The sequence below is a fragment of the Pseudidiomarina xizangensis genome (genome assembly GCF_052541995.1).
The window spans coordinates 115344-172272 of sequence record NZ_JBOBQA010000004.1; the positions used below are offsets into that span (position 1 = coordinate 115344).

The 56929-nt window shown below is 48.7% G+C and carries 59 protein-coding genes and 2 pseudogenes (2 of these 61 only partly in view); 43 read left to right on the forward strand and 18 right to left on the reverse strand.

The window, feature by feature from the left end; genetic code table 11:
* Positions 1 to 447, reverse strand: the 5' end (the start) of a protein-coding gene (gene dnaA / locus ACQ5ES_RS09960; RefSeq protein ID WP_445016396.1) for a chromosomal replication initiator protein DnaA. Its footprint begins 942 nt before the window's first position; the window shows 447 of its 1389 coding nt (coding positions 1-447); it begins with the start codon at positions 445 to 447; its stop codon lies off the left edge, out of view.
* Positions 448 to 756: 309 nt separating this feature from the next.
* Between dnaA and rpmH the strand changes: the two genes are divergently transcribed.
* From rpmH to ACQ5ES_RS10000, 8 genes and pseudogenes are all read left to right on the forward strand, one after another.
* Positions 757 to 891, forward strand: a complete 135-nt coding sequence (gene rpmH, locus ACQ5ES_RS09965; RefSeq protein ID WP_082863315.1) for a 50S ribosomal protein L34 — start codon at positions 757 to 759, stop codon at positions 889 to 891.
* A complete protein-coding gene (gene rnpA / locus ACQ5ES_RS09970; RefSeq protein ID WP_445016398.1) occupies positions 892 to 1287 on the forward strand; it encodes a ribonuclease P protein component in 396 nt (131 codons plus the stop codon).
* A complete protein-coding gene (gene yidD, locus ACQ5ES_RS09975) occupies positions 1218 to 1502 on the forward strand; it encodes a membrane protein insertion efficiency factor YidD (RefSeq protein WP_126763041.1) in 285 nt (94 codons plus the stop codon). The genes rnpA and yidD overlap by 70 nt, the downstream gene beginning before the upstream one ends.
* Positions 1499 to 3178 carry a membrane protein insertase YidC gene (gene yidC / locus ACQ5ES_RS09980; protein ID WP_445016400.1) on the forward strand — a complete coding sequence of 560 codons (1680 nt, stop codon included), beginning with the start codon at positions 1499 to 1501 and terminating at the stop codon, positions 3176 to 3178. Before yidD ends, yidC begins: the two co-directional genes overlap by 4 nt.
* Complete coding sequence (gene mnmE, locus ACQ5ES_RS09985; RefSeq protein WP_445016402.1) at positions 3175 to 4548, forward strand: tRNA uridine-5-carboxymethylaminomethyl(34) synthesis GTPase MnmE; 1374 nt, start codon at positions 3175 to 3177, stop codon at positions 4546 to 4548. The genes yidC and mnmE overlap by 4 nt, the downstream gene beginning before the upstream one ends.
* Positions 4549 to 5019: 471 nt before the next feature.
* On the forward strand, positions 5020 to 5271 hold the full coding sequence (locus ACQ5ES_RS09990; protein WP_445016404.1) for a hypothetical protein: 252 nt from the start codon (positions 5020 to 5022) through the stop codon (positions 5269 to 5271).
* A gap of 28 nt (positions 5272 to 5299) precedes the next feature.
* Positions 5300 to 5470, forward strand: a pseudogene (locus tag ACQ5ES_RS09995) (cation:dicarboxylate symporter family transporter); the annotation flags it as partial.
* Positions 5451 to 7166, forward strand: coding sequence for an FUSC family protein (locus tag ACQ5ES_RS10000; protein WP_445016406.1), 1716 nt, complete (start codon positions 5451 to 5453; stop codon positions 7164 to 7166). The pseudogene ACQ5ES_RS09995 and the gene ACQ5ES_RS10000, both read left to right, overlap by 20 nt.
* Before the next feature lie 51 nt (positions 7167 to 7217).
* On the opposite strand, the gene ACQ5ES_RS10005 is transcribed toward ACQ5ES_RS10000, so the two are convergent.
* From ACQ5ES_RS10005 to ACQ5ES_RS10030, 6 genes are all read right to left on the reverse strand, one after another.
* Positions 7218 to 7850, reverse strand: a complete 633-nt coding sequence (locus ACQ5ES_RS10005; RefSeq protein ID WP_445016408.1) for a YiaD family glycine zipper/OmpA-like lipoprotein — start codon at positions 7848 to 7850, stop codon at positions 7218 to 7220.
* Between the two features lie 101 nt (positions 7851 to 7951).
* Complete coding sequence (locus ACQ5ES_RS10010) at positions 7952 to 10045, reverse strand: hybrid sensor histidine kinase/response regulator (protein ID WP_445016410.1); 2094 nt, start codon at positions 10043 to 10045, stop codon at positions 7952 to 7954.
* A gap of 107 nt (positions 10046 to 10152) precedes the next feature.
* Positions 10153 to 11319, reverse strand: coding sequence for a PQQ-dependent sugar dehydrogenase (locus tag ACQ5ES_RS10015; protein WP_445016412.1), 1167 nt, complete (start codon positions 11317 to 11319; stop codon positions 10153 to 10155).
* Entirely contained in the window at positions 11316 to 11774 is a 459-nt protein-coding gene (locus ACQ5ES_RS10020; RefSeq protein ID WP_445016414.1) for a hypothetical protein, read from the reverse strand. Before ACQ5ES_RS10020 ends, ACQ5ES_RS10015 begins: the two co-directional genes overlap by 4 nt.
* 19 nt (positions 11775 to 11793) lie before the next feature.
* Positions 11794 to 12297, reverse strand: a complete 504-nt coding sequence (locus ACQ5ES_RS10025; protein WP_445016416.1) for a DUF6702 family protein — start codon at positions 12295 to 12297, stop codon at positions 11794 to 11796.
* Positions 12284 to 14740, reverse strand: a complete 2457-nt coding sequence (locus tag ACQ5ES_RS10030) for a M1 family metallopeptidase (RefSeq protein ID WP_445016418.1) — start codon at positions 14738 to 14740, stop codon at positions 12284 to 12286. The genes ACQ5ES_RS10025 and ACQ5ES_RS10030 overlap by 14 nt, the downstream gene beginning before the upstream one ends.
* Positions 14741 to 14882: 142 nt before the next feature.
* Here ACQ5ES_RS10030 and ACQ5ES_RS10035 point away from each other — a divergent pair, with 142 nt between their 5' ends.
* The 22 genes from ACQ5ES_RS10035 (at position 14883) to ACQ5ES_RS10140 (ending at position 33922) form a co-directional block, all read left to right on the forward strand.
* Complete coding sequence (locus ACQ5ES_RS10035; RefSeq protein ID WP_445016420.1) at positions 14883 to 16322, forward strand: GGDEF domain-containing protein; 1440 nt, start codon at positions 14883 to 14885, stop codon at positions 16320 to 16322.
* A 36-nt stretch (positions 16323 to 16358) separates the two neighbouring features.
* Complete coding sequence (locus ACQ5ES_RS10040; RefSeq protein ID WP_445016422.1) at positions 16359 to 16820, forward strand: flavodoxin domain-containing protein; 462 nt, start codon at positions 16359 to 16361, stop codon at positions 16818 to 16820.
* A gap of 343 nt (positions 16821 to 17163) precedes the next feature.
* On the forward strand, positions 17164 to 19065 hold the full coding sequence (gene mnmG / locus ACQ5ES_RS10045) for a tRNA uridine-5-carboxymethylaminomethyl(34) synthesis enzyme MnmG (protein WP_445016424.1): 1902 nt from the start codon (positions 17164 to 17166) through the stop codon (positions 19063 to 19065).
* A 5-nt stretch (positions 19066 to 19070) separates the two neighbouring features.
* Positions 19071 to 19691 (forward strand): 16S rRNA (guanine(527)-N(7))-methyltransferase RsmG, encoded by a 621-nt coding sequence (rsmG, locus tag ACQ5ES_RS10050; RefSeq protein ID WP_445016426.1) that lies wholly within the window; start codon positions 19071 to 19073, stop codon positions 19689 to 19691.
* A 6-nt stretch (positions 19692 to 19697) separates the two neighbouring features.
* A complete protein-coding gene (locus ACQ5ES_RS10055; RefSeq protein WP_445016428.1) occupies positions 19698 to 20495 on the forward strand; it encodes a ParA family protein in 798 nt (265 codons plus the stop codon).
* A 14-nt stretch (positions 20496 to 20509) separates the two neighbouring features.
* Positions 20510 to 21409 (forward strand): ParB/RepB/Spo0J family partition protein, encoded by a 900-nt coding sequence (locus ACQ5ES_RS10060; RefSeq protein ID WP_445016430.1) that lies wholly within the window; start codon positions 20510 to 20512, stop codon positions 21407 to 21409.
* Positions 21410 to 21494: 85 nt separating this feature from the next.
* Positions 21495 to 21881, forward strand: a complete 387-nt coding sequence (locus ACQ5ES_RS10065) for an ATP synthase subunit I (RefSeq protein ID WP_445016432.1) — start codon at positions 21495 to 21497, stop codon at positions 21879 to 21881.
* Positions 21882 to 21897: 16 nt separating this feature from the next.
* On the forward strand, positions 21898 to 22755 hold the full coding sequence (atpB, locus tag ACQ5ES_RS10070) for a F0F1 ATP synthase subunit A (protein WP_445016434.1): 858 nt from the start codon (positions 21898 to 21900) through the stop codon (positions 22753 to 22755).
* 59 nt (positions 22756 to 22814) lie between these two features.
* Entirely contained in the window at positions 22815 to 23048 is a 234-nt protein-coding gene (gene atpE, locus ACQ5ES_RS10075; protein ID WP_126762993.1) for a F0F1 ATP synthase subunit C, read from the forward strand.
* A gap of 48 nt (positions 23049 to 23096) precedes the next feature.
* Positions 23097 to 23567, forward strand: coding sequence for a F0F1 ATP synthase subunit B (gene atpF / locus ACQ5ES_RS10080; RefSeq protein WP_445016436.1), 471 nt, complete (start codon positions 23097 to 23099; stop codon positions 23565 to 23567).
* 18 nt (positions 23568 to 23585) lie between these two features.
* A complete protein-coding gene (atpH, locus tag ACQ5ES_RS10085) occupies positions 23586 to 24119 on the forward strand; it encodes a F0F1 ATP synthase subunit delta (protein WP_445016438.1) in 534 nt (177 codons plus the stop codon).
* Between the two features lie 14 nt (positions 24120 to 24133).
* Positions 24134 to 25675 carry a F0F1 ATP synthase subunit alpha gene (gene atpA, locus ACQ5ES_RS10090; protein WP_445016440.1) on the forward strand — a complete coding sequence of 514 codons (1542 nt, stop codon included), beginning with the start codon at positions 24134 to 24136 and terminating at the stop codon, positions 25673 to 25675.
* Between the two features lie 57 nt (positions 25676 to 25732).
* Complete coding sequence (gene atpG / locus ACQ5ES_RS10095) at positions 25733 to 26605, forward strand: F0F1 ATP synthase subunit gamma (RefSeq protein WP_445016442.1); 873 nt, start codon at positions 25733 to 25735, stop codon at positions 26603 to 26605.
* A gap of 39 nt (positions 26606 to 26644) precedes the next feature.
* A complete protein-coding gene (atpD, locus tag ACQ5ES_RS10100; RefSeq protein WP_445016444.1) occupies positions 26645 to 28030 on the forward strand; it encodes a F0F1 ATP synthase subunit beta in 1386 nt (461 codons plus the stop codon).
* 16 nt (positions 28031 to 28046) lie between these two features.
* Entirely contained in the window at positions 28047 to 28463 is a 417-nt protein-coding gene (locus tag ACQ5ES_RS10105; RefSeq protein WP_126762981.1) for a F0F1 ATP synthase subunit epsilon, read from the forward strand.
* 182 nt (positions 28464 to 28645) lie between these two features.
* Positions 28646 to 30010 carry a bifunctional UDP-N-acetylglucosamine diphosphorylase/glucosamine-1-phosphate N-acetyltransferase GlmU gene (glmU, locus tag ACQ5ES_RS10110; RefSeq protein ID WP_445016446.1) on the forward strand — a complete coding sequence of 455 codons (1365 nt, stop codon included), beginning with the start codon at positions 28646 to 28648 and terminating at the stop codon, positions 30008 to 30010.
* A 5-nt stretch (positions 30011 to 30015) separates the two neighbouring features.
* Complete coding sequence (gene glmS, locus ACQ5ES_RS10115) at positions 30016 to 31848, forward strand: glutamine--fructose-6-phosphate transaminase (isomerizing) (protein WP_445016448.1); 1833 nt, start codon at positions 30016 to 30018, stop codon at positions 31846 to 31848.
* 139 nt (positions 31849 to 31987) lie between these two features.
* Complete coding sequence (locus tag ACQ5ES_RS10120; RefSeq protein WP_445016450.1) at positions 31988 to 32188, forward strand: DUF2188 domain-containing protein; 201 nt, start codon at positions 31988 to 31990, stop codon at positions 32186 to 32188.
* Positions 32189 to 32337: 149 nt separating this feature from the next.
* The gene (locus tag ACQ5ES_RS10125; protein WP_445016452.1) at positions 32338 to 32703 is read left to right on the forward strand and encodes a cupin domain-containing protein; all 366 of its coding nucleotides are present in this window, start codon (positions 32338 to 32340) and stop codon (positions 32701 to 32703) included.
* 141 nt (positions 32704 to 32844) lie between these two features.
* Positions 32845 to 33228, forward strand: coding sequence for a DUF6632 domain-containing protein (locus tag ACQ5ES_RS10130; protein ID WP_445016454.1), 384 nt, complete (start codon positions 32845 to 32847; stop codon positions 33226 to 33228).
* A 136-nt stretch (positions 33229 to 33364) separates the two neighbouring features.
* On the forward strand, positions 33365 to 33610 hold the full coding sequence (locus tag ACQ5ES_RS10135) for a GlsB/YeaQ/YmgE family stress response membrane protein (protein ID WP_445016456.1): 246 nt from the start codon (positions 33365 to 33367) through the stop codon (positions 33608 to 33610).
* 60 nt (positions 33611 to 33670) lie between these two features.
* Positions 33671 to 33922, forward strand: a complete 252-nt coding sequence (locus ACQ5ES_RS10140) for a hypothetical protein (RefSeq protein WP_445016458.1) — start codon at positions 33671 to 33673, stop codon at positions 33920 to 33922.
* Positions 33923 to 33928: 6 nt separating this feature from the next.
* On the opposite strand, the gene ACQ5ES_RS10145 is transcribed toward ACQ5ES_RS10140, so the two are convergent.
* Positions 33929 to 34564 carry a cation efflux transmembrane domain-containing protein gene (locus tag ACQ5ES_RS10145; RefSeq protein ID WP_445016460.1) on the reverse strand — a complete coding sequence of 212 codons (636 nt, stop codon included), beginning with the start codon at positions 34562 to 34564 and terminating at the stop codon, positions 33929 to 33931.
* 39 nt (positions 34565 to 34603) lie between these two features.
* Positions 34604 to 35167, reverse strand: a complete 564-nt coding sequence (locus ACQ5ES_RS10150) for a uracil-DNA glycosylase family protein (RefSeq protein ID WP_445016462.1) — start codon at positions 35165 to 35167, stop codon at positions 34604 to 34606.
* On the opposite strand from ACQ5ES_RS10150, the pseudogene ACQ5ES_RS10155 reads away from it, so the two are divergent.
* Both ACQ5ES_RS10155 and ACQ5ES_RS10160 read left to right on the forward strand, forming a co-directional pair.
* Positions 35053 to 35322: pseudogene (locus ACQ5ES_RS10155) on the forward strand (IS30 family transposase); the annotation flags it as partial. The gene ACQ5ES_RS10150 and the pseudogene ACQ5ES_RS10155 overlap by 115 nt on opposite strands.
* Positions 35323 to 35389: 67 nt before the next feature.
* Positions 35390 to 36799 carry a GGDEF domain-containing protein gene (locus ACQ5ES_RS10160; RefSeq protein WP_445016464.1) on the forward strand — a complete coding sequence of 470 codons (1410 nt, stop codon included), beginning with the start codon at positions 35390 to 35392 and terminating at the stop codon, positions 36797 to 36799.
* Positions 36800 to 36851: 52 nt separating this feature from the next.
* On the opposite strand, the gene ACQ5ES_RS10165 is transcribed toward ACQ5ES_RS10160, so the two are convergent.
* Together ACQ5ES_RS10165 and ACQ5ES_RS10170 are read right to left on the reverse strand one after the other, a co-directional pair.
* A complete protein-coding gene (locus ACQ5ES_RS10165; protein WP_445016466.1) occupies positions 36852 to 38993 on the reverse strand; it encodes a dihydrolipoyl dehydrogenase family protein in 2142 nt (713 codons plus the stop codon).
* Between the two features lie 16 nt (positions 38994 to 39009).
* Complete coding sequence (locus ACQ5ES_RS10170) at positions 39010 to 41340, reverse strand: TonB-dependent receptor (protein ID WP_445016549.1); 2331 nt, start codon at positions 41338 to 41340, stop codon at positions 39010 to 39012.
* Positions 41341 to 41453: 113 nt separating this feature from the next.
* Here ACQ5ES_RS10170 and ACQ5ES_RS10175 point away from each other — a divergent pair, with 113 nt between their 5' ends.
* The 3 genes from ACQ5ES_RS10175 (at position 41454) to ACQ5ES_RS10185 (ending at position 43476) form a co-directional block, all read left to right on the forward strand.
* Positions 41454 to 42371 (forward strand): AraC family transcriptional regulator, encoded by a 918-nt coding sequence (locus tag ACQ5ES_RS10175; RefSeq protein WP_445016468.1) that lies wholly within the window; start codon positions 41454 to 41456, stop codon positions 42369 to 42371.
* 117 nt (positions 42372 to 42488) lie between these two features.
* Complete coding sequence (locus ACQ5ES_RS10180; protein ID WP_445016470.1) at positions 42489 to 43028, forward strand: carboxymuconolactone decarboxylase family protein; 540 nt, start codon at positions 42489 to 42491, stop codon at positions 43026 to 43028.
* Positions 43029 to 43035: 7 nt separating this feature from the next.
* Complete coding sequence (locus ACQ5ES_RS10185; RefSeq protein WP_445016472.1) at positions 43036 to 43476, forward strand: hypothetical protein; 441 nt, start codon at positions 43036 to 43038, stop codon at positions 43474 to 43476.
* On the opposite strand, the gene ACQ5ES_RS10190 is transcribed toward ACQ5ES_RS10185, so the two are convergent.
* From ACQ5ES_RS10190 to ACQ5ES_RS10200, 3 genes are all read right to left on the reverse strand, one after another.
* The gene (locus ACQ5ES_RS10190; RefSeq protein WP_445016474.1) at positions 43473 to 44210 is read right to left on the reverse strand and encodes an SAM-dependent methyltransferase; all 738 of its coding nucleotides are present in this window, start codon (positions 44208 to 44210) and stop codon (positions 43473 to 43475) included. The genes ACQ5ES_RS10185 and ACQ5ES_RS10190 overlap by 4 nt on opposite strands.
* Complete coding sequence (gene yghU, locus ACQ5ES_RS10195) at positions 44203 to 45054, reverse strand: glutathione-dependent disulfide-bond oxidoreductase (protein WP_445016476.1); 852 nt, start codon at positions 45052 to 45054, stop codon at positions 44203 to 44205. The genes ACQ5ES_RS10190 and yghU overlap by 8 nt, the downstream gene beginning before the upstream one ends.
* Positions 45055 to 45139: 85 nt before the next feature.
* Positions 45140 to 45589 carry a BON domain-containing protein gene (locus ACQ5ES_RS10200; protein WP_445016478.1) on the reverse strand — a complete coding sequence of 150 codons (450 nt, stop codon included), beginning with the start codon at positions 45587 to 45589 and terminating at the stop codon, positions 45140 to 45142.
* A gap of 149 nt (positions 45590 to 45738) precedes the next feature.
* Between ACQ5ES_RS10200 and ACQ5ES_RS10205 the strand changes: the two genes are divergently transcribed.
* Genes ACQ5ES_RS10205 through ACQ5ES_RS10220 form a run of 4 tightly spaced genes read left to right on the forward strand, consistent with a single transcriptional unit; the run spans position 45739 to position 48682 of the window.
* Positions 45739 to 46197 (forward strand): YccF domain-containing protein, encoded by a 459-nt coding sequence (locus tag ACQ5ES_RS10205; protein ID WP_445016480.1) that lies wholly within the window; start codon positions 45739 to 45741, stop codon positions 46195 to 46197.
* 37 nt (positions 46198 to 46234) lie between these two features.
* A complete protein-coding gene (locus tag ACQ5ES_RS10210) occupies positions 46235 to 47266 on the forward strand; it encodes a saccharopine dehydrogenase family protein (protein WP_445016482.1) in 1032 nt (343 codons plus the stop codon).
* Between the two features lie 9 nt (positions 47267 to 47275).
* Complete coding sequence (locus ACQ5ES_RS10215; RefSeq protein ID WP_445016484.1) at positions 47276 to 48202, forward strand: phospholipase A; 927 nt, start codon at positions 47276 to 47278, stop codon at positions 48200 to 48202.
* A 9-nt stretch (positions 48203 to 48211) separates the two neighbouring features.
* Positions 48212 to 48682, forward strand: a complete 471-nt coding sequence (locus ACQ5ES_RS10220) for a hotdog fold domain-containing protein (RefSeq protein ID WP_445016486.1) — start codon at positions 48212 to 48214, stop codon at positions 48680 to 48682.
* A gap of 20 nt (positions 48683 to 48702) precedes the next feature.
* Here ACQ5ES_RS10220 and ACQ5ES_RS10225 read toward each other — a convergent pair whose 3' ends face one another.
* Entirely contained in the window at positions 48703 to 49272 is a 570-nt protein-coding gene (locus ACQ5ES_RS10225) for a gamma-glutamylcyclotransferase (protein WP_445016488.1), read from the reverse strand.
* 31 nt (positions 49273 to 49303) lie between these two features.
* Between ACQ5ES_RS10225 and ACQ5ES_RS10230 the strand changes: the two genes are divergently transcribed.
* On the forward strand, positions 49304 to 49756 hold the full coding sequence (locus tag ACQ5ES_RS10230) for a methyltransferase family protein (RefSeq protein ID WP_445016490.1): 453 nt from the start codon (positions 49304 to 49306) through the stop codon (positions 49754 to 49756).
* A gap of 64 nt (positions 49757 to 49820) precedes the next feature.
* A complete protein-coding gene (locus ACQ5ES_RS10235) occupies positions 49821 to 52409 on the forward strand; it encodes an EAL domain-containing protein (protein WP_445016492.1) in 2589 nt (862 codons plus the stop codon).
* Between the two features lie 37 nt (positions 52410 to 52446).
* On the opposite strand, the gene ACQ5ES_RS10240 is transcribed toward ACQ5ES_RS10235, so the two are convergent.
* Together ACQ5ES_RS10240 and ACQ5ES_RS10245 are read right to left on the reverse strand one after the other, a co-directional pair.
* On the reverse strand, positions 52447 to 53958 hold the full coding sequence (locus ACQ5ES_RS10240) for a PH domain-containing protein (RefSeq protein WP_445016494.1): 1512 nt from the start codon (positions 53956 to 53958) through the stop codon (positions 52447 to 52449).
* Entirely contained in the window at positions 53951 to 54448 is a 498-nt protein-coding gene (locus ACQ5ES_RS10245) for a PH domain-containing protein (protein ID WP_445016496.1), read from the reverse strand. Before ACQ5ES_RS10245 ends, ACQ5ES_RS10240 begins: the two co-directional genes overlap by 8 nt.
* Before the next feature lie 80 nt (positions 54449 to 54528).
* Between ACQ5ES_RS10245 and ACQ5ES_RS10250 the strand changes: the two genes are divergently transcribed.
* The gene (locus ACQ5ES_RS10250) at positions 54529 to 55209 is read left to right on the forward strand and encodes a type 1 glutamine amidotransferase domain-containing protein (protein WP_445016498.1); all 681 of its coding nucleotides are present in this window, start codon (positions 54529 to 54531) and stop codon (positions 55207 to 55209) included.
* Positions 55210 to 55308: 99 nt separating this feature from the next.
* Here ACQ5ES_RS10250 and ACQ5ES_RS10255 read toward each other — a convergent pair whose 3' ends face one another.
* Complete coding sequence (locus ACQ5ES_RS10255; protein ID WP_445016500.1) at positions 55309 to 55695, reverse strand: DUF4168 domain-containing protein; 387 nt, start codon at positions 55693 to 55695, stop codon at positions 55309 to 55311.
* A gap of 184 nt (positions 55696 to 55879) precedes the next feature.
* On the opposite strand from ACQ5ES_RS10255, the gene ACQ5ES_RS10260 reads away from it, so the two are divergent.
* Positions 55880 to 56929, forward strand: the 5' portion of a protein-coding gene (locus ACQ5ES_RS10260; RefSeq protein WP_445016502.1) for a sensor histidine kinase. 270 nt of this gene lie beyond the right edge of the window; only the first 1050 of its 1320 coding nucleotides appear in the window; its start codon is at positions 55880 to 55882; the stop codon falls past the right edge of the window.

Below are 56929 nucleotides of genomic sequence, written 5' to 3' on the forward strand. Positions count from 1 at the left end.
TGCAGCAGCACGAGCTAATTGGTTCGACTTGCCCTCGACAAAGTTATCAAAGGTGTATTCTGGGTGAATGTTGCATTCAAACGCCGGTGCGGGGCCATCGTCATCCCAAGGATTCTGCCGCCGGGTTGGACGCTCCGCCGCTCGCCGGGGCTCGGCACGCTGGGTTGGGCGCGCATTATCTTTTGGCTTACCCTCGATACCGCCTACAGCAAAAGATACGCTTGGCATCTCGCTACCCTTTTCTTTCGCCGCTTCACCTAAGTAATCGTTAATCAGGTTCAAGTACTTGTCTTTCACCCAATCGACCACATACATATTCGGCGCGTACAACGTCAGCGTTTGATCCGCTTGATCAGCTTGAAGAGGACGAATCCACGTATTGAAATGTTGCGTCGACAGCTCGCTTTGTAGGCGTTCGGTACATTGATCCCACAGCGATTTATTCACACTCGACTCCCTGCATTTTTTATAGCAACGACGATCCTCGCTGATGCCCACTCTTACACCACTTTGTCACCAAAGACGCGAAAATCGACCGTGAAATATTGTATAATTAGAATCCTTCGATTGTACTGAAGTCGCTCTAGAATCGCTAGCCTGAAAGGTAAATAATGCGACCAACAGCATGACGGTTATCCACAATAAGAATCATTCTTTTTCTCAGTTTGTGGATAGCTTTTAACGTTGACTTTGATCCTTTTTCTCGTTAGAATTCGCGCTCTAAATTTTTGGTCACTCGATTACGGAAGTAACGTCATGAAAAGAACATTTCAACCAAGCGTATTAAAGCGCAAACGTAGTCACGGTTTCCGTGCTCGTATGGCAACTAAAAACGGCCGCCAGGTTCTGGCTCGTCGTCGTGCCAAGGGCCGCAAAGTCCTGTCTGCGTAATTGAAGCAGTATTCCTATGGCCGGGAGTTACGTCTGTTAACTCCCGCTCAATTTCAGCAAGTCTTTAATGCCCCCCCGGTGAAGGCCGTTACGGCTGAGCTCACCATGCTCGCAACACCCAATCAGCTTGATCATCCACGCATAGGCGTCACTATTTCGAAAAAACGTGCGAAACGCGCTGTTGATCGAAATCGAATAAAACGCAAGATTCGCGAGAATTTTAGGCTAAAACAGCATAAAATACCGGCATTCGACATTATCGTCATAGCGAAAAGCGGTATCGTCGATCTTGAAACTGATGCTTTGCAACAACGGCTCGATTATTTATGGCGAACATTAAGCAAGCGGTGCGTGCAATACCTATCGGCTGCATCCGACTCTACCAGTGGTTCATAAGCCCACTCATCGGTCCGCGCTGTAGGTTCCAACCTACTTGCTCGCAATACGCCATCGAAGCGATACAAAAGCATGGTATGATGCGGGGCTTCTGGCTTGCCAGTAAACGCATTAGTAAATGTCATCCCGGTCATCCGGGCGGCTTCGACCCGGTGCCAGACGCAAAAGCATCGGAATTAACGAACGAAAGTACAAAAGAGACGAAGGACTTATGAATTCGCCACGTTCCATATTGTTTATTGCTTTTTTGGTAGTGAGCTTTTTTCTCTATCAGAACTGGCTCGTTGATACAGCGCCAGGGACCCAGAAAGCAGCGCAGGCACCAACACCAACCACGCAGACTTCGAGCGACAGCGGTGTTCCCGCTGCCAACCCGGAATTGCGTGCCGACGGCAGTGTGCCAGCTACGGCGGCACCCGGCGAGACACCGAGCCCAGCTATGGCAGCTCAAGGTGCCCGCGTCAGCGTCACAACAGACGTTTTGGACGTTAAAATTGCGCTTCGCGGCGGTGATGTCGTCAATGCCCAATTACGAGAATTTGCTCGCACCCAAGATTCTGAAGCCCGTTTCGAGCTTCTCCATTCCGATCCTACTCAGCTTTATATCGCGCAATCAGGTTTAGTAGGCAGAAATGGCACTGATTCAGCCGCAGGTCGTCCGGTGTTCTACGTGGAACGTGACAGTTACACCATGTCTGGCGACTCCCTACGCGTACCTTTGACCTATACCCTGGATGACGGTTCGAAAATCACTAAAACCTTTGTCTTCACCAAAGGTTCGTACGCAATTGATGTTCTTTACACCATCGAGAACGCCGGCAGCCAACATAAAGAAGTTCAATTTTACGCGCAGCTAAAACAGCTCATTACTGACGCTGGCGGTAGCATGATGATGCCTACCTATAAGGGTGGCGCTTACTCATGGGATGAAGACCGTTACGAGAAATACTCGTTCGACGATATGCGCGACAAACCCTTGAGCATTGCCACTGAAGACGGTTGGGTTGGCATGTTAGAGCACTATTTTGTTAGTGCCTGGATTCCACGCAGCGAAGGCACAAAACAACTTTCTTCAAGTGTGTTGAGCGGCAATCAAGCACTGATGCGGGTGATTTATCCGACCGCCACCATCGCTCCTAATAGCCAAGCTGAAATTCGTGCGACTCTGTTTGTCGGCCCGAAAGACCAGGATGCCATGGCTGCCGTTGCCGAGAACCTCGACCTGACCGTTGATTATGGTTTCTTGTGGTGGCTGGCACAGCCGATCTTTAAGTTATTGCAATTCTTACAAAGCTTCCTGATTAACTGGGGCTTATCGATCATTGCCGTTACCGTAATCATTAAAGCACTGCTCTACCCGCTCACCAAAGCACAATATGTGTCGATGGCAAAAATGCGGATGATCCAGCCGAAAATGAAAGCGTTGCGTGAGCGTCATGGCGATGACCGTCAGAAAATGTCGCAAGCAATGATGAAGCTCTACAAAGAAGAAAAAGTTAATCCGCTTGGTGGCTGTCTACCAATGCTGCTGCAACTTCCAATCTTCCTATCCTTATACTGGGTACTGTTGGAAAGTGTAGAACTGCGTCACGCGCCACTATTCCTGTGGATTGAAGATTTATCGGCGAAAGACCCCTATTACATTCTGCCATTACTAATGGGTGCATCCATGTGGTACATGCAGCGTCTGCAACCTACGCCAGGCACTGACCCGATGCAACAGAAACTAATGCAGTACATGCCGGTTATCTTTACCGTGTTCTTCCTGTGGTTCCCATCAGGCCTGGTGTTGTACTGGTTGAGTAACAACTTGATCACTGTCGCGCAGATGCAGTGGATTTACCGCGGGCTGGAAAAGAAAGGTATGATGGAGCGGCGTAAGAAAAAATGAGCTTCGAGCTAAGTAACGATACCATCGTCGCTCAGGCTACCCCGCCCGGCAGTGGTGGGGTTGGTATCGTTCGTGTCAGTGGTCCGGCAACCAAAGCTATTGCTGAGGCAATGCTTGGCCACTGTCCTCCCCCTCGTAAAGCTGAATACCTACCCTTTAAAGATACCCAAGGCCATCTTCTCGATGAGGGGATTGCCTTGTTTTTCGCAGGCCCCAACTCGTTCACCGGTGAAGACGTCCTCGAACTGCAAGGCCACGGTGGCCCTGTTCTTATCGACATGATCGTTAAAGCGGTTCTCGATTTGCCTGGTGTGCGCCCAGCACGGCCCGGTGAATTCAGCGAACGCGCTTTTCTTAACGATAAGCTTGATTTAACCCAGGCAGAAGCCATCGCCGACCTAATCGACACCACCTCAGAGCAAGCTGCCAAAGCCGCCTTACAGAGCTTGCAGGGTGGCTTCTCGCATGAGATTGATCAGCTGGTCGATGCAGTTATTCAGTTACGCATGTATGTCGAAGCCGCTATCGACTTCCCGGAAGAGGAAATCGACTTTCTGAGCGACGGCAAAGTCACGGCCGACCTTGAGGCGATTCTTGATCACATGCAGCAGGTCATGGTGCAAGCCAAGCAAGGCTCATTGCTTCGTGAAGGGATGAAGGTGGTTATTGCTGGGCGCCCGAATGCGGGTAAATCCAGTTTGCTTAACGCTTTAGCCGGCCGTGAGTCCGCTATCGTCACCGCTATCGCTGGCACCACCCGCGACGTCTTACGTGAACACATTCAGATTGACGGTATGCCGTTGCACATCATCGACACGGCAGGGTTACGTGAAAGCCCTGACGAAGTCGAGAAAATTGGTATTCAACGCGCCTGGGATGAAATCCGCGGTGCCGACCGTGTCCTTTTCATGGTCGACGCCACTGAAACCAACGCTGTGCATCCCGCCGATATCTGGCCGGAGTTCTTCGAGCAGTTGCCTGCCGAATTGCCCTACACGGTGATACGCAACAAAGTTGATTTAAATGCCGAGCCGGTAGAATTGGAAGATATTAGTGGCGTTCCTGTGCTACACCTGTCAGCGAAAACAGGCCACGGCGTGGAGCTGCTACGCGAACATCTGAAACACTGCGTTGGCTACCAGGCCACCAGTGAAGGCAGCTTCATGGCACGACGCCGTCACCTCGATGCGCTGACCAAAGCACGTGAGCACTTACTTACCGGTCAAGACGCGCTAGAACAACATATCGCTGGCGAAATTCTCGCCGAAGAGCTGCGGTTAGCACAGCAACATCTGAATGAAATCACCGGTGAATTCACCTCCGATGATCTGCTTGGCAAAATTTTTAGTTCGTTTTGTATCGGCAAGTAATTCGCAGCGATAGACCTGTAGTTTAAGGTTGCCCTTCACAGACATCCCAATGCACCACTGTCGACACGATGCATTGAACGCTTCCGTTCTCCAGCGTTGAGCTCGTCTCAGTTCGAGCCCTGGTGCGCGGTCACGTCTCCTATATAATTTACCCGAAAGGCCAATCTGTCTTGTGATGGATCACCGTTAAATGTGCCCATGTGATGGAGGTTGTTCTAATTGTGCTGAAAGCTGATTGAGATATTTTCCAATCCCACAGAGAAACCAGTCAAATCTGTACCTCTCGTGAGAAATTGGAAAGATTGAGACCCTGCAGCGTTCGCAAGAACGTCAGCCATCATATCTTCCAGCTCTGCTCGATAACTTGCACTGGTAAAATAACGTACCGGGCTTACACTACAGTCCTCTCCGCCACTGTTCGGGTCTGAACTTGATTTTTGTTCGTCAGCACTTAACCCCACGGAAATGTCATTGTTAGTAATATCCGTTACTGCTGGTGCCGCGCGCATCATCTCCCTGGTCGGTCTGATAAAACAGTTGAAGATCCGCGAGCTCGTGGTGGTTTATCGTCAATGCAGTGATAACTGGCGTAGAACGGTTGCAGAACGAGCCGCTACACGGATAGTTCACGCGATACTTGAACGCTTCTTCGGAGATGGGATTCGCGATGATAAAGGTGCTGAACACTGGGTCACAAACAACGTCATCTGGTGTCGGTGCTGAAGTACCAGTATTAGTAAAGTAACAATTCGGCGCTGTGATGTCAGCGGTGGGTCTGTTAGGCTCAATGCTGGGCTTTGGTGAGACAGCGGTCGCTTTGATGATCGCGCTGTATAGTGCGCAAGATAGTTTTGGCACCGCATGTAATGTTACAGGAGACGGCGCAGTCGCGTTATTGGTGGATGACCGCAACAACAACTAAGTTCGCGCAGTTTGGTTTTGATTACACACGTTTCCGGTTCGGCATTCGAACCGGCAGCGCTGCCTGTCTCGCTCTCTTTCTTGCTTGGGCCATAGGTCTAGAACATCCGCAATGGGCCGCCATGACCGTTTGGTCGGTATCCCAACCTACCCGCGGCTTGCTCCTCGAAAAAGCCGGTTTTCGCGCGCTGGGTACCATCATCGGTACCAGCGTCGGCATTCTTATCGTCATCCTGACCCAGGATGTCACCATGCTTGCGGGGTTAATGCTGACGGTATGGGTGGTCGCCTGCGTTTATGCCTCAACCCTGCTGCATGGCCTGTTATCCTACGGTGCGGTGTTAGCAGGCTACTCAGCGTCAATGGTGGTACTGTTAACGCGCTCCTCAGATGCCTTATTACATATCGGCGTCGACCGGTTTATTACGGTGATGCTGGGCATTCTCACAGCACTGGTCATTGGCTGGTTGTTTACTTATAAACGAGCAGAGCAAACCTTAGTTAATAAAGTGCGCAGACAAACGTCTGCTAACTTGCAGTTGCTGGCGAAGGCTTTCGATCAAGGTAGTATCGAGAAATTGCCGGTTCATGATCACATCACCCAGCTCGCTCATTTAGAAACCCAGCTTATTGAGCACGGCACAGGTTCTCCTTCTGCGCACCTGTCAGCAAAACTGCTCCGCCGGCTGCTCAATGCACAACTGGGAGTTTTTGCGCAGCTTGAAACGCTGCATTTCAATGGTGTTAAGTTAGCGCCCCATCCGGAATTAAGTGAGGCCTTGCAGACCTGTGCCCAGGCGATTATCGATAACGATCCTAAACGGATGCGGGCGACGGTGATTGCATTACACCCGCTCGTCGCCAAAACGCCTATCGCAGAAGCCTTTTTTGAATTTGAACACGCTGCCACCGAGCGCCTCGCCTTTCGTGGCAGTGGCGCCGCCGCACAATCGGTCCGTACACCGTCGGTGTTACTTCACCGCGACTGGCGCGGTGCCAAAGAGTCCGCTTTGCGGACCTTCGCCGTGATGGCTTTAATCAGCATTCTCTGGGGCGTTACAGGATGGGCACCATTAGCCTTTCTGTTACTCGGTGCGTCAGTGATGTTAACCCTATTCTCCACCGCCGAAAATCCAGCTAAAACCATGTATTTCGTGTTTATTGGCCAAGCCGCGGGTGCCATGCTCGCGCTCTTGATACAAGCCTTTTTATGGCCGCATACCGACAGTATTCTTACTATGCTTTTGTGCTTAGTACCGATTGTGTTACTGGCAGGTATCCCGATGGCGCACAATCGCACCTCGCCGGGCTCGATGGACTTTATCTTAGTCTTTTTACTGTTGATGCAACCCAACCTGCACTATCACTTTGACGCGGTGCAATCGATTAGCATAGCGCTGGCAGTGACGGCTGCGCCTCTGCTAGCTATGGCAAGCTACAAACTGGTATTTCCCACCAATCTCCGCAGTCGACAACGGCATTTGTTGCAGGCTCTGGAACGTGAATTACAGGATATTGAACAACGAAGTCTTACTAAACAGCAGTTGGAACGCTACCGCGCGCGCTTTTATCATCGGCTATTCAAGCTCTATAAACTGGCCGACAAGCTTGATTTTAATGCGAAATTGACCGCCGCGCGCTGGCTCTTGCGGGTGCAACAAGAACTAAATAAACAGCAATCGACGCCGCCTGTATAAAAAAACGAGCCGCAGCTCGCTTTTGAAGTTCTCCAATTCGCCTGCTGGTTGTTATTGCTCGCGGTTAGGAACAATACGCAGTTCAACCCGTCGGTTTAACTGACGACCACTTTGGGTTTCATTCGTTGCTACCGGCTGCGCTTCGCCGAATCCAATCGTTGTAATACGACGCCCATCTACACCATTACGGTTTAAGTGCTTGTGGATGGCCAAGGCACGGTTCTCCGATAAGCGTTGATTGTATTCAGCTGAACCCGTGCTGTCGGTATGCCCTTCAACCACCATGGTGGTTTTTTCGTACTTTTGCAAAACCCGCGCGACATCATTCAACACTGGATCAAAATTACTTGCGATCGCGGTACTATCGGTACCAAAAGTAATATTACTCGGCAGCTGCAAACGAATGGTGTCGCCGTCACGAATAACTTCTACGCCGCTTCCCGAGAGCTCTTCACGAAATTCCCGTTCTTGCTTGTCCATGTATGCGCCTATAGCACCACCTGCGAGCGCGCCAACTGCGGCACCCCAAACATAACGGCTCTTATCATGATCGCCGGTTCCTTTACCTATGACGGCACCAGCAACAGCGCCAATCGCCGCCCCTTTTTGGGTGTTTGACATAGGCGTCTGACAACCTGCCAGCACAACTGCTGTGGCAGCAACTAATGGGATCCATTTATTCATGATGTAACCTCGATAACTGAGATGAACGCTGTTGCGTTCTAGGTCTTTAAAAATAGCACAGCGCCGGTAAAGTGCGAGGTTGTTTTACATAAATTTTAGCATTACCTAAGCGCATCCCGAACTTTCTCAGCCATTTCACGAATTCGATAAGGCTTACTCAGCAAGTGCACACCGTCATCCAAACGTCCATGATGAACAATCGCGTTTTCGGTGTATCCGGAAGTAAATAAAACTTTCAACTTCGAATCAATTTGCTGCGCACGTTTCGCCAGCTCTGGGCCATTCATGCCACCAGGCATGATCACATCGGTAAACAAAAGATCGAACTTGTCGCCTTGAGTAAACCATTTAAGAGCCGAGCTGCCGTCCGTAGCTTGACACACTTGATAGCCCAAACTCTCAAGTTGCCGAACTAAATTTTCCCGAACCAGATCATCATCTTCGACCACCAATATACGTTCTGTTCCAGAACTACTGGCTACCTCTATTGGCTCGGCCTTATCTAAAACTTCAGAACTCTCTGCACTTGTTGGGAAATAAAGTTTAACTGAAGTGCCTTCACCTCGCTCGGAATAAATCTTCGCATGACCGCCAGATTGCTTAACGAACCCATAAATCATACTCAAGCCCAAACCGCTACCCTCTCCCATTTCTTTTGTGGTGAAAAATGGTTCGAAAGCGCGTGAAATCACCTCATCATCCATTCCAAATCCCGTGTCCGAAACAGAAACCATAATGTAATTGCCTGGTTTGACATCTTCATTCTCAGAGCTGTATTTGTCATCAAGGCACACATTCTTTGTCTCTATAACAATACTGCCCCCATTCGGCATCGCATCACGGGCATTTATACATAGGTTTAATAAAGATGCTTCCAGCTGATTAGGATCGACCTCGCAAAAAGCTAAATCTGGTGCATGTACCACCTGTAAATCTACTGACTCAATCAAGGTACGGCGCAATAAGTCCTCTATTTCATTCAACAAGGTCGTGACTAATAAGGGCTTGGGTTCGAGAGGTTGGCGGCGAGCAAACGCTAATAACCTATTAGTAAGCTCAGCGCCACGTTCTGCTGCTGATACGGTCATTGCCGCGAGCTTGCATAATTCAGTATTGTCGGCTAACCGCAATTCGAGCAGTTCGGCATTACCGAGAATGACTGTAAGCAAATTATTAAAATCATGTGCAACTCCACCAGTGAGTTGACCAACGGATTCAAGTTTTTGGGACTGCCGTAATCGCTCTTCAAGTTGTTTTCGCTCGGTCAGATTCATCATACTTCCCACCATGCGAGTCGCCTTTCCGTGCGTATCACGCGCAATAAACCCGCGATCCATTACCTGTAGGGGTTTGCCTTTGGCGTGCATAAACCGATATTCCATTTGCCAGCGCGACGCATCACCTTCAATCGCTTTATGAATACTGTCAAGAACAGACTCTAAGTCATCTGGATGGATACGGTTTGACCACGATTCCGGACCAGGTTCCAGGTTATTACGGTCATAACCAAACATTTCCTCAAAACTCTCATTCCAAAACACACGACCACTTCCAAAGTCCCAGTCCCAGATCGCATCATTAGTGGCTTTCGACATTAAATCGAAACGCTCTAAAGCAACCCGGACTTCCTTTTTGACATCCTTTAGGTGGTTGATATCAATTGATGACCCAATCCAACGAGTAATGTTGCCCTTAGCGTCTCGCTCAGGTACTGCTTCCGTTAGGTGCCAAATAAATGTTCCATCCTGTCGTCGTAAGCGGAATTCAACTTCATACTTGTTGCTCGAAGTAATGGCCTCAGTCCATATCGCGACCGTGTGCTCTCGATCATCAGGGTGTAAAATTGCTAACCAATCCACGAGAATTTCTGATTTTTTCTTGCCGGTAAACTCAGCAAGTTTATCTCCTACATAATTCACTTCGCCGGCGGGCGTTGCGGTCCAAATTTGTATCGGCAAACTCTCGCTCATAGATGCGAAATCGCGGCTTTTTTTCAATTTCGTATTGAAATAACCATAAATTGCATACAACAATGCAATCGCGACCACAGCGCCAACACGATTGGCGATAACAAACCACGCACCAAACCCCTCTGGCGCAGGGGGGGAAACAAAATATCCTGCGACAACAAACAAACAAGTTAATAAAGTCGTGATTTTCGCAAAGCTCTTATTCCCACTGACAAGCGCTAACATTACCAATGGCAAATACAAAAATCCGTGCGCAAAGCCCAGCTGAGTGAAAGCATCAAGGACGAACAACCCCACACAAACTAAATACACCGCGCCTTGAAAAACTCGACTCATGACTCAGACTCTCCCCGAAAGAAATTAGGTATGGAATTTCCACTGGCAGTTAAACGCAATAATTCACCCTGCGGATCATCTGTCAGAAAATAAATAGCTCCGTCGCTCGCAACGGTCACTGCGCGCAGACGCTGTTGTTCGGCCAAGATTACTTCGTGCTTCACTTGCCACCCATTTTCACTGGGCATTAGCACCTGCATACGTTTGCCAGCAAGGTGCGTGACTAACAGCGCTCCTTGCCACTCAGGAAATTCTCTACCCTGATAAAGGGCCATATCTGCCGGCGCCAACGACGGTGTCCATTGGTACTCTGGCATAGTGACACCAGGTAGCTCTCGATAAGGCGTCACCATAGCGCCTGTGTAATCAATGCCATAACTGGTTATTGGCCAGCCGTAATTTTTCCCGGCATGTATGCGATTTAGCTCGTCGCCACCACGTGGGCCGTGCTCATGTTGCCAGAGGGTTTCAGTATCGGCATCGTACACTAAGCCCTGACTATTACGATGACCATAGCTATAAATATAACCGTCAGCTTTGTCCGGAAAGGGGTTATCTGCAGCGGCTTCACCGTCGCGCGTCATGCGTACGATTTTGCCGAAGTGATTATCGAGGTTTTGCGCTTGCTCGCGGTAGTCGAAACCGTCACCTAAGGTAAGCAACAAGGTACCATCGGCTAACCAAGCCATGCGCCCGCCGTAATGTGCAGCGCCCTCGCGTAATGACTGAGCAACAAAAATTTGAGTAACTCCGCTAATTTCTAATGGCCTACTCTGACTCAACTGCCCGCGAGCGACACAGGTTGTATTAGCGCTTGCAACGCCGCATGCATAACTAAAAAACAGCTCCCGTGAGGTGGTGAAGTCAGGCGCCAGACTTACCGCAAACAAGCCACTTTGCCCAGAAACGAACAACCCCGGTAACTCGAGCGGAATCTCATCGATAAAGCCCAGCTTGGAAATTAACTTAAATCCACCGCTACGCTCTGTTACTAAAAAACTAAGCGGCTGTTCTGGCAGCTCGACCAAAGACCACGGATGATTCAGATCTCTTGCTATCACCATGATTTCGAGATCATCCCTGCTCTGCGCATTCGCCGTCGACGCAACGACAGCCGCGCAGGCAGCGATACAAGTAAGCAGCACCGTCATTAGGTTAATCATAAAACCGGCTCCGCAAGCTCTTGTGGCGTTGGTCGCCACAATCGGTCAAACAACCAGCCAGCAAAAGCGCCTGTCAGCGCCATGCTCAGTAAACCAGGCCAGGTACGTGTAGCCGCTATTAAGGTCGGCATCGGCGCGAGATTATTTACTACCCAAAAACCAACTAATAAGCCGATAAAACCGCCAAAGGTAAACCACCAGCGCTCAGCATGCTGTTGCCACCGCGCAAGGGCATAAGCAATCGGCAAGGCAAGCACCATCACCGCAGCGATAACTACAGCGAACATCGGCGAAAATCTGATAATATCGTGAATTATCGTAGAAATTCTTGTATCAGAGGAAACTGGAACCGAAAGCTCTGCCAAGGCGGCTAGATTAAATTGCGTCTGAATAATACTGCCCACTATGGCTGCAGCAATCATTGCGATTACAAAAGCAAAAATAATTCTAAGCATAACGCCTCCAGCGGCAACATCAGTCGAACTGAACGGTTAGTCCGTCGTCGTTTGCATTAAATTGTAGACTTGTAATTTCGCCTTTGCCTTCGATATTAACTAGATTTTGTTGCTCTGACCACACTTCTTGCAGAGCACCCTGACGTACTTCTAAACCGTCGATTTTTGCTGGAATGGCTGTTTCTTGATAGACCCAAAAATCCCGACCATCAACTTGATAACCTACACTGGTTAACGGTAGAGCTTCGCCAGTGCTAGTGTTGAGTGAAAACCGTTCCAACACATACACTGCGAATAGCGCTCGAGTTGCTTCATCGGTATGAATATCCGCCTGGTCTTTATTAAATAACTCGCCAACCGCATGTTCTGCATCATGCAAATTAAAGCGATGCATAACTTCAATATTGCCGGTTCGCTCATTAAACAGAATAGTTGTCACTGCAGATTTAAGTTGGTGAGCAGCTAAGCTACCCACCACTAAACAAGCCAACAAACCAACGACTAAGGTTTTAATTTTCATCATCGTTGTTTTCGTCGCTCTCGTCTTTAAGCTTAGTTTTCGCTTCTTGCATCAGATCGCGACTGATGTGGTCCTTATCACGCTTTGACTTATAGGCTTCAATGCGCGATTGAATAATCTGACGTGGATAGTAATTGTTAGCGATATCAACATCTGCAGTTTCCCAGTTTGGATCCACTGCAAAACTCGCCACCTCTTTATCAGTAACAATCAGTTTACTGACATTTTTCGCGTCACGCCGCCAAACCTCGGCAGGAATACGATAATCCTCGGTCGAACCGTCAGCATAGGTCATTTGCAACAAGATCGGCATCACCAAACCACCAACATTAGAGAAGTCGAGAACATAATAGTTCTGATCTTCCGCAATCGCGCGGTCAAACACCCGGCGTTCCCACGGCTCTAGCTTGTCGAGGAATTTCTGGTACGCATTACGTTGCTTGTTAGTGACCGTGAAACGATCGTTTTGGTCGTAAAAATCGGTAACGTCGGAATTTAGCTCGACCCAGGTTTTGCTGCCCGCAGCTTCGTTACGTTGGACAAAGAATGACACCGGCTTGTCCGCTTGTTCCTGACGACGACGCTGCCAATCAATATCAGGATCCTGCGTATCTAGTTGCAACTTAAATACACGATCGATGCTGATGTCGACATGATCGGTGCTGTAAAACCAACCACGCCAGAACCAGTCAAGATCCACGCCTGAAGCTTCTTCCATGGTCCGGAAGAAATCTGCTGGCGTAGGACGCTTAAACATCCAGCGCTGCGCGTATTCACGAAAGGCAAAATCAAACAAATCGCGGCCGAGAATGACTTCACGCAAAATATTCAATGCCGCAGCAGGCTTGGTATAAGCATTCGGACCTAAACGTAAAACGCTATCTGACTGCGTCATGATCGGTACTTGCACCGAAGATTTCATGTAATCCACGATGCTGCGCGGCTCTACACCCCAAGGAACCGATGGATCCCATTCACGCCCGGCAACGCCATCGAGGAAACTGTTCAAACCTTCATCCATCCATGTCCATTGGCGTTCGTCAGAATTCACAATCATAGGGAAATAGATATGGCCAACTTCGTGAATAACTACACCAATCAAAAAGCGTTTTTCGGCAAGCGAATACGTACGCGTACCATCGTCTTGCAATTCAGTGCGTGGTCCGTTGAACGTAATCATCGGATATTCCATACCGCCAACTGGGCCATTTACTGATTGCGCGGTTGGATACGGATAATCAAACGAGAAGCGACTATAAATGTCCATGGTATGAATCACGGCTTCAGTGGAATACTTTTTCCACAGGTCACCACCTTCTTTCGGGAAGAACGACATGGCCATTACTAGCGGTTGCACGTCGCCGCCTTGTTGGTAACCTTTGGCGTCCCACATAAACTTACGTGACGATGCCCAGGCGAAGTCGCGCACGTTCTCCGCAGCGAAACGCCAGACCTTGCGTTCGTCAGTGCCAGCTTCCTCATTTTCAAGAGCCTCTTCTGCAGTCACCACAAAGACTGGACGTTCGGCAGTTTCGGCTTCTTTCAAGCGGCGCTGCTGTTTATCCGTAAGCACTTCCTCAGGATTTTGCAAAACCCCCGTAGCGGAGACGATGTGATCCGCAGGCGCGTCAATGCTGACCTCAAAATCACCGAATTCTTGGGTAAATTCACCACGGCCTAAAAACTCTTTGTTGGTCCAGGCCTCATAATCTGTGAAAGCCGCTACCCGTGGATACCATTGTGCGATAAGGAAGATATCATTGCCGCCTTCACGCGCATCATCAGCGAAATGCTCGTAACCAGAACGCGCGCCAACCGCGTCCTCTTCGACGATATTAAAACCAAAATCGATCGCCAAGGTCGTTTGCGCACCTGGCGCTAGAGGCTCTGGTAAATCAACCCGCATGTTGGTACCGACCACAGTAAAACTCAGCGCTTCGCCGTCGCCATTACCAACCTTATCAATTGCAAAGCCTAATTCGTTGTCCGCCATAAACTGCTGACGACGCAGTTCACCTAAAGAAACTCGAGCAGGCTTATCGATACCGGCTAAATCAGTTTCAGGATGACTACCAAAGGTTGCGCTGCGTTCTGCACGCGAATCGTTGCGGAAAATATTCTGATCCAACTGAATCCAAATATACTTCAAGGTATACGGCGAGTTGTTGTGGTAGGTAATTTCTTCTGATGCATCAAGACGACGTAGTTCTTCATTTAAGCGCACATCGATTTCATAATCAGCACGTTGTTGCCAATACTTTTCACCGGGCTCGCCCGCGGCACTACGATAGACATTTGCTGTCGGAAGCACTTCGTCTAACTGCCGAAACTTATCTTCAAATTCGCCTTTCGTTTGCTTAATGGCGGAAGCGGATACGCTCTGATTCGCGCCAAAACTAACCGCAGCAATGGCTGCGCAAGCAAGCCAAAAACTTGTACGTTGCATAGATTTACTCATTGTTTCAGATGGGATGCGCGGACAGTATCAAACTAGCCATATTTTAACCATTTCATTGGTCGTAAAAAATTTCCATTTATCGCATTCTTTGCTTTACAGTATGCTTAGCGTCAAAAAAGGGAAACAGCTGGTGAGCTCGCTTAACATCGGAAACTTGTCGTTATCATCGTTTCGCTATTTAGCCTTCATCAGTCTGTGGTTACTGGTATGGTGGGCGGCCATGTTGATGGAGTATCAACCCTACATTAGCCTTTGGTACCCACCGGCAGGCTTATCTTTAGCCGCTTTTATTCTCATGGGCCGCCGCGCATTTTTGCCAGTTTTAGCCGCTACCTTAGTCGCCGCATTTTGGATGTACTTAGAACTTAACTCGCCACTACCGTTACTAAAACAAGCGCAAAATGGCTTGCTTTTGGGTGCTGCTCACGCGATTTCTTACGGACTTGGTGGTTTTTATTTTCGTCGCTTAGTGGGTAACTGGCATATTCAGCTTATTCCCCAACGAATCCTATTTTTTCTCGTCGTCATTCTGCTCACCACATTGCTCAGCGCCTGGCTAGGCTTAGTGGCTTTTTTTCTAATCGGCACTATGACTCTTACCGATGTAATGAATAGTTGGCTATCTTGGTGGATCGGCGACCTTGCCGGCGCTCTGGTTTTAACACCCTTTTTCATGTTGCTGCTGAGTCGCCTGTGGCAACTCGACAGCAGCTGGCTAAAACCGCTGAATGTTAAACTTTCAAGCAGACCATTGAGGCAGCAATTGTGGAGCAACAAACTTGCCTTGATGATCGTGCTGGTTGCAGTAGTTTTAATCGCCGATTATGCTTATGGTCATCCAGAAATTCCTTACTTCATCTTCTTTTTGTGTGTGCCACAGCTATGGATGGTCTACACCGAAGCATTGGAACGCGCGATTCTTAGTCTAGCTTTGATCAGCGGGCTGATTGCCGCATGGTTCGGCGCCTTTGGCGTCGACAATCACGCGCTTACCTATCAATTTGCACTCTGTGTGATCGCCGCGAATACTTATTTTGGTCTGGCAGTACCTTCGTTACTTCAACAAAACAAACAACTTGATGAGCAAACCAAAACCGATAATCTGACCCAAGTCTCCACCCGAACTTATTTCCTGGAACGAGCGGAACGACAACTTTTGGGTCGACGCAGCAGCGACTTTCCCATTGCTCTTATGGTGTTTGATTTAGATGAATTTAAGAAAATAAATGACAACTACGGACACTTGGTAGGCGACCAGGCTCTAATTATGGCTGCTCAAAGTATCCGGGCACACATTCGCCAATGTGATTTTATTGGCCGCTTTGGCGGTGATGAATTTTTACTTTTACTGCCCGATCAAAACCTCAAAGAGGCTACTGCTACAGCAGAGCGATTGCGCCAACATCTGCCAGCAATTCCATGCAAAAACAACATGATACAAATCAACGCCAGCTTCGGCATTGTTGAGATACGGCCCGACGAATCACTCAACAGCGCACTACAACGTGCTGACAATGCACTACTCAAAGCGAAGCGCAACGGCCGCAATCAAGTGGTATCATCAGCCTAAGTATTCGTTCATTTTTCGATAGCGGTAGCTAAACCTATGCAAACCACATTACCAACCATTGATATTCTCGTTGCCACCACCTCAGGCAATACCGAATACCTCGCTGATCAACTTAGTGACCAGTTGCAACAACAGGGCTTTACCACCAGATTACACTACGAACCGATCTACGCAGATTTAGTTGAAGCCATTGACGAACAAAGCTACTGGCTTGCCTGTATCGCCAGCCATGGCGCAGGTGAGTACGCCGATAGCATGCTTGATTTTGCCACTGATCTGCATGCCAAAAACCCGCCTCTAGATCCTCTGCGTTATGCCGTAATTGCGGTAGGTGATAGTTGTTATGATACCTATTGCTCTGCCGGCCGGGATTTTGATCATAAATTGACAAAACTCGGTGCGAAACGTCTGATTGAACGTCTTGAAATTGACATGTCTGTGGACGATCCGGAGAAAAAAGCATCTACATGGCTAACTATTTTTACCCGACAGCTGTGAATAATCATTGTATAAGATCCCCTAAAATCTGTAGATATTCACTGTACAAGTCTGTGTATAACTCACCCTGTGCATAAGTGTCTTAGTTATCCACCGGTTGATCAGAACAAGGGTCATGCTCTGAACACATCTTTACAGATCGTTGTGATCCTTTGTCCTGTTGCTCTACAAACGCTTATCCACAGATTTTCTCGCCCTAGTAGTAATAGTAATAAGAAGATCAAAAGAAAAGATCTTTAACTACTATTAAGATCTTTAAACCCTACTCGCACAAAATTTAACCGTTTAGATCCAAGCAAAAAACGGTTAAACTGTTGGGCTACATTTTTCTAGGACTACGTTTATGTCAGACACCTCAAACTACCATCAGCACTATGACGTTATCGTCATTGGTGGTGGGCATGCTGGTACCGAAGCAGCCCTTGCTGCAGCGCGTATAGGCTGTCAAACCCTCCTGTTGACGCATAACATCGAAACACTAGGACAAATGTCATGTAATCCCGCTATTGGCGGCATTGGTAAAGGTCATTTAGTCAAAGAAATTGATGCTCTTGGCGGTGCTATGGCACATGCAGCAGATCGATCAGGTATCCAATTTCGCACGCTAAATTCATCCAAGGGTCCTGCAGTCCGAGCCACCCGTGCACAAGCTGATCGTGAGCTTTACAAAGCTGCCATTCGCAGCACTTTGGAAAATCAGAAAAATCTGAGTTTATTTCAACAAGCATGTGACGATCTGATCGTTGAAAATGATCGCGTTGTTGGTGTTGTGACCCAGATGGGATTGAAGTTTTCAGCTAAGACCGTAGTTCTAACCGTAGGAACATTTCTTGGTGGTCAGATCCATATCGGCTTAGAGAACTATCAAGGTGGACGTGCAGGCGATCCACCAGCTAACGCATTAGCCAAACGCTTACGTGAACTGCCATTACGCGTAGACCGACTTAAAACTGGCACACCGCCGCGCATTGATGCAAAAACCATCGATTTTTCAGTCATGCAAGAACAACCTGGCGATAACCCAACACCGTTATTTTCGTTCATGGGTAAAGCGGAAGATCATCCGCAACAAATCAGTTGTTACATCACCCATACCAATGATCAGACCCATGATGTCATCCGTGGCGGGTTGGATCGTTCACCCATGTATTCCGGTGTTATCGAAGGCGTTGGCCCCCGCTATTGCCCATCGATCGAAGACAAAGTTATGCGTTTCGCCGACAAAAACTCACATCAAATTTTTGTTGAGCCTGAAGGTTTAAATACCCATGAGGTGTACCCAAACGGCATTTCTACCAGTTTACCTTTTGATGTTCAGGTGCAATTAGTGCGTTCCATCAAAGGCTTTGAAAACGCGCATATTACTCGCCCTGGCTATGCCATAGAATATGACTATTTCGATCCGCGCGATTTGCAACAAACGCTGGAAACCAAATACATTCACGGGTTGTTCTTTGCTGGTCAAATTAACGGCACCACCGGTTATGAAGAAGCCGGCGCCCAAGGGCTGGTTGCCGGTTTAAATGCAGCGTTACAAGCACAAGGTAAAGATGGTTGGGCACCACGTCGCGACAACTCCTACATGGGGGTGTTGATTGATGATCTATCAACCTTGGGTACCAAAGAACCCTATCGCATGTTTACCTCACGCGCTGAATATCGTTTGTTGTTGCGCGAAGACAATGCCGATATGAGGCTCACCGAAAAAGGTCGTGAACTTGGTTTAGTTGACGATGCACGCTGGGCCCGTTTTAACGAAAAAATGGAAGCTATAGCCCAAGAGCAGCAACGTTTACGAAGTACTTGGATCCACAAAGATCATCCAGCTGTGGATGCGGTGAACAAATTAGTGAAAACACCGATCACTAAAGAAGTTAGTGGTGAGGATTTATTACGCCGTCCAGAAATTACTTACAACGCTATGATGGCGATCCCTGAGTTAGGACCTGCTCTGTCCGACAGCCAAGCCGCAGAACAAGTTGAAATTCAGACCAAATATGCCGGCTATATTGAGCGGCAAAAAGATGAAATAGCCAAGCAGTTAAGACACGAGAACACCCGTCTGCCGCTTGGTTTTGACTATGCCGGGATTAAGGGCTTATCCAACGAAGTGATTGCCAAATTAAACGAACATCAACCTGAAACCGTCGGTAAAGCAGCACGTATTTCTGGTGTGACACCGGCGGCAATATCGATGCTACTAGTGCATTTGAAAAAACAAGGATTGCTGCGCAAAAGCGCTTGATCATCATGCGAACGAAACTTAATGGATTTTTAACGGCAGCAGGGCTCGACATTCCCACTGCGCAACAACAACAACTGCTGCGCTTGGTTGAATTGCTGAATAAATGGAATAAAGCCTACAATTTGACATCAGTGCGTGATCCAGAGCAAATGCTCAGTCGCCATATTGTCGATAGTTTGGTAGTGTTACCGTTCCTCTCAGGTCATCGCTTTATTGACGTGGGTACCGGTCCTGGCTTGCCAGGCCTACCGTTAGCCATTGTGCAGCCTGATAAAGAGTTTGTATTGCTTGATAGCCTGGGCAAGCGGATACGCTTTATCCGCCAGGTGTGCCATGAACTTGGCATCAACAATGTAAATGCTGTGCAAAGTCGAGTGGAAGACTATAAACCAGAAACTAAATTTGATGGTGTCATCAGTAGAGCCTTTGCCTCGCTTAGTGATATGCTCACTTGGTGTCAGCACTTGCCGCGCCCCGATGGACGCTTTTATGCGTTGAAGGGGGTTTATCCGCAGGCCGAAATAGACAGTTTACCGCCGGCGTATCAGGTCGATGAAGTGACTGAACTAAAGGTTCCTGGCGTTGATGCAGAACGGCATTTGGTTATCATCTCAACAAGAGGTTAGCTTCACGTGGGTAGAATAATTGCCATTGCAAATCAAAAAGGTGGGGTCGGTAAAACCACGACCGCAGTGAATTTGGCTGCGTCAATGGCCGCAACTCGGCGTAAAGTTTTGCTTGTCGACCTGGATCCGCAAGGTAATGCGACCATGGGTAGTGGTATCGATAAATACGATGTTGAAAATACTGCCTACGAATTATTAGTGGATCAAAAACCAGCGCAAGAAGTGATAGTCACTGAAACCAATGGCAAGTATCACTTGGTTGCCGCGAATGGCGATGTTACCGCCGCAGATATCAAATTAATGGAAGCCTTCGCGCGTGAGCAACGCTTAGCGAATGCTTTACAACCGGTGCGTGATAATTACGACTATATTTTCATCGATTGCCCGCCGTCGCTGAGCATGTTGACGGTGAATGCTATGGCTGCGGCTGATTCAGTATTAGTGCCAATGCAGTGTGAGTATTACGCGCTAGAAGGCTTAACAGCGCTAATGGATACCATTGAGCGCCTGGCAGAAGCGGTGAACCCTAAATTAGCGATTGAAGGGATTCTACGCACCATGTACGACCCGCGTAATCGCCTTGCTAACGATGTATCCGAGCAACTGAAAGCGCATTTTGGTAGTAAAGTTTATCGAACCGTGATTCCCCGCAATGTGCGATTAGCGGAAGCACCAAGTTTTGGCGCACCTGCCATGTACTACGACAAGTCATCTACAGGTGCCAAAGCTTATCTGTCTCTAGCTGGCGAGCTGATTCGTCGTGCAGAACAACAAAAAAAAGCCGAAACAGCGGCTGAAGCCTGAGGAACCTACGCTTTATGTCTGTCAAGAAACGAGGACTAGGACGCGGTTTAGATGCGTTACTGACAACCAGTAAAAATGCCCGTGATCATGAGCAGCCGGAGACTGAACCGGCGCCAGATTTAACCAAAGGTGAATTACAAAAATTACCGATTGAATTTTTGCAGCCGGGTAAATATCAGCCACGTAAAGACATGTCTCCAGAAGCTCTCGAAGATCTTGCCGCGTCAGTTAAAGCACAAGGTATTATTCAGCCGATTGTGGTGCGCCAGGTCGATACCGATAGGTTCGAAATTATTGCCGGTGAACGGCGTTGGCGCGCCGCACAGATGGCACGCCTTAGTGAAGTTCCCTGTTTGATTAAACAGGTTCCCGATGAAGCAGCCGTTGCCATAGCGTTGATCGAAAACATCCAACGCGAAGATTTAAATTCAATGGAAGAAGCCACTGCGTTACAACGCTTGTTGGATGAATTTCAATTGACCCACCAGGAAGTGGCTGACGCCGTAGGTAAATCACGCGCCACTGTCACTAACTTACTACGGCTTAATAATCTTGAGTTCGAGTCAAAGACATTATTAGAACGCGGCGATATAGAGCTTGGTCACGCTAAATTATTATTAGCCTTACAAGGTGAACAGCAAAGCGAAATAGCCCGCACCATAGCTGCGAAAGCCATGACGGTCCGTGAAGCTGAAAAATTAGTACGCAACGCTTTAGAGCCAAAAAAAGCGGCTGCGCCAAAAGAGCCGGATGCTGATATTCAACGTCTTGAGCAACGTCTCAGTGAACGTTTAGGCGCTGCTGTAGCTATTAATCATGGCCGCAAAGGTAAAGGAAAAGTGGTGATTAATTACAGCAGCTTAGATGAGCTTGATGGAATTCTCACCCATTTCCAGCTCAGCGATGAGGCGTAAACAGCTTGTGATTAGTTGCAATTTGTTTGCAATTAGGACTCAAATCTTTATACTATCGCGGGCTTTTTACCGAGGTGTTTAGCCTGTGAGTGATACGTTAACGCAAACCGGAAAACAACTTGCAGTCAGGTTACTGCGAGCTCAGGCAGGAGCTCTATTTTTATTAGCCTGCACGTTTTCATTGGCGACATCGTATGAATATTTTTGGGGTGTTGTTGGCGGCGGAGTCGTCGTAATAATTCCAACAGCACTTTTCGCTTGGCGCGCTTTTGCCGAAGGTGGCGCGCGCTCGGCACAACAGATCGTCAGTAATTTTTTTGCCGGTGAGGCGTTGAAGATTGGCCTCACCGTGGTCCTGCTAGTGGCATTATTGATGTTGACTTCGCTCCCGCTTGTTGCGGTTTGTAGCGGCTACATCACAGTGTTACTGGTGCAGTGGCTGGCACCGATTTTGTTTTTAAAATCAACTTAAAATTGTGGGAATTAAGATGGCTGCAGAAGAGTTAACGCTCCAAAGTCACATTCAGCACCACTTAACTAACGCCAAGATGTGTAATACCGAAAATGGTATTGCCTTCAATAAAGCGTGTAGTGAAGCAGGGTTCTGGACGTGGCATATTGACACACTCGCCTGGTCGATCGGATTAGGCATCCTGTTCTTAATTATTTTCCGTAGCGCAGCGAAAAAAGCACATACCGGCGTGCCTGGTAAGTTTCAGTGCTTTATCGAAATGATCGTTGAATTCGTTTCTGATAACGTGCGCGACACTTTCCATGGTAAGAGCAAGCTCATTGCCCCACTGGCGTTGACGATCTTCGTCTGGGTGTTCCTGATGAACGTGATGGACCTTGTGCCAGTTGACTTTTTGCCGGCGTTGGCAGGCTGGACGGGTGAAACCGTTTTCGGCGTCCCCTCACAGGATGTTTACATGAAAGTGGTGCCAACTACTGATATCAACATGACGGCAGCATTGGCAATCGGCGTATTCCTACTAATGATTGGCTACGGCATCCGGATGAAAGGCATGCTTGGCTTTATTAAAGAGCTGACGCTGCATCCATTTAATTCAAGCAACATTTGGGTACAGATTATTCTGATTCCATTTAACCTGTTGCTCGAGACGATTGCGCTGGTCGCGAAGCCGTTTTCACTGGCGTTACGTTTGTTCGGTAACCTTTATGCCGGTGAGTTGATCTTCATCCTGATTGGTGCGATTGGCTTAATGCAGCTGCCGTTACACTTTGTGTGGGCGGTGTTCCACATATTGGTTATCGTGCTGCAAGCGTTCGTGTTCATGATGCTGACCATTGTTTACTTGAGTATGGCCAGCTCTGAGAGTCACTAGTTTAGTACTAACTTTTTAATTTAACTTTAACTTCAACCTTTGAAATATCGGAGAAAACAATGGAACTAATGTTAGGTCTTAAGTATATCGCTGTAGCACTATTGATCGGTTTCGGTGCCATCGGTACTGCAATAGGTTTCGGTAACATGGGTGGTAAATTCCTGGAAGCGTGTGCACGTCAGCCAGAATTAGCGCCTTCGCTGCAAGTTAAAATGTTCATCTTGGCGGGTCTGATCGATGCGGTAGCAATGATCGGTGTTGGTATCGCCATGGTTCTGTTGTTCGTTCTGTAAGACTCGATTAACTTTCTCGAACAACTGAACGAATAGGAGGGTGGGTCTATGAGTTTAAACATGACCCTGATTGGTGAATTAATCGCGTTTATTGTCTTCGTGCTGTTTTGCATGAAGTTTGTTTGGCCGCCGCTGAACAATGCGATTGAAGCTCGTCAGAGAAAAATTGCCGATGGCCTCGCAGCCGGTGAAAAAGCTGAGAAAAGTCTTGAAGAAGCGCAAGCGAAAGTTGCTGACGAACTGAAAGACGCGAAAGCGCAAGCTGCAGAGATTATCGCCCAAGCGAAAAAACGTGCGGACGAAACCATCGACGACGGCAAACAGCGTGGTGAGCAAGAGCGGGAAAAAATCGTTGCTGCTGGCCATTCTGAAGTCGAAGCAGAGCGCAACCGCTTACGCGAAGAATTGCGCAAGCAAGTGGCTGTATTGGCTGTTGCTGGTGCAAGTAAAATCATCGAGCGTGAAATTGATAAAGACGCTCACAGTGACATCGTTGAAAAACTTGTCGCTGAACTCTAACCAAAGGGGTTTGTGCAAATGTCAGAATTGACTACGGTTGCTCGCCCCTATGCAAAAGCAGCTTTTGATTTTGCACTAGAGAAGAGCGCTATTGAAAAATGGCACGACATGATCGCTTTCGCAGCAGCTGTTGCGAACGACGACCAAATGGCCACGTTTTTGGGTAGCGCTGAAACGCTAGAGAAGAAAGTAGACGTTTTCATTAACGTATGCGGCGAACAACTGGACGAAAGTGGCCAGAACTTCGTACGCCTTATGGCCGAAAATGGCCGCTTGAAAGCACTTTCTGCTGTAGAAAAACACTACAGTGACCTCCGTTCAGAACATGAGCAGGAAGTTACGGTCGATGTGACCTCAGCGGTCAAATTGACGAAGAAGCAGCAGGACAATCTAGCGCAAGCGTTGGAGAAACGTTTTTCACGCAAAGTTAAGCTGAATTGCAGTGTCGATACAGCGATTGTTAGCGGCTTATACATTAAAGCTGGTGACACCGTGATTGACGGTACTGTGCGAGGTAAGCTGGAACGGCTTGCCCATGCACTGCAATCCTAATTGGGGACTTGAGCATGCAACTGAATTCAAATGAAATCGCAGAACTGATCAAAAAACGAATTGAACAGTTCGAAGTGGTCAGTGAAGCTCGTAACGAAGGTACTATCGTTTCGGTAAAAGACGGTATTATCCGCGTTCATGGCCTTGCAGACTGTATGCAAGGTGAGATGATTGAGCTTCCTGGCAATCGTTATGCAATCGCGTTGAACCTGGAACGTGATTCTGTCGGCGCCGTTGTTATGGGTCCGTACGCGGATCTGCAAGAAGGCGTTAAAGTAAAATCAACCGGCCGTATTTTGGAAGTTCCAGTAGGTCGCAACCTATTGGGCCGCGTAGTGAACACTTTGGGTGCTCCTATCGACGGTAAAGGTCCAATTGAAGCTGACGGTTATGAACCTGTTGAAAAAATCGCACCTGGTGTAATCGAACGCCAATCGGTTGATCAGCCAGTGCAAACTGGTTACAAATCTATCGATGCGATGATTCCAATCGGTCGTGGCCAGCGCGAGTTGGTGATCGGTGACCGTCAAACAGGTAAAACTGCATTGGCTGTGGATGCCATCATCAACCAGAAAAACTCTGGTATTAAGTGTGTGTACGTAGCTATCGGTCAGAAAGCATCGACCATCGCTTCAGTAGTACGCAAACTTGAAGAGCATGGCGCATTAGAGAACACCATTATTGTTGCAGCATCTGCGTCTGAATCAGCAGCGTTGCAATACTTGGCAGCCTACTCCGGTTGTACCATGGGTGAATACTTCCGTGACCGCGGTGAAGACGCGTTGATCGTATACGATGATTTGTCGAAGCAAGCAGTTGCTTACCGTCAAATTTCATTGTTGCTACGTCGTCCGCCAGGTCGTGAAGCTTACCCAGGTGACGTGTTTTACTTGCACTCACGCTTACTTGAGCGTGCAGCGCGAGTTAATGCTGACTACGTTGAAAAATTCACCAACGGTGAAGTGAAAGGCAAAACCGGTTCATTGACCGCGTTGCCAATCATCGAAACCCAAGCCGGTGACGTTTCTGCCTTTGTACCTACCAACGTGATTTCAATCACCGACGGTCAGATCTTCTTAGAAACTGACTTGTTCAACGCTGGTATCCGCCCTGCTGTTAACGCTGGTATCTCGGTATCACGTGTAGGTGGTGCGGCACAGACCAAGATCATTAAGAAACTTGGTGGTGGTATTCGTTTGGCATTGGCGCAGTATCGTGAACTTGCCGCGTTCGCGCAGTTTGCTTCGGATCTTGATGAAGCAACGCGTTCGCAGTTGGAGCACGGTCAGCGTGTTACCGAATTAATGAAACAGAACCAATATGAGCCAATGAGCGTTGCAGATATGGCAGTGTCCATATTCTCGGCTGAAAAAGGCTACCTCAAAGATGTGGCGCAGGACAAAATCCTCGACTTTGAAAGTGCGTTAATTTCGTACATGAAGAGCGAGTACGCCGATCTGATGGCTGATATTGATAAAACTGGCAACTATAACGACGACATCGAAGCTAAGCTGCACGAAGGCCTGAAAACCTTCAAGAAGACGCAGTCTTGGTAAGCAACGGGGCCACTTCACAATAGTGGCCACACGTCGTTGAGTTAACAGGAGATTATCATGGCCAGCGGTAAAGAGATAAAAACCAAGATCGGGAGTATTAACAATACTCAGAAGATCACCAGCGCGATGGAGATGGTTGCTGCGTCCAAAATGAAAAAGGCGCAGGAACGCATGGCTTCAAGCCGTCCTTATGCGGACAGCATTCGCAAGGTGATCGGCCATGTTGCCCATGCCAACCTCGAGTACAAGCATCCGTTCTTAGAAGAACGTGAAGCGAAGCGAGTTGGCTATATCGTCATTTCAACCGACCGTGGTTTGTGTGGCGGCTTGAACACCAATGAATTTAAAGCGGTGGTTAAACACGCACAAGCACTACAAGAAAGCGGTGTTGAGGTTGATTTTGCGGCGATAGGCAGCAAGGCAACGAGTTTCTTTAAACGCTTTGGAGGCCGTTTACTGGCGCAAACATCAGGTCTTGGTGATAAGCCAAGCGTGAAAGATGTGCTCGGAACCGTGCAAGTGATGCTCGATGCTTTCGATGAAGGCAAAATCGATCGCTTGTTCCTGGTGTACAACAAATTTGTTAACACCATGACGCAAGAGCCAACGATAGCGCAAATGCTGCCGTTGCCGAAAGCGGACGACGACGAGCGTGATCGCGTGCAATCAGGTAGCTGGGACTACTTGTATGAACCTGAGCCACAATCCATTCTCGATATGCTGATTCGTCGTTTCGTCGAATCAACGGTTTACCAGGGTGTGGTTGATAATATCGCGAGTGAACAGGCTGCGCGGATGGTGGCAATGAAAGCCGCTACCGACAACGCCGAAGACCTCATCGATCAGTTGCAGTTGGTGTACAACAAAGCACGCCAGGCAGCGATTACGCAGGAAATTTCGGAAATTGTATCGGGCGCCGAAGCTGTTTAAGGCGAAGCTTGCAAGAATTTTAGAGTTAGAGGAAATGTCATGAGTCAAGGTAAGGTCGTGCAAATAATTGGCGCCGTTGTGGATATCGAATTTCCACAATCAAGCGTGCCAAAGGTCTACGACGCGCTGAAGCTAACCGACGGTGGCCTCAAAGGGTTAACCCTCGAAGTGCAGCAGCAGCTTGGTGGTGGTATTGTGCGTACAATCGCAATGGGTACTACCGACGGCTTGCGTCGTGGAATTACAGTAGAAAATACAGGCGAACCAATCATGGTACCAGTGGGTAAAAAGACCCTCGGCCGTATCATGAACGTATTGGGTGAGCCAATTGATGAAGCCGGTGACGTTGGCGCAGAAGAGCGTATGTCAATTCACCGTGCCGCACCCACCTACGAAGAACAGTCAAACGCGACTGAGCTTTTAGAAACAGGTATCAAAGTTATCGACTTGATTTGCCCGTTTGCTAAAGGTGGTAAAGTCGGTCTGTTCGGTGGTGCTGGTGTTGGTAAAACCGTAAACATGATGGAGCTTATCCGTAACATCGCAATCGAGCACAGCGGCTACTCAGTCTTTGCTGGTGTTGGTGAGCGGACGCGTGAGGGTAATGACTTCTATCACGAGATGAAAGATTCAAACGTACTCGACAAAGTAGCACTGGTTTATGGCCAGATGAACGAGCCTCCGGGTAACCGTTTGCGTGTTGCTTTGACCGGTTTGACCATGGCGGAAAAATTCCGTGATGAAGGTCGTGACGTATTGTTCTTCGTCGATAACATCTATCGTTACACCCTGGCCGGTACCGAAGTATCAGCATTGTTGGGTCGTATGCCGTCAGCGGTAGGTTATCAGCCTACACTTGCTGAAGAGATGGGTGTATTGCAAGAACGTATTACCTCAACTAAGACCGGTTCAATCACGTCAATCCAGGCCGTTTACGTTCCTGCGGATGACTTGACTGACCCATCACCAGCAACAACCTTCGCCCACTTGGATGCGACTGTTGTATTGTCACGTGATATCGCGTCTTTGGGTATCTACCCAGCGGTTGATCCGTTGGATTCAACCTCGCGTCAGCTTGACCCGCAAGTTATCGGTAAAGAGCATTATGACGTGGCACGTGGTGTGCAGTCAGTCTTGCAGCGCTACAAAGAACTGAAAGACATCATCGCAATCTTGGGTATGGACGAACTGTCAGAAGAAGACAAACTGTCAGTATCGCGTGCTCGTAAGATTCAGCGCTTCTTGTCACAGCCGTTCTTCGTAGCAGAAATATTTACCGGCGCGCCTGGTAAATACGTTGCATTGAAAGACACCATTGCTGGCTTTAAAGGCATCTTAAACGGTGATTACGACGACCTTCCAGAACAAGCGTTTTACATGGTTGGCAGCATCGAAGAAGCGGCCGAAAAAGCCAAGAAAATGTAAGAACCGGGAGGTTTAAATGGCAGCAAAAACTGTACACCTTGACGTGGTCAGCGCCGAAGAAAGCTTATATAGCGGCGCAGTTGAGACCGTGCAAGTGACCGGTAGCGAAGGTGAACTGGGTATCTACCCAGGTCACGCGCCACTTATCACGAAAATCAAACCAGGTATGGTTCGCGTCGTGAAAGAAGGCGGTGAAGAAGAAATCATCTACGTCGCCGGTGGTGTGCTGGAAGTGCAGCCTCACAACGTCACGGTTCTGTCTGATACAGCCGTTCGCGGTGAAGAGCTTGATGAACAACAAGCTCTTGATGCGAAAAAACGTGCTGAAGAAGCAATCGCAGATTCCAGTTCTGACCTCAGCTATGCAGAAGCTGCAGCAGAACTGTCGCGGGCGTTGGCACAATTGCAGATTATTCGCAAAATTCGCAAATAATTTGCTCCAGCCCACAGAAGCAATAAACGTAAAACCCAGCCTTCGTGCTGGGTTTTTTTGTGCAAATATTCTGCAAAGTCTGTAAGCCTGAGTCTTACAACGCAATTTTCCTCCTGTTAATTTCCTGTAATCTAGCTAGAATAGGGCCTTCAGATTCACCAACCGAAAAAATGGAAGGATTCATGGCATTGAGTGTAGTGGTTCTTGCCGCTGGTAAGGGCACCCGCATGCGTTCGGCGTTGCCAAAAGTGCTGCATCCGGTTGCCCATAAACCTATGGTGCAACATGTGATCGACAGCGCACGGCAACTGGATACGAGCGCCATTCATGTGATTTACGGCCACGGTGCTGAGGCGTTACTTGAGCGTCTTAGTGGGCAGCAGTTGAGTTTTGTTGAACAAGCACAGCAGCTTGGTACCGGGCATGCGGTGCAGCAAATTGTGCCGCACGTGAACGACGACGAGCATGTGCTTATTTTATACGGCGATGTGCCTTTGACTCGCGTGGAAACCCTGCGGGATTTAATTAACGCCGGCACGGGAACCGACCTTGCGCTATTGACCGTAACCCTCCCCGATCCGACCGGTTACGGCCGTATTTTGCGCGATGGTGATGGCAAAATTACCGGTATTGTTGAACAAAAAGATGCCACCCCAGAGCAGCTCCAGGTTACTGAAGCGAACACCGGCATGATGCTGGTTCAGGGCAAAGCGCTGAAACGTTGGTTAGGCCAGCTTTCCAACGACAACGCACAAGGTGAGTACTACCTGACGGATATCGTTGCCATGGCGGCACAAGAAGGTGTCGCTATCGCCTCGACCCAACCTCGCGACATTCACGAAGTTGAAGGTGCGAATAACCGTGTGCAACTCGCGGCATTAGAGCGTGCGTATCAGCAGCGTCAGGCGGAACAACTGATGATGGACGGCGCCACCCTGCTTGATCCGGTACGCATCGATGTGCGCGGTACGGTGAGCATCGCCAACGATGTAATCGTCGATGTAAACGTGATTTTTGAAGGCCATGTCGAGCTGGGCGAAGGCGTGGTTATCGAGAGCAACTGCATTTTGCGGAACTGCAGCATTGCCGCCGGCAGCCGGATCAAATCACATAGCATTGTCGAAGAAGCACAAGTTGCGGAGCATTGCGAAGTGGGCCCCTACGCCCGTTTACGACCGGGCTCAGTACTTGAGCAAGGCGCCAAAGTCGGCAATTTCGTCGAAATGAAAAAGACCCGTCTCGGCAAAGGCTCTAAAGCCAATCATCTGACCTATTTGGGTGATGCCATTATCGGTGAAGGCGTGAATATTGGTGCAGGCACCATCACCTGTAATTATGATGGCGTGAACAAATTTACCACTGAGATCGACGATGGCGCCTTCATTGGCTCCAACAGTTCCTTGGTGGCGCCGGTTCGTATCGGCAAGCAGGCGACGGTAGGCGCAGGTTCGACCATCAGCAAAACCGTCGACGACCACGAGCTTGGGATAGCACGTGGTAAGCAACGCAATATTACTGGCTGGGAACGGCCACAGAAAAAGGGATAAGCAGTATGTGCGGAATTGTAGGCGCCACTTCAGAGCGGCGCATTAGCGAGATCTTATTGGAAGGCCTGAAACGTCTTGAGTACCGTGGTTACGATTCAGCGGGGCTGGCGGTATTAACTGATAATGGCATCATCCAAAGCTTACGCCGTACAGGCAAAGTGCAAGAGCTTAAAGACGCAGTGGGTGAGCATCCGCTTAGCGGTACCACAGGCATTGCACATACCCGCTGGGCAACACATGGTGGTGTGACCGAAGCCAATGCGCACCCGCACATTTCGAACAATAGCATTGCAGTGGTGCATAACGGCATCATTGAAAACCATGACAAACTACGCGAAAAACTGCGCGGGTTAGGGTATGAATTCCGCTCTGATACCGACACCGAAGTCATTTGCCATTTGGTGCATCACGAAAAGCAATCCCACGCGGATTTATTCGACGCGGTACAAGCTGCGGTAAAACAACTCGATGGCGCCTATGGCACCGTAGTAATAGATTGTCAGGACCCCGGGCGCCTCGTGGTTGCACGTTCAGGCAGCCCATTAGTGATAGGTCTGGGTATCGGCGAGAACTTTATTGCTTCTGATCAACTGGCGTTATTACCAGTGACGCACAAATTCATATACCTTGAAGAAGGTGACATGGCGGATATCACCCGCACCGACGTCAAGATCTATGATAAAACTGGCCAGCGGGCCAAACGCGCGATTCATGAGTCTGACGGTCAGTACGACGCGGGTGGCAAAGGAAACTATCGCCACTTCATGCTGAAAGAGATCCACGAGCAGCCCAGCGCCGTGCGTAACGCACTCGAAGGTCGTTTGGTAGAGGGAAAAGTTGCCGACAATGCTTTTGGTGAAGGTTCGATGAACTTGCTAAAAGATATTGAGCACGTGCAAATTGTCGCCTGTGGTACCTCGTATCATGCAGGTATGGTTGCACGCTACTGGTTGGAAGCGCTGGCAGGCGTTTCGTGTAACGTCGAAATCGCGTCCGAGTTCCGGTATCGGCAGTCGCATGTCCATCCGAATAGTTTGCTGGTAACCATTTCTCAGTCGGGTGAGACCGCAGACACCCTCGCCGCTTTACGCTTGTCGAAAGAGCTCGGCTACAAGGGGTCGTTAACCGTCTGTAACGTGGCGACCTCGTCAATGGTGCGCGAATCGGACCTAGCCTACATGACCCGTGCGGGCACTGAAATCGGTGTAGCGTCGACCAAAGCCTTTACTACGCAACTGGTGGGCCTGATGATGCTGGTGCTGGCTCTGGGTCAGTCACGCGGCTTATCGGGCGACAAACAACAACATATCGTCTCCGCTTTGAAAGCCCTGCCTTCAAAACTTGAAGAAGCATTGCTGCTTAGCGATGAAATTGAAGCGCTGGCACCAGAGTTTGCCGACAAGTTCCACAGCCTGTTCCTCGGCCGCGGCTCGCAATACCCGATTGCTATGGAAGGTGCGCTGAAGCTGAAAGAAATTTCCTACATTCACGCAGAAGCCTACGCCGCCGGTGAGCTTAAACATGGCCCGCTAGCGCTGATTGATGCGGAAATGCCGGTTATCGTGGTCGCGCCGAATGATGAATTGCTCGAGAAGCTGAAGTCGAATGTTGAAGAAGTCCGCGCCCGTGGCGGCATCATGTACGTGTTTGCCGACAAAGATGCTCACTTCAAAAGCGATGACAGCATGCGCGTGATCAACGTTAGCCATTGTGACGAACTCATCGCACCTATCGTCTACACCATACCGCTACAGCTGCTGTCGTACTTTGTTGCCATCATCAAAGGCACCGACGTGGATCAGCCGCGTAACCTGGCGAAATCGGTGACCGTGGAGTAACGGGGTGGTTATGGTGAAATCTCATTCTCTGAAAAAAATACGCCTAATCATTTGGTTAAAAATTGACCATTGATTTTCGGGAAATATATACCAGTCTTACTAGAGAGTAATTCTGCTCGAAAAAATAGTGGTGACTATTATGGGTACTAATCAGTGGGTTGTTTTAACAGATGACGGATGGGGAGTGAGGGGCGAAGGAAATGAGCGCCTGACAAGTCGACACGACACCCAACAGGAAGCGATTGACGCCGCCCGAGAAACTGCGAAAAGGCAGAAAAGTGAGCTGATTATCACCGATCGGGATGGCAAAATACGTGACAGAAACTCTTTTGCAGAATAATTTTGCCAAGAGTTTCATAAATTTTGGTAAGCGTTTAGCCGCTGGCGGGTCTGAGAATAACTCCCGGCGGCTAATAATCATCTCTCCGGCGATCCTGAATATCCCATCTCCAACTCAAACACAATTAAAATTACGCTAAAAGGCTATAAATGACCTATCAGGCAATAAACTTTAACAACAAGTTCGGGCTCTTTGACGAGCAGTGGTCACCAAAAGTGATCGCTGAGATGAATGACTACCAGTTTAAGGTGGTGAAGTTGGAGGGCGAGTTTGTCTGGCATGAGCACAAAGATACCGACGAAACCTTTATCGTCCTGGAAGGTAACCTCAGAATCGACTTCCGCGATGGGCATGTGGATTTGGCTGCAGGGGAAATGTACGTGGTCCCTAAAGGCGTAGAGCACAAGCCCTACGCGGCGGCCGAGGCTAAGGTTTTGCTGATCGAGCCGCGCGGTGTGGTGAATACCGGCGAAGCAGGAAGTAGCAAAACCGCTCAAAACGATGTGTGGATCTAATGATCGGATTATCCAGCATACTGCACCAATCAAGCGCCCTGACCTTTGACTCGCCGCAAAATTAACCCTTTTCAGAAATCTGACCTATTCTACTATTTATCCGAACGCAACCGAATAGTAACCCACGTAAGGAGATATCCCGTGGATCAAGCAAACAAGCTCAAATTTCTAAAGTTAGCTCTTATGGTTATTGGCGTTATTTTTATCCTTGGCATACCGGCGATGATGATGTGGATTTGGCCATCTGGTTGGAGCTGGTTGCCGCGGCAGCCTGAATACGAACAAATGATGATGGGTTTATACATTACTTTAGGCGTATTTCTTATTCGCGCGGCAAAAGATCCGCTCGCAAATCTAAGTCTTATCTGGTTTACCATCTGGTCAAGTATCGTACACGGCGGGATCATGCTCATTCAGGCTCTCGTTGACGACGCTGAACGCGCCAATCTGTTGGGCGATGTGCCCGCATTATTTTTGGTCGCACTAGTGTTGTGGTATCTGGTGCCGAAGAAACACCAAAACTAGTAGCGGTGTTCAGAGCTCTTCGGGACAGTCGCAAGTCAGCTGTAGAATCTCTCACCCGCTGGTAACTTCGTTTATCTTTGCTATGTTTAAGAGGTAGTTATTTCACTATGTGTCTTAAACAAAAAAGGAAAATCCAATGAGCTTTTTATGGTTTCTATTGGTAGGTCTTGTCGCTGGTTGGCTAGCAGGAACATTGGTCAAAGGTGGCGGCTTCGGAATTCTTGGTAATATAGTCATTGGCATTATTGGTGCGTTGCTGGGTGGTTTTTTGTTCAATTTATTGGGGCTATCTAGTAACGGTGGCTTAATCGGCAGTATAGTCGTAGCAACCATCGGAGCTATCGTGTTACTTGTTATTGTGCGGGCACTCAAAAAAGCCTGACCCTCTTTAAGTCTCTAATCAATATTGCATTTGCCATGCCAGTCAGTAACATGACCCGGCATGGCTAAACCTCGCAAGAAACAACCTCATCGAACCGTGCAAATCAGCTGCAGCAAATGCCGCGCGCCACTTTATAAGTATCGTAAGGGCGGCAAAGGCGCGCTGGTAAAGTGTTTCGTCGAGCGTATCGTTGAAAATCACACCACTGAAGTCGGCATTTGCCCTGGCTGTGGTCAGGAATTCGCCCGCGAAACCATGATCCGTGGTGCCCCCGCCTATAAGATCGTTGGCGGTAAGGTCATGGTAAAGTAGTTTCGATTAACTGCAGCAATCCTCAATTTTATCAGCTTCACCGCGGCGCACTTGCAGCGCATTACGGACGATGCCAAGAGCTGAAAAAATGATTATGGCAGCAATGATGAGGGCAACCAGTAGATCTGGCCATGCTGCGTTCTGAGAACTTACCAGTAACGCCGAGAAAATAACGCCAGCGTTCATCAGCATGTCGTTGCGTGAGCAGATCCAGCTGGCACGAATATTGAGGTCGCCGTTGCGGAAGCGGTACAGGAGTGCAAAGCAAATGACGTTCACAACCAATGCAAGTAAAGCTACGGAAAGCATCATGTCAGCATTGGGCGCACTGCCAAAGATAACGCGTTTGACAACATCAAGGATAACAAGGCTGGCTAAGACGAGCTGCAAGGTACCATTTAACAGCGCTGCATTTGCTTTGTGCTTCAAGGTCTTGCCAACGGCGTACAGGCTAGCAGAGTAAACCAGTGCATCGGCTAGCATGTCTAACGAGTCAGCAATGAGGCCACTTGACTGGGCGATCCAGCCAGCAATAAACTCAACGAAAAACATCACCGCATTAAGAACTAAAACTGTCCACAGCAGTTTACGTTGTGCATTATTAATCTGTGCCTGGGTGTCGGTGCCACAGCAACTACTCATTAAACTCTCCTGATTAACAACGCGCGCATTTTATCACAGCTAACGGTTGAGTAGTAAGTGCACCCGGCGCTGCAGTTCGGGTGCCACCTCAGCTTCAAACCAGGGGTTACGTTTAAGCCAGATGTTGTTGCGGGGGCTTGGGTGCGGCATGGGCAATACGTGTGGCCAGAATTCACGCCAGCGTGACACAGTCTGGGTCAGGTTATCGCGTCTGGAACCCAGCCCCTGGTCATGCAAATGCCAGCGTATAGCATACTGACCGATGGCCAGCACCAGCTCGAGTTTGGGCAGCTCAGCGAGTAGCCGGCCACGCCAAAGCGGCGCGCATTCAGGTCGTGGCGGTAAATCGCCGGATTTGCCGGTACCGGGATAACAGAATCCCATGGGTAAGATGGCGAACTTCTGAGGATCATAAAAGGCATCACGATCGACGCCTAACCAGCTGCGTAGTCGATCGTCGCTAGCATCGTCGAAAGGCAATCCGGAGGCATGCACGCATCGCAGAATCGCTAGATACGGATGTTTATTTTGCTGATCCGTATGCTTCGTATCAGCGCGGCGCAAACGAAAATGCGAATGGGTTATTGCGTCAATACGTGCCAAAAGGTACTGACTTACGCACTGTAACCAACGAACTGATAGCTGTTTATCAGCAGCGCTTGAATTTAAGACCTCGGAAAACTCTGGGGTTTATTCAGCCAGATATAATTTTTAAAGAGCAATTGCAACAAGCTATGAGCGAGTGTTGCTTTTATTAGTTGAATCTAGGAATGATTAGTTTAACCTTATAGGTCGGCGTAATGAAATATTAAAAAGGCATTACGGATGGCGGAAGAAAGAGGAGTTCAATTTTTGAGCTTTACACGAGCGTTAGTGAAAAGTTATGGAATATTTATTCTTCTACTGCTCGGTTTCGCGCCAGCGTTTGTAATAGCTTATCTTTATTTTTTTCATGGAAATGATTATTACTTCGAGCACCACCTCGTTCATGAGATAGCGATTAGTTTCTCGATATTGCAAAGCGCTTTTATAGCGTACGTGACTTATCTATGTTTTCGTAAGACCCAAGAGTTGTTTTTGTTATTCCTAACGTTAGCCTTTCTCGGATTTACAATAGTTTATGCAATGCACGGAGTGTTCACTCGCCTTTCCCAAGAGCACTTGATGGTGTTTATTTTGTATGGCCCAGGCTCACGATTTGTTATGGCCTGCTTCTTGTTGGCTGGATTGATTTATTATGGACGAACAAGCACTCCATTAAGTATGGTAAAACGTCCGTTTTATTGGTTCGTTTGGGCTGTCATTTTTGTAATTCTTAATCTTTCGCTTTACCAATTAGCTGTATCGGAATGGGCAAGTCTCTCGCGTTGGGTCATGGAAGTTTCGGCGCTAGTCATTATGCTGATTTGCGCGGGGATGATCGTAATACGTCGCTTGAACTCCTCTTTAATGATTATCTATGCATTGTCTTTGCTGTTTTTTGCTCAATCCTCTGTTGCTTTTCTATTGGCGTCTGCTTGGGACCATCTATGGTGGTTTGCTCACCTGTGCTTCAGTGCTGGTTTCATGATGCTAAGTTTCGGTGTTATTCAAGCGTTTCTTACTACCGGGTCTTTTCATGAAGTTTATAGCCAAGCAGAACTGATGGAAAAACTACAAAAAGAGAAGCTACGTGCAGAAAGCACTTTGGTTGAACTAGAGCGAGCATATGAAGCTTTAGCAATTTCAGCATCAAAAGACTCCTTGACCGGATGCGCGAATCGACGTGAATTTGAAAATCAAGGAAAGCTGGAAATTGAGCGAGCGAAACGCAGTCGATTCCCCCTCTCATTTCTCGTTCTAGACTTAGACAACTTTAAACAAATCAATGATCAATATGGTCACTCGATTGGCGATGAAGTCATTAAAACATTCGCCGAATTGGTTGAGAAAGTTCTGCGGCCGAGTGATGTGTTTGGTCGAGTTGGTGGTGAAGAATTCGCATTAGTCTTGCCTGGTACCACTAGTGAAAGCGCTGTTGTTGTTGCCGAGCGGATCCGAGCCAATAGTGAAGTAAAAGTTGTAAAAACCGCAGAAGGAATAATTAGCTTTACCGTCAGTATTGGTGTGGCTTCATTTGGTGTAGATGGAGATAACTATAAATCTTTAATGATCACTGCCGATGACCGTATGTATTCAGCAAAGCGCGAAGGGCGAAATCGCGTCATCTCAACATCAGGTAGCAGAAAGATATAAAAAGCTCTAATCAATTTCTTAGAGCTTCCTCTATTCAATAATCAAAAAACCTTTAGTTGCGGCGCCAGCTGTGGAATTTCTGCACCCAGTTCAAAAGTTTCTCCGGTGCATTCGCGCGCTTCCAATTACCGGCCACAGATTTATTCGCTTCGGCCATGGTTGGATAGCTATGGATGGTGCCTAAAATTTTATTCAGGCCGATACCATGTTTCATCGCTAGCACATATTCAGCTAACAGTTCACCAGCTTGAGCACCGACAATGTTAACGCCCAAAACCTTATCTTTGCCTGGGACTGTGAGTACCTTAATGCGGCCATAGGCTTGTTGATCGGCGATAGCGCGGTCTAAATCGCTGATATCGTACTCGGTGACGTCGTAATCCACCCCTTGCTCGTCGGCGACCTGCTCGGTTAGACCGACATTAGCCACCTCTGGTGTGGTGTACGTCACCCATGGAATAACCGAATAGTCGACCCGGAACGTCTTGAATGGGTCAAATAGCGCATTCACCGCCGCATACCAAGCTTGATGCGAAGCAACATGGGTGAACTGGTAAGGTCCAGCGACATCGCCGCAGCCATAAATATTAGGGAAATTGGTTTGCAGCAACTCGTTAACTTTAAGAGTTTTACCTGTTTCAACGCCCAACTCTTCAAGACCAAAACCTTCGAGGTTAGCCTGTCGGCCAAGGGCAATCAGTACGCGATCAAACGGCAACGCCACGTTTTCATTTTCGTGTTCAGCGATCAGCACGCATTCGCCATCTCGCTCAGTAAACTCCACAGCTTTGTGATTTAACCGTAAATCGAGGCCATCATCGCGTAATTGTTTTTGTACCAGGGCTGAGGCATCAGTGTCTTCATTAGCAAGCAGGCGTGAAGCCATTTCCACCACAGTAACCTGACTACCAAGTAGCTGAAAGGCTTGTGCCAGTTCACAACCGATGGGGCCGCCGCCGAGAACCAACAATTGCTTCGGCAGTTCGCGCAGGTGCCATAAGTTTTCAGAAGTCAGGTAATCAACCTGGTCCAACCCCGGGAAGTTAGGCACGAGCGGACGAGCGCCAGTGGCGATGATGATGCTGCGGGTACTGATAAGTTTCGAGCCTGCAGGGCTTTCCACCTTGACCTGCCAGGGCGAGACGATGGTCGCCTCGCCCTGTTCGACGTCAACGCCAAGTTTGGTATAGCGCTCGACTGAATCATGTGGCGCAATACGTGCGATGACCTGTTGTACGTTATCCATCACCTTGGCGAAGTCAATTGCTTCAATGCGGCTGGTTACCCCAAGCTGTTCGGCGTCACGGGTTTGGCGAATGCTCTTGGCGACATGCAATAACGCTTTAGATGGCACACAACCGGTATTCAAACAGTCGCCACCCATTGCATGCTTTTCGATCAAGGTCACTTTGGCCTTGACTGCTGCGGCTATGTAAGCACTCACTAACCCAGCTGAGCCAGCGCCAATGACAACAAGGTTGGTATCAAACGATTTAGGCTTGGTAAAACCGCCATAAGCGCGGCGACGTTTTAAGAAACTAAGAATGAACTTGGCCAGTATTGGGACTAAGCCGAGTAACACTAAAGCGCCGAGCAAGTCGACCGAGAGCACATCACCTAAGCTGGAAATTTCTGCCAGTTGGGTACCGGCGTTAACGTAGACTGCAGTTGCTAACAACATACCTACTTGGCTGATCCAATAGTAAGTCCAGGTCTTAATTTTGGTAAGACCCATGACCAGATTGATGACAAAAAACGGGAACAAAGGCACCAGCCGTAAACTCAAGAGGTAAAACGCACCGTCACGTTCAATACCTTCGTTGATCGCGCGCAACCGTTGGCCAAACTTTTTCTGTACCCAATCATGAAACAACCAGCGTGCGCTAAGAAAAGCCAATAAAGCACCGACGGAGCTTGCAAAAGATGCCAGCAACAAGCCCCAGCCCAGCCCGAAAATAGCGCCAGACCCTAAAGTCAGAACTGTAGCCCCCGGAATGGAGAGTGCGGTGCAGACCACATAAATGGCAAAGTACAGACCAAATAAAAATAGCGGCCGCTCGGTGAACAGCTGATTTAGCGCTTGTTGCTGTTGTTTAAGCTGGTCCAGGGTTAAATACTGGGTCAGGTCAAATACAAAAACACTGCCTACCAGCGCAATGATAATGGCTATAAACAGTAGTTTTTTATACGACATGAGAGCTCCGGTTAGATTAGAAGTTGTAGCTAAAGCTCAACTGAGCATGGCGAGGAAGCGACGGAAACGCAAGGGTCGCACCAAAATAGCCACCTTCAAATACCGGTGCCCAGTTCTGCTGATCGGTCACGTTAATGATGTCGAGGCGCGCGTGGAAACGCTCGCTGAAGCGATACTCGGTCGACAAATTTAGCTGGTGCTGATCGCGAATAAATACCGTCTGCAAGTAGTCCAATGGATATGACTTGGTATAGCTCAAATCGCCACCGACGGTCCACTGCTCGTTCACGCGCCAGCCCATCACTGCCGAAGCCTGCACTTCCGGTACGCCCTGTAGTTGTTGATAGGACGCTGGGAACGCAGCAAAGTTCGGTGCACCAACGCCGGTACCATCGATAATGTCGGGCCGCGAGTCATCAAAAGCGTCAGCGACTTGGCGGGTTCCCTGAAAAGCGGCTGAGTTATCAAAATAAGCATCGATATAACTGGCTGCGACCGTTGCCCAAAAGCCATTGCCATGGTCGTAGTGCCATTGCGCTTCAATACCCTCTGAACGAATACCGCTGTTGGAACCATCGCGGTTACGCAAGCTACGGCGTTGATCGAAGAGCACTGCATCGGCATACCAACGGGCTCCCGTTGGCGCATATTTTACGCCGACCTCGTAAAGACGGTTTTCGGTCGCAAAATTTTGCGGGTCGATTTGTTGGTTGGCATTAAGCACTGTACCGCCAGCCATTGAATTCGACGTCGAATCACTGTCGTAAGCAGTGGCATAGAGCATGAGTTCGTTATTGATGTCGTACTGCAAGGCAAAGCTGGCAGCGCTTAACCATTCGCTGTGGGTATCGCGACCCGGAGTGACGCCGGCAGGCGCAATAGCATCCCGCGCTTCAACATCGTAGTAGTCGGCTCGCGCACCAAAGGTGGCGAGTAAGCGATCGGTCAATTGCCATTTGTGTTGGGCGAAAAGGCCCCACTGGTAGCTGGTGGAATCCGTGGTGTCGGAAAGATTAAAATCACCGACCCCATCGTTGTTGAGATCGTATTGCGTGCCTGGTGATACGTAAACACCCGGGCGCAGTTCAACCAGCCGGGCACGCTGCTCTGCAGTGAGAGGGATTCTACGTTGGGCAAGGCTGCCGGTTAAATCTATGGGTAAATCCGCTTCGGTAGTGAACTGACTGTAGCCAAGTACATCGTTGTAGCGCATATTGACGCCAAACACGGTTTGGTCGGCATAGTGCAGTTCGAGACGATGTTCAAAGGTTTGTGCGCCGTCTATGATCTCCACGAAACTATTCTGATTAATGCCTTCGCGGTCCAGGTGTTGATAGTAGCTGCGGTTAACCATGAGCCACTGTTGGCTCAATTGATACGCTAAACTCGAGTGCACTAACAGTGTTTCTGCGGTATTGGTATCGAGTGGGTCGGTAAGCACTTGACTACGATCGATCTCGACTTGTCCGGTGGGGCTAATTACCGCAAATGCGCCAGGAACATAAGACCCATTGGGTTGTTGGCCTTGGCCGGTGATATACAAATTGTCATCAATTAAAGCTTGGGTAGGACGGTTAATGCCAGCGTTATCGGTCCAGGCGACATCATAGTACTCAACGCCAAGGGACCAGCGTGTCGCGGCATTGGGCTGCCATTCATAGGCCACAAACAGATCGTCACTACGCAGTTGGGTAAAGTCATAAAAGCTATCTTCGTTAATGACTTCAGCGCTAACACGTAGGGCCGATTCGCCATCGGCGAACAGCTGGTTATGGTCAACCTGCAGTCGATACTGCTGCCACTCGCCAATTCGACCGCGCACCAGTGTGCCGGAAGCATTCAACTGCGCACGCTTAGGTTGTAACTGCACAAAGCCACCAACGCGTTGCGTGGTCCCTAGCATTACTGGTGGAGCGCCTTTAACCACCGCAATCGAAGCAATGGCATTTAAGCTTATAGGTACACCAAGACCATTATTGCCTGCCTGGCGACGCATGCCGCTCTCAAATAACTCACCCAACTGACCCCGCAAACTTGGCAATGAAGGGTTACCAAAGCCTGCAGCAGCGTGGCTATTCGGGGCAAATCGAGCAATGTCATGCAGATCATCGATGTTCGCCGACTGCATCAGTGACTCAGTGATAACGGTGGCTGCACGCGGGATCTCGCGCAAGGTGTCGGCGTTGCCGAAAATACCTTCTATAGGTTCTTCGCTAGGTAATACCAGCTCTTGCTTCGAACCATGCACTTGAATGATTTCGTCAGGTTCGACATTCTCTTGTGCCAGCACATTAAGAGGTAAAAAAACTGGTAAAAAAACTGGGAAAAACCCAGCCACGGATAAAATTTTCAAAACAGTTCACTCCACCAACTAAATCAGGTCAAACACTTACGTCTATACTAAGTATTTGGTTTATTATCGATACCTTCTAGTATCGACGGTTTAAGGGTAGTTAGTAAATGACAAAAACGCCGAAGCAAGCAACCAAAACAACGGATTCACTCGAAACTTTGATAACCTCGGTGGCGCAAGGCACCGAGTTGCACTTCGAATCGGGGCTGTGCGGTGACTGGTCGTTACTTGCCGACGAACCGGAGAAGGTTGGCTTTCATATTGTCACCAGCGGTCACTGTTGGCTCGGTTTCCCAAACAGTGAGCAGCAAACACAACGACTTAGCGCAGGTGATACTGTTTTTGTGAATCAGGGCGTATCGCATTTTCTCAGTCGCGAAAAAGTTCCGGCACAAGTCAGTCTAGCCGAACTCGACGATTACTGTACACCTGAGCATCGTGAAAATGGCGTTATTTGCTATGAGCTAAATGAAGTCAATACAACTTCGGCATTGGTATTCAGTCTGTTACCTCCCTGGATAGTGTTGCGAAATAGCGAGCAAACCGAGCAGTTGGCTGGAGTGTTGGCGATGATTCGTAGTGAAGCGTTAAGACAAAAGCCAGGCTACCGTACAGTGATACAACGCCTAAGCGATGTGCTTGCGGTACACTTGTTGCGCCAGATCATTGCGACCGAGCAAGGGCTCGTAGGTGTCTTTGCTGGTTTGCATGATAGCGCACTGACTAACGTGTTAGAGGCGATTATTAAGCAACCAGAGCATGATTGGGACGTTGAAAAAATGGCTAATCTAGCCTGTTTGTCAATGAGTGCCTTTGCTGATCGCTGTTTGCGTAAAACCGGATTAACCCCGAAAAAACTGCTTGATCAACTTCGCTTTCATCAAGCAAAGTATTTATTAAGCACCTCAACTCTACCTATCGAAGTGATTGCGTCAAAAATAGGCTATCAGTCGACCACCGCGTTTGGTCGTTTTTTTAAAAAGTATGCTGGGAGTTCAGCTCTTGAGTTCCGAACTTCTACTTAATTGTCCGAAACAACGCCTTGCTCAATCAAAACACCGGTAATCCTGTTGAAACCTCGTGTTTCGATCTGTCATTGCTATAGTTAGTGGTAACTTTCATTCGCAAAGTAGGAGTACGGAATGGCTAAATTTACGCTTCATTCGATTGATTCTGCACCAGAGGCAAGTCAAAAACGCTTGCAAGGTGCAAAAGACGAAATGGGTATGGTGCCCAACTTATTTGCTGTGATGGCGGAATCACCGCAATTGTTAGAAGCCTATCAAACCCTCGACGGACTGTTTAAAGAGGCTGGTTTTGATAAAAACGAGCTCACTGTCGTCTGGCAGACCATTAATGTTTTCCACAACTGCCATTACTGTGTACCGGTGCACACGGCAATAGCAAAGAATATGGGAGCAGATGACGGCATTACGGAGTCCATCAAAGCTGACGAAGCGCTTAGTGACGAAAAGCTAGAGGCACTACGGAAGTTCACTAAGACAATGGTTGAACAACGTGGTGATGTCGATGGCGACGCTGTTTCAGCATTTTTGTCTGCAGGTTATGAAAAACGGCATGTGCTCGCAGTGGTACTAGGTATTGCGCAGAAAACCATGAGCAATTACACCAATCACTTGGCAGAAACGCCGATTGATGAACCCTTCAAAAAATTCGCGTGAGGTGTTTATGTCTGAATTAACTAACTCGCAATCGAAACTCGAAAACAAACTCGCGTGGAGCCTCTTGGCGCTGCGCCTTAGCGTCTTTATTGTAATGTTTATCTGGGCACTGGATAAATTTGTGAACCCCGGGCACACCGCAGCTGTATTCGAGGGCTTTTACGGGATTGGTGGCTTATCAGCTAACCTTGCCGCAGTCTTGGGCGGCCTGCAGCTGGCACTATGTGTAGTGTTCGTCGCCGGACTCTGGAAGTTTTTTAGTTACGGTCTGATTTTCATTTTACACGGCGCCTCGACGCTGTCGTCATTCCCTCAATATTTAGATGCTTTTAACAACATGCTGTTTTTTGCAGCTTGGCCAATGTGGGCAGCGTGCTTCGCATTGTTTTACTTGCGTGATTACGATACTAAGACGCTTGGTGCGTTAATATCTAAGGCTAAGTCTTAGTCGTCCGTCAAAGGCCCTTTGCACAGCGTGCAGTCGCCGCTGGCGTCGGCAGAGCTTTCTACATAACGAAGTTTGTGTGATGCTTTGCCGCGGTTGGCGGTGAACTGATAACGCTGTTCTCGAGCGGCGGGTTTGCGCGCAATAAACTGGCAGACGGCACCAGTGCCATTATGTCGGTCGCCCTCATGGATCTCGCGTTCAAGCTCTTGGTTAATCTCCACCTCATAACCCTTAAAAGCGCGAACGAGTTCTGCTTGTGAGACCATGAGGTCGACATCACTTGGCCCGCCGGTATCACGCTGCAGTTGAGCTGAGGTATAAGCCTCGAGCAAAAAGAAGCCGCCGGGCTTCAAACTGGCGGCAATTTCCTCGTAGAGATGCGCGCGCCCCGCACTTGGCAGATGGCAGAAGATGGCGACGATACCGTCGTAGTGTGCAATCGGCAATTGCGCTTGGGTTAGATCGACGCATTCGGTTTGAATACTTACCCCACGCTGGGCTGCTAATTGCTGTGCTTTGTCTAAACCGACTTGCGATATATCCATAGCACACACCTCGACACCGAGCTCGGCCAGGTAGACAGAGTTTCGTCCTTCGCCATCGGCGACGCACAACACATGGGGGTGTTCATAGGCGGCCAGAAGATCGGGCGCATGCTGTAACAGGAAATCATTTGGCGCGGTGCCATAAACGTAATTATCAGTGTTGTAGCGTTCATCCCAAGAGTTAGTCATAGTTTTTTCCAACAAAATCAGCGACGCTGTGCCGCTCTTTCACTTGCTCGCTTTCGTCGCCCCAGGTACGGTTTACCATTCTGCCGCGACGTACGGCGGGGCGTTCGCCGATCTCGTTGACCCAGCGCACGACATGCTCATATTCATGCACTTGTAAGAACTCTGCAGCGTCGTATGCTTCATTATTTACCACAGCGCTGTACCAGGGCCAGATTGCCATGTCGGCAATGGTGTAGACGTCGCCAGCGATATAACGATGGTTGGCGAGTTGACGATTAAGCACATCGAATTGCCGTTTTACTTCCATGGTATAGCGATTGATAGGGTACTCGTATTTTTCTGGCGCATAGGCATAAAAGTGACCAAAGCCGCCACCAAGAAATGGACCGGCGCCCATCTGCCAAAATAACCAATTTAAGGTTTCTGTGCGTGCGGCATGTTCGGTGGGCAAAAACGCATCAAATTTTTCTGCTAAATAAAGCAGAATCGAGCCGGACTCAAACACCCGGGTAGGTGGGTTAGTGCTGTGGTCAACCAACGCCGGAATTTTGGAGTTTGGATTAATGTCGACAAAACCGCTGCCAAATTGATCTCCTTCGGTGATATCGATCAGAAACGCGTCATACTCTGCCTCAGGGTGCTCAGTTGCGAGTAATTCCTCTAACAAAATGGTCGCTTTGACGCCGTTCGGTGTTGCTAACGAATATAACTGCAACGGATGCTCACCCACGGGTAATTCTTGCTCATGAGTGGCCCCTGCGATCGGGCGATTGATTTTGGCAAACTTACCGCCGCTTTCTTGATCCCATTGCCAAACTTTAGCTGGGGTGTAATCTGACGACATATTGATTTCTCCGCTGGTTGCTGCGTATTTAAAACAACAAAGGTGGCACTTGGCCACCTTTGTATCATAGCTATACGGTTATATTTTAATTTTGGACTTCAATGTCATTTTCAACCGACTGAACGCCTTCTACACCTTCAGCAAGCTGTCCAGCCAGGTCTGCCATTTCATTTGTTGGCACAACACCGCTTAACACGACGTTGCCGTCAATGGTTTCCACGTTGATGGACATCGCATCAATCGCACCTGTTTCTACAAACGCTGCTTTTACGCGTGCAGTAACGGCTGCGTCACTAAGGAAATCTCCCGCTTCAGCGGTTTTCTCTTCGGCATACGCCATAGCATCATTAGCAGCTTCTTTGGTTTCTTCTGCCGCATTTTCCATGGCATTACCTGCATCTTCAGCTGCTTCATCCGCTTGTTGCATGGTTTGATCAGCTTGATCTTCTGCAGACTCTTGCTCGGCTTGACTGCAAGCTGCAAGTGATAGGCTCGACAACAATGCGATGATCGCTAAACGATTCGTACTTTTCATAAATTAACCCCCTGTTTTTACGATTAACTTCCGCCTATAAGGGTAGCTATAAATTGTAAATTTGCGAGCTTATTTACCCTAGCTTTGCGTAATTAAAGATCTGTGCGAAAGTAATAACAGATTAAACTGAACAGTAGCTGAGGGAATTTATGGCGCTTTTAGGAAACATTCTTTGGTTCATTTTTGGTGGTTTGGTGATGGGTTTAGGCTGGTGGTTAGCTGGGTTGATTGCGTTTATCACCATTATCGGCATTCCGTGGGCACGAGCATGTTTCGTGATTGGCCGCTTTGCATTTTTCCCGTTTGGCTATGAAGCGATTAACCGCCGCGCGTTAAAACAGAAAGACGATATTGGTACCAGTGCATTTGGTACACTAGGCAATATTCTTTGGCTAATCTTTTTTGGCTGGTGGTTGGCGTTAGGTCATATTTTTGCCGCCATTGCCTGCTTTATTATTATCATCGGTATTCCATTTGGCATCCAGCATGTGAAACTCGCAGTGATTGCGTTAATGCCTATCGGTCAAACGGTGGTACCTAAAGAGGTTGCCCAGGCCGCGCGGCAAAAGAATGCAGAAGAGTATGTGAATAACCTACGGAAAAAATAATCAAAGAAACACGACAACTAAATACGGAGTGTGCAGCATGACGTGGATGATCTATGGAGCTTATGGCTATACCGGCGAGCTGGTTGCTAAGTACGCGAAAAGCCAAGGCTTAGAACCTGTGCTTGCTGGACGTAACGAGAAAAAACTAAAAGCTGTTGCGGGGCAGTTGCAGCTCCCCTATCAGGTGGTGAATCTGCAAGACGCTGTTGCATTGCGCCAAGCTCTGGGAGAAATGGAGCTTGTAGTGCATTGTGCGGGTCCATTTGAGGTGACCGCAGCACCTATGATCGATGCGTGCATTGCTACGCGTACTCATTACCTTGATATCACGGGTGAAGTCGCGGTATTCGAATACGCACACAGTAAAGATGAAGAAGCGAAGCGGGCAGGTGTTGTGCTCTGCCCTGGCGTTGGCTTTGATGTGATCCCAACGGATTGTGTTGCGGCGCGATTGAAAGAGCGACTGCCAGATGCGAACCACTTAACTTTAGGCTTTGACTCAGCTTCGCGAATGAGTCGCGGCACGGCTAAAACCAGCGTGCGACGTTTAGGCGAAGGTGGCGCCGTGCGTCGTGATGGAAAAATTGAATCCGTTCCATTAGCGTACAAAACGCGCACCATCGATTTTGGTAACGGCGAGAAGTTTGCCATGACAATTCCATGGGGCGATGTTTCCACTGCCTATTACACTACCGATATTCCAAGTATTGAGGTGTTTATACCGGCATCGCCTAAACTCGTAAAACGTTTGCAGCGCATGAACTACTTCCGGTGGTTGTTACGTTTTGAATGGGTCAAAAGCTGGCTCGAGAAAAAAGTTGAGCAGCAGCCGGCGGGGCCGAATGAAAAACAACTGGAAGAAGCCCTTACCTATGTATGGGGTGAGGCCAGTAATGCTCAGGGCGAAGTGGTGACGTTGCGCGAAAAGGTAATGAATGGGTACAAGCTAACCAGCCATGGCGCGGTGGATATAGCGCAACATGTATTAGCTGAAAAGCCTGAAGGTGGGTATTATACCCCAGCAAAACTGTGTGGCGCCGAACTTATCGAGCGCTATCGTATCAAGTAAGGAAGGGTTATGTGGCGAGCATGGTTGACTGGGGTGGTTTGTGTGAGCGTTATGACGCTAGCACCAGCCTATGGGCAAGACCAAGGGTTGAGCTCTGAGGAATTTAATGAGGACGATCTGGTGGGGCGTTTTTGGGAGCTTGAGCAGAAGCATAAACGCGGAGTGTTTCAGCTGCGCACCTATCGGCCCAACTTTCTGCTGCCGATTCATCATAGCTCCAACATCAACACACAGCCACAGTCGCCTACTCGCGGGCCATCGGAGCCATTAGAAAGTTACAAGCCGAATGAAGTTAAACTGCAAATTTCGTTACGCACGAAACTCTTCGAGGACTTATTACTGCCAAACGCGGACCTCTGGGTGTCGTATTCTCAAGTGTCGTTATGGCAAGCGTGGAACTCAGATGACTCGTCACCGTTTCGCAGTACCAACTACAACCCCGAGGTGTTTTACATTCTGCCGTGGACCGATGAATTCGACTTTATCCCGGGAGAAGCACGGATTCGGTTCGCGAAGGTTGGGTTTGCCCATGAATCCAACGGTCAGACCAAGCCGGATTCACGCAGTTGGAATTATTTCCACTTCGGTGGTGCTATCGAGTGGGGCGATGTGGTGTGGGAAACCACCTGGAAGCAACGTGTTAATGAAGTCGGTGACGAGGATGACAATCCTGATTTAGTGCGGTTTCGTGGCAACTTTGAGAATAAAATTTCCTGGCGTAATCAAAGCAGCACTTACAGTTTAACCCGCAAAACCCGGGAGTTTTCCTGGGATCGTGGCTCCTGGCAGCTTGATTTCACCCATCCGGTAAATTCTAACAAGCCCGACGGTTTACGCTTTTACATCCAGTTTTTCTCGGGCTACGGGGAAACGTTGATTGATTATAATCATCGCCAGAACCGAATTGGCATAGGTTTCTTATTACTTAACATTTAAGTACTCAAAATGTCTGACAACTACCTTCTAAAACTTTATCAAAAATGCCTGCGTTACCCGTTTGGGCGACAGTTATTTTCTGCGCTTTTTGCCCGTAAAGCACCTTATTTTCGTACCATTAAACCACTAGTTACTGAGCTGAAACCGAATTATTGTGAAGTACGTTTTCGCAAACGCAAGGCAGTTCAGAACCATATCGGCACAGTGCATGCGATTGCGCTATGTAATGGTCTGGAAATGGCAATGGGCGCGCTCGCCGAAGCAAGTATACCTAAACACTTACGCTGGATTCCCAAGGGAATGAAGGTAAATTACACCGCCAAAGCCGACAGTGACATCCGCATCATCGCCGAAACAGCGACAGACGGGTGGCAAGCGGGTGATCTCGACGTAGTGGTTAAAGGTTTTCGTGATGATGGTTCCGTCGTCATCGAAGGCACCATCACCATCTATATTTCTGCAAAACAGAGAAAAACGTAAAACCGAGTTCGTTAAAAAGCTTAAGCAAGGAGCTTTTTCAGTTCGGCTTCTATGGCGAACACGTGTTCATCCTGTTCGCCCAATTCCCGCAAGGCATCGGCAAGTCGCAGTAGATACTCACTGTTTGGGCCGCTCGGGCCTTTTGATTGGGCAATGTGTTGAGCAATTTGTTGTGGTGAGGCTTCGCCGAGATAGGCTTCATTGTCAGGGCCGGCAATGTAAACCAAACCTTCAACCTGACCGCTGCCGTCCAGCCAGTCAAACCTGGTAGAAATCCGTAGATAACCGTTTTTCTCGCGATGATCTAAGTGCGCGAAGACATCGGGCGTCACTTCGTATGCCATGCCATCACAACTGTGCTCGGGTGTTTCGATAAGTGTCGCGACGCGGCCCGGTGCTTCAGGGGTGCCACGGTGATCGTGCGAGCCTTGCCAAAACCGCCGCTGCCAGCCATGAATTCGTGCTGGTTTCCGTTGCAAATAAGGGAAGTCGGCTTTATAAATCAATGAGCCATAACCAAAAAGCCAGACCGACTCGAGGTGGTCCAGCGGCTGCTGCTGTTGATTGACGGCGATAGTGTTATGTGACATAACCGCAGTGTATCAAAAATCGGACAAAAACATGAGCCAACTTGAACTAAAGATTCCCCCGGTTATCGTTGTTTTGTTGGTTGCTTTGGGAATGTATGCCACCTCCAAAGTAGTGGATTGGCCGTTAGTTGCTTATCCGCAAATAGCTTCTGTTTTGGCTTGGTTGGGGCTAGTAGTCGCCGCTCTAGGGGTCTGGCAATTCCGCAAGGCCAAAACCACGGTTGATCCGCGTAAGCCGCAAGAGAGTTCGAAGATAGTCACAGGTGGCATTTACCGCTGGACCCGCAATCCAATGTACCTTGGCTTCTTAGTCGTATTGCTTGCGCTGGCTTTAAGGCTGGCAAATCTTGCCACTGTGCCTTGGTTAATTGTTTACGTGCTCTATATGAACCGCTTTCAAATTGCACCAGAGGAACGTCTGTTGAAAGCTAAATTCGGCAAACCTTACGAGGCGTATTTAAAGCGGGTGAGACGCTGGTTTTAATGCGCAAAAGGCAAGGTTTTCTGCTATATATAAACATAACGAATTATTTAGTTATGGGATTTTAATGTCGCCAATAACCAATGGGCTACGCGTTATCGCTATCAGTGTTGCTTGCTGGTTAGGCGTTGTTCTAAGCGTTCAGGCTCAAACCACCATTAAAGTTGGTGCTTATGAGAACCCTCCTAAAGTAACGGTCGCTGAAAGTGGTGAACTTTCGGGTGTGTTCGGCGATCTGCTATACGAAATAGCTGAGCGTGAAGGTTGGCAAATTGAAGTGATTCCCTGCCGCTGGAGCGAGTGCTTGGCTATGCTTGCCGCCGGTGATCTAGACATCATGCCAGATGTTGCCTTGACTGAAATTCGCGATAAAAATTACATTTTTAACGAGCTCCCAGTGCTGCATAGCTGGTCTCAGCTTTATACTCTTGACGATCGTTCCATCAACAATCTACTCGAACTTGATGGCTTGCGCGTGGCGGTGCTACGCGATGCAGTGCAAGGGCCTTACTTACGCGAACTGATTATCAATTTCGGTATTAACGTCGAGTTTATGCAAGTCGGCACCTTTGATGAAGGTTTTGCGGCCGTGCTTGCGGGCCGCGCTGATGCGGTAGCGGTTAATCATTTTTACGGTGAGCAGCGTTCACGTGAGCTGGGTTTAAAGCAAACACCAGTAATGTTCCAGCCAACCCGTCTATTCTATGCCGCGCCAGCAAAAGCAGATGGTCGAGCGCTTATGATGCGGATCGACCGGTGGTTGGCGGATTGGCGCAGCGCGGCGGATTCGCCCTATCAAGAGATCATGAAGAAATGGGGCGTTTATGCGCCAGATAAGCCTGACCCCATTTCTAAGTGGTTGTTACCCAGTTTATTTGGTGTATTGGTTCTAGCTATTTTGAGTCTGATGATCTTGCGCCATCAAGTGAAAAAGAAATCAAGGGCATTGTTGGAAAGCGAGCAGCGCTCAAACATTATTCTGAACTCCATTGACGCTTTTATCTATATCAAAGACGCCCAACTCAAGTACCGTTACGCCAATAAAAAGGTCTGCGAGTTACTCGGTGAAACCGAGCAGTCGATCATCGGCAAGTCTGATTTGGATTTATTCGATGCGACCACCGCAGAGGTTTTGCGAGTCACCGATATGAAAGTAATTGAGCGCGGTGAGCGGGTCGTAAACGAAGAAACCAATAGAACTCTCGAAGGTCAAGAAAGACAGTTTTTGTCGGTAAAAATTCCGCTGCGCGATGCGGATGACTTTGTCTATGCGTTGTGTGGTATTTCCACCGACATTACCGAGCACATTGAGATCCAGGAACAACTTAATCAGCTTGCTTACTATGATGGCGTGACAGGATTAGCAAACCGTAAGCGCGTGGTGCAGCAGCTTGATCATGCGGTTGCCAGTTATCGCCGCACGGGTTACGAAGGTGCGGTTTTAGCGATAGATTTGATAGATTTTACTCTGGTCAACGATAGTCTTGGACATCACTTCGGTGACCGTTTGTTGCGCACGGTCGCCGAGCGTCTTGAAAGTGCAATTGATGATACGGACTGTGCAGCGCGACTTGGATCTGACGATTTTGTACTGATACTGGAAGACTTAGGACCCGACCGGAACGAAGCCATTCTTACCGCTCGGCGGCTTGCGACGGAAGTGGTCAATCTTATCGAGAAGCCTATCGATCTAGGCGTGAGAACCCACACGACCGCTGCCTGTATTGGTATTAGCATGTTCTCTGACAGTGATAATGGCGCTACTGAATTGATCAAAAATGCTGATATTGCGCTTTCGGAAGCAAAAGCGTTGGGTAGTGGAACTATTCGTCTATTCAATCCAGAAATGCAGCAAAGCATTAGCCGTCGTTTGCATCTTGAAGCTGCGTTGCGACACGCCATTGATGACAGTTTGATGGAGCTTTATATGCAACCGCAGGTCGACATGGAGGGAACCGTGACGGGTGGCGAGTTACTGCTCCGTTGGCAAGATGAAGAGTTTGGTTCACTACCACCTAACGAGTTTATCCCTGTGGCTGAAAGTAGTGGTTTAATCGTACCGCTCGGCAATTGGGTTATTGAAGAAGCCTGTCGCGTACTGCAGCAATGGTCAACAGACCCCGAACTTAGCAAATTGCAGCTGGCGATTAACATAAGTCCGCGACAGTTTCGCCAAGCGTCATTCGTCGAGTTCATCGAGTCATGTATCGCGCGCTATCAGGTACCGCGGGGTAAGCTCGAACTGGAGATCACCGAGAATATGCTGATCGATAACGTCGATATGACGATTACGCGCATGTCAAAACTTGGTGAGGCTGGAGTTCGTTTTTCGCTCGATGATTTTGGCACTGGCTATGCCTCGTTGGCTTACCTGAAACGCTTACCTATTTATCAATTGAAAATCGATCAGTCTTTCGTCCGTGATGTGTTAACTGATATCAACGATGCAGTGATTGTTGAGACAATTGTCGGGTTAGGAGAAAGTTTAGACCTGGACGTTATTGCGGAGGGGGTAGAAACTGCAGCCCAAGCCGATACTTTACGCGATCTGGGCTGCCGTAAATTTCAAGGGCATTACTTTGGTCGCCCGCAACCGATAGATTTCTGGGTTGAGCGACTAAAAACATCATTAACCATCGAAGCTGCCGAGGATTAACCTGCGGCAGGCGACAGCGCAGCAAGGCGGTGTTCGATTACATCCAGCGGCGCGGATTCCCGGCAATTTCTTCGATCCATTGCTGCTGTAGTTCCTGGGCTTCGGAGCTGGGTAAGTAGCGGATGGTTTCACTGCCTGCCGCGGTGTGAAGAATGAAGTGGGTAAAACCGAGTAAGCGCAACCACGGCCCCTGCTGCACATCGATTTGCTGAACTTTATGCCGGGGATACCAATTTTCGTTGCGGCTGAAAACGCCACGTCGTACGACGAACCATTGTTCTTTCGCCTCGACGTCGCTACTTACGAAGCTGTAACCATAGTTTTTCCAACTCAACACCACCATGGTTTGTAGTAGTATCCAGCCGACCGCCGCCGCCGCGACACCGAGCCAGCCACCGTCAGCAGCAAAATAGAGAACACCGGCAAGAACCGGTGCGAGTAGCGCCAACCACAAGCTCGAACCTAGTAACGCCAGCGGTGACAAGCGTTGCCAATTCACCTTCGAAGGTGACGGAAGCCGTAGTTGCTGGCGAAATTTCGCTAAAAACTCAGCATCTACAACGGGCAGGGTGAACTGCTGCGAACCTTGACCACCTTGTGCTGCGCGCGGCTGTAATTGACTGACGTTGACGACACTGCGACGCAACAGTCGAGCGCGTAAATTACGGCGAATAGAGACGGCTTGCAGTTTTGGATAACGAAAACTCAAGGTGCGTATCGACAATGCACCTGACTTGGCCTGATAGCGCTCACCGTTAACGGTTAACGTCAGACCGTGGAAGGTTAGCAAGCTGATCACAATGGCTGCTAGAAACAACACAGCTAAAGCGCCGACGGTCATGCCAACGCCGATAATCCAGGCAGACTCGGTGTTGAACCAGTCAAGATGCTGCTCCACCCATGGCACGACATAGTTGTCCAACAGGTCAAGTTGACTGGCGGGGTAAATTAATACCGCGAGCAAAACAAACAACTTGTTGTCGATGATTCCGGCACGAATGATTTCTGCGGTTGGAAAGCTTTTTGTGAGCACTGGGTTGCTGGTGTTTGTAGTGCTGTTCTGGCTAACATTGTCGTCAGCTTTACTGCTGGCACTCTCGGTTAACATGCGCTGGCGCAGCTGCTGGGCCAGCGGCATAGTCAAACCTGGAATCTGTACTTCCTTGCCCGCAGAACCGGCACTGTCTACACCCAGAATAGTGAGTTTAAAGGGCCGAAAATACCAGACTTGGTGGATTTCAGCCTGTTGAATACGCTCATATTTAAGTGTCAAATGTTTGCGATTTAAAATGCCGGTGCGTAAGTGCACAGCGTCTTCAGCAATGGCGTAGAGGAAAAAGCGCTGGGTAAGAACTGCGCTAATAATAATGTACAAAATGTAGCCGGCGGCTAAGGCCAGAATAATCCACGTCGAGTTTTTACCGGCAACAAAAATCGCCGCAAACACCGGGATCAAGTTGGTAATATTAGTGACCAGTTGTTTCAGTTGCTTGAGCAGGAAAAAAGCAATGGTGATCAGTGGCGTACGTTGCCAGGTTAGTTCACTCATGGCTGCGTTCGTCCTCATCGGGTTCATTTGTAATCGTCGTTAACAGCTCGCTTTTCAGCTGCATTGCGGTGTCGGGTAATAACCCGGGAATGGTTAAGTCAGCACCACCACTACCCGCCGTATACATCGCAAGTCGTGCAATGCCAAACATCCGCTCAAGGAAGGACTGCTTATACTCGACATGTTGAATACGGTTGAGTGGGACCGCCCGAATTTTACGAAATAATGCGCCACGCTTTAGGTGCATTCCCTCTGCGGTGCGCGCGTAAGCGGTGAATAAAAAGCGCCGCGAGGCAAAAAATAAACTGAAGAATAGTGTCAGTAGCGTCCAAATTACGCCCGCTACCCATAGAGGAACCTTGTCTTCTGGGTACACGCTGGTGAAATAACCGGTAAGCATAATAGCGGCGATGATCAACATGGTTATCAATGACCGTACTTGTAGGTACGAGCGATAAGAAGGTTCTGGTGCTAGCCACGTAATCGACATCAGTTCATATCCTTGGTTGAATTCGTCACGATTGAACCCCATTAAACTAGATACATTCGAAAAAAGACAGGAGTAAGCCCATGAAAATTTTAATGGTTTTGACCTCACACGATAAACTCGGTGATAGCGGTCATAAAACCGGGTTCTGGGCAGAAGAATTCGCAGCACCTTATTACGCGTTTAAGGACGCTGGCGCGGAGGTTGCGGTGGCAACGCCTATGGGAGGTCAACCGCCGATAGATCCCAACAGTGAACAAGCCGATGCACAGACCACAGCAACGGTTCGCTTGTTCGAAGATCGCGATGCCTTAGACCAGCTTGCCACTTCATTGAAGCTGACGGAGGTGAACCCCGATGACTTTGATGCCGTTTTCTATCCAGGTGGGCATGGCCCATTATGGGACTTGGTTAATGATGAACTTTCATTGCAACTGATTGAAAAGTTTTGGCGCCAGGGAAAACCCGTCAGCGCTGTGTGTCATGCGCCAGCAGTGCTGGTAAATGCTAAAGATCAACAGGGTGAAACTTTAGTGAAAGGCCGTAAAGTGAGTGGCTTTACCAATAGTGAAGAAGCCGGAGTTGGCCTTACCGAGGTGGTACCTTTCTTGTTAGAAGATAGGCTCATTGAGCTAGGTGCTGACTACCAAAAAGGCGACGATTGGCAATCGTTTGTTGTAGTAGATGGTCAGCTGATTACAGGGCAAAACCCTGCTTCGTCTGAGGCTGTGGCACGAGAATTGTTGAAGAAGCTTGCTGGGTAAGTAACAGTAAGTAACGCCACGCGTAACAGCTAAAAGCAAATAGAAACGCCGGCGAGAGCCGGCGTTTTTAGTGCAAGTGTTGAACTATTCAGAGCGTAATTATTCAGTCATTTCCTGCAACCGCTGTTGCAACTGTGGATCTTGCTGCACGCGTTGAATAACGGCGTTGTACTCGTCTGGGTTCAGACCCGCACCGGTAACTGCTGCGATCATTTCTTGCTGCGCTTTTTGCTGAATAGCTTGAGCTTCTTCTGCGTTTTCAGCGTTCTGGAACTGCTCAGAATACTTTTGACTCACCTTCTGCACATCATTCATGGCAACCATGAACTTTTGTAGTAATTCGTCAGTCATTTCAATTTTTGCTTGTTGCTGCATGGCTTGGCCTTGCTGGGCATTTTGTTGTGCGCTCTGTTGTACCGGAGCTGCAGTTGCCGCGGTCGTGGCAAAGATTGCACTGGCAATTAAAGTAGGTAGTAGTTTTTTCATTATGAACTCCTTGTTGAGTCTTTTTCTAATGACATAAGCGTCAAATACGTTCCCTTCTATAGCTGCAATCGCTGTGCCAACTATTTATTAAAGGTAAGCTACTGAATTTATTGATGAACATATAGGTTTAGAAAATACAGCACAGGAAGTGTATACTTATGTCACTTAGGTTTTGGAGTTGAATGTGACAAAAAGACACATATTGCAACGCGTTGCCAGCCCAAGTTGGCAGCGCGCCTTCTTATTCTACTTGGTCTTACCGCTGCTGGCGTTGTCAGGTATTGCGATTGGCGTGGCACTGGAGCAGGCACGTGAATTTCAAGACGAGCGACTGCGCGATGACCTTGAGTTGGTCGGGCGCGCCATACGTTTGCCCTTGAGCGATGCCCTGCTGAGCGATGATATTCCCCGCGTACAAGCGCATCTCGATGCAGTTTTTGAACTCGGTCGCGTATATGGAGCTTCGGTGTACGATACCAATGGTGAGCTGGTGGCATCGGCGGGTGTGACCGAAAGTGATCTCTCCGAAAGCCTGCTGGCCGAGCAAGTGGTACTTACCGGCGAGCAACGTGACAGCTATCGCGAGGTTGCCGGACGCGATGTCTATTCACAATTTATTCCGGTGCATGATCGCGCCGAACGGTTGATAGGCTTTATGCAGCTCAATCGTCGGGCGGAAGACTTTGAGCAAAGCTTCTCTCGCCTCGAGCGTATCGCTTGGGTTTCGTGGAGTATTGTTGCCTTAGCTCTGATAAGTATTCTGGCAGTAGGTTATTACCGCACGCGGCACCAGCAACGACTCGAAATCAACACCCGTTTGCGCGAACACGAAAAAATGGCGGCGATTGGCCAGCTCGCCCGTGGTGTTGCGCACGAACTCGGTGCGCCCCTGACGGTGATTTCCGGTCGTGCCAAACGCTTGCAAGAGCGTCATGCTGATGCCGAGAGCCGGCGGCAACTGACAGCTATTCGCGGTCAAGTTGAACGGTTAACGCGGCTGGTGCAGCAACTTCTCGATTTTAGCCGCACCCCCATCAGCCATGAACAGCTCGAAAGCGTAACAAAACTAGTGCAACAAGCCGCTAAGGCAGTGCAGCATGAACAAACGGAAGATGGACCGCGGCTGCAGCTAGCCTTACCTACTAGCGATAGTGTTGTCCGTGCTGATGGCTCGCGGCTAGAGCTGGCCTTGGTCAATTTATTTCGTAATGCCATGCAAGCTGCAACCCAGCTG

Bases quoted from the DNA above. Each gene is read 5' to 3' on its own strand.
- ACQ5ES_RS10160 (WP_445016464.1), top strand. From the start codon at position 35,390: ATGGCGGAAGAAAGAGGAGTTCAATTTTTGAGCTTTACACGAGCGTTA.
- ACQ5ES_RS10230 (WP_445016490.1), top strand. From the start codon at position 49,304: ATGAGCCAACTTGAACTAAAGATTCCCCCGGTTATCGTTGTTTTGTTG.
- glmU (WP_445016446.1), top strand. From the start codon at position 28,646: ATGGCATTGAGTGTAGTGGTTCTTGCCGCTGGTAAGGGCACCCGCATG.
- ACQ5ES_RS10205 (WP_445016480.1), top strand. From the start codon at position 45,739: ATGGCGCTTTTAGGAAACATTCTTTGGTTCATTTTTGGTGGTTTGGTG.
- ACQ5ES_RS10020 (WP_445016414.1), bottom strand. From the start codon at position 11,774: ATGCTTAGAATTATTTTTGCTTTTGTAATCGCAATGATTGCTGCAGCC.
- mnmG (WP_445016424.1), top strand. From the start codon at position 17,164: ATGTCAGACACCTCAAACTACCATCAGCACTATGACGTTATCGTCATT.
- ACQ5ES_RS10000 (WP_445016406.1), top strand. From the start codon at position 5,451: ATGACCGCAACAACAACTAAGTTCGCGCAGTTTGGTTTTGATTACACA.
- ACQ5ES_RS10235 (WP_445016492.1), top strand. From the start codon at position 49,821: ATGTCGCCAATAACCAATGGGCTACGCGTTATCGCTATCAGTGTTGCT.
- ACQ5ES_RS10025 (WP_445016416.1), bottom strand. From the start codon at position 12,297: ATGATGAAAATTAAAACCTTAGTCGTTGGTTTGTTGGCTTGTTTAGTG.
- ACQ5ES_RS10125 (WP_445016452.1), top strand. From the start codon at position 32,338: ATGACCTATCAGGCAATAAACTTTAACAACAAGTTCGGGCTCTTTGAC.
- ACQ5ES_RS10140 (WP_445016458.1), top strand. From the start codon at position 33,671: ATGGCTAAACCTCGCAAGAAACAACCTCATCGAACCGTGCAAATCAGC.
- ACQ5ES_RS10255 (WP_445016500.1), bottom strand. From the start codon at position 55,695: ATGAAAAAACTACTACCTACTTTAATTGCCAGTGCAATCTTTGCCACG.
- atpH (WP_445016438.1), top strand. From the start codon at position 23,586: ATGTCAGAATTGACTACGGTTGCTCGCCCCTATGCAAAAGCAGCTTTT.
- atpA (WP_445016440.1), top strand. From the start codon at position 24,134: ATGCAACTGAATTCAAATGAAATCGCAGAACTGATCAAAAAACGAATT.
- ACQ5ES_RS10165 (WP_445016466.1), bottom strand. From the start codon at position 38,993: ATGTCGTATAAAAAACTACTGTTTATAGCCATTATCATTGCGCTGGTA.
- ACQ5ES_RS10190 (WP_445016474.1), bottom strand. From the start codon at position 44,210: ATGACTAACTCTTGGGATGAACGCTACAACACTGATAATTACGTTTAT.
- ACQ5ES_RS10015 (WP_445016412.1), bottom strand. From the start codon at position 11,319: ATGATTAACCTAATGACGGTGCTGCTTACTTGTATCGCTGCCTGCGCG.
- ACQ5ES_RS10175 (WP_445016468.1), top strand. From the start codon at position 41,454: ATGACAAAAACGCCGAAGCAAGCAACCAAAACAACGGATTCACTCGAA.
- ACQ5ES_RS10105 (WP_126762981.1), top strand. From the start codon at position 28,047: ATGGCAGCAAAAACTGTACACCTTGACGTGGTCAGCGCCGAAGAAAGC.
- ACQ5ES_RS10145 (WP_445016460.1), bottom strand. From the start codon at position 34,564: ATGAGTAGTTGCTGTGGCACCGACACCCAGGCACAGATTAATAATGCA.
- ACQ5ES_RS10215 (WP_445016484.1), top strand. From the start codon at position 47,276: ATGTGGCGAGCATGGTTGACTGGGGTGGTTTGTGTGAGCGTTATGACG.
- yidD (WP_126763041.1), top strand. From the start codon at position 1,218: ATGGCGAACATTAAGCAAGCGGTGCGTGCAATACCTATCGGCTGCATC.
- yidC (WP_445016400.1), top strand. From the start codon at position 1,499: ATGAATTCGCCACGTTCCATATTGTTTATTGCTTTTTTGGTAGTGAGC.
- ACQ5ES_RS10180 (WP_445016470.1), top strand. From the start codon at position 42,489: ATGGCTAAATTTACGCTTCATTCGATTGATTCTGCACCAGAGGCAAGT.
- rsmG (WP_445016426.1), top strand. From the start codon at position 19,071: ATGCGAACGAAACTTAATGGATTTTTAACGGCAGCAGGGCTCGACATT.
- ACQ5ES_RS10040 (WP_445016422.1), top strand. From the start codon at position 16,359: ATGCAAACCACATTACCAACCATTGATATTCTCGTTGCCACCACCTCA.
- yghU (WP_445016476.1), bottom strand. From the start codon at position 45,054: ATGTCGTCAGATTACACCCCAGCTAAAGTTTGGCAATGGGATCAAGAA.
- atpD (WP_445016444.1), top strand. From the start codon at position 26,645: ATGAGTCAAGGTAAGGTCGTGCAAATAATTGGCGCCGTTGTGGATATC.
- ACQ5ES_RS10200 (WP_445016478.1), bottom strand. From the start codon at position 45,589: ATGAAAAGTACGAATCGTTTAGCGATCATCGCATTGTTGTCGAGCCTA.
- ACQ5ES_RS10010 (WP_445016410.1), bottom strand. From the start codon at position 10,045: ATGTTAGCGCTTGTCAGTGGGAATAAGAGCTTTGCGAAAATCACGACT.
- glmS (WP_445016448.1), top strand. From the start codon at position 30,016: ATGTGCGGAATTGTAGGCGCCACTTCAGAGCGGCGCATTAGCGAGATC.
- ACQ5ES_RS10245 (WP_445016496.1), bottom strand. From the start codon at position 54,448: ATGTCGATTACGTGGCTAGCACCAGAACCTTCTTATCGCTCGTACCTA.
- atpG (WP_445016442.1), top strand. From the start codon at position 25,733: ATGGCCAGCGGTAAAGAGATAAAAACCAAGATCGGGAGTATTAACAAT.
- atpE (WP_126762993.1), top strand. From the start codon at position 22,815: ATGGAACTAATGTTAGGTCTTAAGTATATCGCTGTAGCACTATTGATC.
- ACQ5ES_RS10185 (WP_445016472.1), top strand. From the start codon at position 43,036: ATGTCTGAATTAACTAACTCGCAATCGAAACTCGAAAACAAACTCGCG.
- ACQ5ES_RS10220 (WP_445016486.1), top strand. From the start codon at position 48,212: ATGTCTGACAACTACCTTCTAAAACTTTATCAAAAATGCCTGCGTTAC.
- ACQ5ES_RS10030 (WP_445016418.1), bottom strand. From the start codon at position 14,740: ATGCAACGTACAAGTTTTTGGCTTGCTTGCGCAGCCATTGCTGCGGTT.
- atpF (WP_445016436.1), top strand. From the start codon at position 23,097: ATGAGTTTAAACATGACCCTGATTGGTGAATTAATCGCGTTTATTGTC.
- ACQ5ES_RS10120 (WP_445016450.1), top strand. From the start codon at position 31,988: ATGGGTACTAATCAGTGGGTTGTTTTAACAGATGACGGATGGGGAGTG.
- rpmH (WP_082863315.1), top strand. From the start codon at position 757: ATGAAAAGAACATTTCAACCAAGCGTATTAAAGCGCAAACGTAGTCAC.
- atpB (WP_445016434.1), top strand. From the start codon at position 21,898: ATGGCTGCAGAAGAGTTAACGCTCCAAAGTCACATTCAGCACCACTTA.
- ACQ5ES_RS10005 (WP_445016408.1), bottom strand. From the start codon at position 7,850: ATGAATAAATGGATCCCATTAGTTGCTGCCACAGCAGTTGTGCTGGCA.
- ACQ5ES_RS10250 (WP_445016498.1), top strand. From the start codon at position 54,529: ATGAAAATTTTAATGGTTTTGACCTCACACGATAAACTCGGTGATAGC.
- ACQ5ES_RS10210 (WP_445016482.1), top strand. From the start codon at position 46,235: ATGACGTGGATGATCTATGGAGCTTATGGCTATACCGGCGAGCTGGTT.
- mnmE (WP_445016402.1), top strand. From the start codon at position 3,175: ATGAGCTTCGAGCTAAGTAACGATACCATCGTCGCTCAGGCTACCCCG.
- ACQ5ES_RS10225 (WP_445016488.1), bottom strand. From the start codon at position 49,272: ATGTCACATAACACTATCGCCGTCAATCAACAGCAGCAGCCGCTGGAC.
- ACQ5ES_RS10060 (WP_445016430.1), top strand. From the start codon at position 20,510: ATGTCTGTCAAGAAACGAGGACTAGGACGCGGTTTAGATGCGTTACTG.
- ACQ5ES_RS10240 (WP_445016494.1), bottom strand. From the start codon at position 53,958: ATGAGTGAACTAACCTGGCAACGTACGCCACTGATCACCATTGCTTTT.
- ACQ5ES_RS10135 (WP_445016456.1), top strand. From the start codon at position 33,365: ATGAGCTTTTTATGGTTTCTATTGGTAGGTCTTGTCGCTGGTTGGCTA.